Source organism: Stenotrophomonas sp. 62841_Sma (assembly GCF_056482945.1).
The window spans coordinates 2,224,281-2,281,951 of the sequence record NZ_CM151224.1 but is presented as its reverse complement, the minus strand read 5'-3'; the positions used below and the strand labels follow the sequence as shown (position 1 = coordinate 2,281,951).

General features: G+C 67.1%; 52 protein-coding genes and 1 pseudogene (2 of these 53 cut by a window edge). All 53 read left to right on the top strand.

The genetic code is table 11. The features are described 5' to 3' along the window. A protein-coding gene (gene flgH / locus ACZK5G_RS10635; protein ID WP_010485899.1) for a flagellar basal body L-ring protein FlgH crosses the window boundary here: on the top strand, positions 1-451 show its 3' portion. 242 nt of this gene lie to the left of the window's left edge; only the last 451 of its 693 coding nucleotides appear in the window; its start codon lies beyond the left edge, outside the window; it ends in the stop codon at positions 449-451. Positions 452-453: 2 nt separating this feature from the next. After that, the gene (locus ACZK5G_RS10630) at positions 454-1,590 is read left to right on the top strand and encodes a flagellar basal body P-ring protein FlgI (protein ID WP_049421917.1); all 1,137 of its coding nucleotides are present in this window, start codon (positions 454-456) and stop codon (positions 1,588-1,590) included. 1 nt (position 1,591) lies between these two features. Continuing rightward, entirely contained in the window at positions 1,592-2,791 is a 1,200-nt protein-coding gene (gene flgJ, locus ACZK5G_RS10625) for a flagellar assembly peptidoglycan hydrolase FlgJ (protein WP_478466319.1), read from the top strand. A gap of 8 nt (positions 2,792-2,799) precedes the next feature. Further along, complete coding sequence (gene flgK / locus ACZK5G_RS10620; RefSeq protein WP_049398113.1) at positions 2,800-4,680, top strand: flagellar hook-associated protein FlgK; 1,881 nt, start codon at positions 2,800-2,802, stop codon at positions 4,678-4,680. Next, positions 4,677-5,885 (top strand): flagellar hook-associated protein FlgL, encoded by a 1,209-nt coding sequence (gene flgL, locus ACZK5G_RS10615; protein ID WP_423164021.1) that lies wholly within the window; start codon positions 4,677-4,679, stop codon positions 5,883-5,885. The genes flgK and flgL overlap by 4 nt, the downstream gene beginning before the upstream one ends. A gap of 86 nt (positions 5,886-5,971) precedes the next feature. Beyond that, positions 5,972-6,667 (top strand): annotated as a pseudogene (locus ACZK5G_RS10610) (flagellin N-terminal helical domain-containing protein); the annotation flags it as partial. Between the two features lie 177 nt (positions 6,668-6,844). Continuing rightward, positions 6,845-7,570, top strand: coding sequence for a flagellin (locus tag ACZK5G_RS10605; protein ID WP_478466511.1), 726 nt, complete (start codon positions 6,845-6,847; stop codon positions 7,568-7,570). 222 nt (positions 7,571-7,792) lie between these two features. Further along, a complete protein-coding gene (locus ACZK5G_RS10600; protein ID WP_478466317.1) occupies positions 7,793-9,337 on the top strand; it encodes a flagellin in 1,545 nt (514 codons plus the stop codon). Positions 9,338-9,520: 183 nt separating this feature from the next. Then, on the top strand, positions 9,521-10,861 hold the full coding sequence (gene fliD, locus ACZK5G_RS10595) for a flagellar filament capping protein FliD (protein ID WP_049421909.1): 1,341 nt from the start codon (positions 9,521-9,523) through the stop codon (positions 10,859-10,861). Between the two features lie 125 nt (positions 10,862-10,986). Continuing rightward, a complete protein-coding gene (gene fliS, locus ACZK5G_RS10590; RefSeq protein ID WP_049398118.1) occupies positions 10,987-11,406 on the top strand; it encodes a flagellar export chaperone FliS in 420 nt (139 codons plus the stop codon). Next, positions 11,403-11,693, top strand: coding sequence for a hypothetical protein (locus ACZK5G_RS10585; protein ID WP_125429337.1), 291 nt, complete (start codon positions 11,403-11,405; stop codon positions 11,691-11,693). Before fliS ends, ACZK5G_RS10585 begins: the two co-directional genes overlap by 4 nt. Further along, the gene (locus ACZK5G_RS10580; protein ID WP_032127386.1) at positions 11,690-12,268 is read left to right on the top strand and encodes a PilZ domain-containing protein; all 579 of its coding nucleotides are present in this window, start codon (positions 11,690-11,692) and stop codon (positions 12,266-12,268) included. Before ACZK5G_RS10585 ends, ACZK5G_RS10580 begins: the two co-directional genes overlap by 4 nt. Before the next feature lie 91 nt (positions 12,269-12,359). After that, positions 12,360-12,992 carry a response regulator gene (locus ACZK5G_RS10575; RefSeq protein WP_032970105.1) on the top strand — a complete coding sequence of 211 codons (633 nt, stop codon included), beginning with the start codon at positions 12,360-12,362 and terminating at the stop codon, positions 12,990-12,992. Positions 12,993-13,277: 285 nt separating this feature from the next. Continuing rightward, positions 13,278-14,687, top strand: a complete 1,410-nt coding sequence (gene rpoN, locus ACZK5G_RS10570; protein WP_478466316.1) for an RNA polymerase factor sigma-54 — start codon at positions 13,278-13,280, stop codon at positions 14,685-14,687. Between the two features lie 14 nt (positions 14,688-14,701). After that, positions 14,702-15,079, top strand: a complete 378-nt coding sequence (locus ACZK5G_RS10565) for a response regulator (RefSeq protein WP_010485922.1) — start codon at positions 14,702-14,704, stop codon at positions 15,077-15,079. Beyond that, entirely contained in the window at positions 15,076-16,581 is a 1,506-nt protein-coding gene (locus tag ACZK5G_RS10560; protein ID WP_164081181.1) for a sigma-54 dependent transcriptional regulator, read from the top strand. The genes ACZK5G_RS10565 and ACZK5G_RS10560 overlap by 4 nt, the downstream gene beginning before the upstream one ends. Positions 16,582-16,766: 185 nt before the next feature. Further along, on the top strand, positions 16,767-17,183 hold the full coding sequence (locus ACZK5G_RS10555; protein ID WP_478466314.1) for a hypothetical protein: 417 nt from the start codon (positions 16,767-16,769) through the stop codon (positions 17,181-17,183). A gap of 394 nt (positions 17,184-17,577) precedes the next feature. Then, the gene (gene fliE / locus ACZK5G_RS10550) at positions 17,578-17,943 is read left to right on the top strand and encodes a flagellar hook-basal body complex protein FliE (RefSeq protein ID WP_005409552.1); all 366 of its coding nucleotides are present in this window, start codon (positions 17,578-17,580) and stop codon (positions 17,941-17,943) included. Between the two features lie 12 nt (positions 17,944-17,955). After that, positions 17,956-19,602: a flagellar basal-body MS-ring/collar protein FliF gene (gene fliF, locus ACZK5G_RS10545; RefSeq protein WP_121503209.1), complete on the top strand. Its 1,647-nt coding sequence runs from the start codon at positions 17,956-17,958 to the stop codon at positions 19,600-19,602. Positions 19,603-19,609: 7 nt separating this feature from the next. Then, on the top strand, positions 19,610-20,596 hold the full coding sequence (fliG, locus tag ACZK5G_RS10540) for a flagellar motor switch protein FliG (protein ID WP_024958226.1): 987 nt from the start codon (positions 19,610-19,612) through the stop codon (positions 20,594-20,596). Then, positions 20,593-21,234: a FliH/SctL family protein gene (locus ACZK5G_RS10535; protein WP_032129206.1), complete on the top strand. Its 642-nt coding sequence runs from the start codon at positions 20,593-20,595 to the stop codon at positions 21,232-21,234. Before fliG ends, ACZK5G_RS10535 begins: the two co-directional genes overlap by 4 nt. Beyond that, positions 21,231-22,616, top strand: a complete 1,386-nt coding sequence (locus ACZK5G_RS10530; RefSeq protein ID WP_032129207.1) for a FliI/YscN family ATPase — start codon at positions 21,231-21,233, stop codon at positions 22,614-22,616. Before ACZK5G_RS10535 ends, ACZK5G_RS10530 begins: the two co-directional genes overlap by 4 nt. A gap of 3 nt (positions 22,617-22,619) precedes the next feature. Then, positions 22,620-23,087, top strand: a complete 468-nt coding sequence (fliJ, locus tag ACZK5G_RS10525) for a flagellar export protein FliJ (RefSeq protein WP_005416437.1) — start codon at positions 22,620-22,622, stop codon at positions 23,085-23,087. Continuing rightward, positions 23,087-24,223 (top strand): flagellar hook-length control protein FliK, encoded by a 1,137-nt coding sequence (locus ACZK5G_RS10520; protein WP_478466312.1) that lies wholly within the window; start codon positions 23,087-23,089, stop codon positions 24,221-24,223. The genes fliJ and ACZK5G_RS10520 overlap by 1 nt, the downstream gene beginning before the upstream one ends. 223 nt (positions 24,224-24,446) lie before the next feature. Next, on the top strand, positions 24,447-24,962 hold the full coding sequence (locus ACZK5G_RS10515; RefSeq protein ID WP_049421892.1) for a flagellar basal body-associated FliL family protein: 516 nt from the start codon (positions 24,447-24,449) through the stop codon (positions 24,960-24,962). A 10-nt stretch (positions 24,963-24,972) separates the two neighbouring features. Further along, entirely contained in the window at positions 24,973-25,977 is a 1,005-nt protein-coding gene (gene fliM, locus ACZK5G_RS10510) for a flagellar motor switch protein FliM (protein ID WP_032129211.1), read from the top strand. Then, positions 25,974-26,309, top strand: coding sequence for a flagellar motor switch protein FliN (gene fliN, locus ACZK5G_RS10505; RefSeq protein ID WP_012510967.1), 336 nt, complete (start codon positions 25,974-25,976; stop codon positions 26,307-26,309). Before fliM ends, fliN begins: the two co-directional genes overlap by 4 nt. Next, positions 26,306-26,725 carry a flagellar biosynthetic protein FliO gene (fliO, locus tag ACZK5G_RS10500; protein ID WP_032129212.1) on the top strand — a complete coding sequence of 140 codons (420 nt, stop codon included), beginning with the start codon at positions 26,306-26,308 and terminating at the stop codon, positions 26,723-26,725. Before fliN ends, fliO begins: the two co-directional genes overlap by 4 nt. Position 26,726: 1 nt before the next feature. After that, positions 26,727-27,506: a flagellar type III secretion system pore protein FliP gene (fliP, locus tag ACZK5G_RS10495; protein ID WP_032129213.1), complete on the top strand. Its 780-nt coding sequence runs from the start codon at positions 26,727-26,729 to the stop codon at positions 27,504-27,506. Positions 27,507-27,588: 82 nt separating this feature from the next. Then, positions 27,589-27,858 (top strand): flagellar biosynthetic protein FliQ, encoded by a 270-nt coding sequence (locus ACZK5G_RS10490; RefSeq protein ID WP_012510965.1) that lies wholly within the window; start codon positions 27,589-27,591, stop codon positions 27,856-27,858. 13 nt (positions 27,859-27,871) lie between these two features. Next, complete coding sequence (gene fliR / locus ACZK5G_RS10485; RefSeq protein WP_478466309.1) at positions 27,872-28,663, top strand: flagellar biosynthetic protein FliR; 792 nt, start codon at positions 27,872-27,874, stop codon at positions 28,661-28,663. Positions 28,664-28,827: 164 nt separating this feature from the next. Continuing rightward, entirely contained in the window at positions 28,828-30,960 is a 2,133-nt protein-coding gene (locus ACZK5G_RS10480; protein ID WP_121503205.1) for a putative bifunctional diguanylate cyclase/phosphodiesterase, read from the top strand. A gap of 118 nt (positions 30,961-31,078) precedes the next feature. After that, complete coding sequence (gene flhB / locus ACZK5G_RS10475; protein WP_478466307.1) at positions 31,079-32,209, top strand: flagellar biosynthesis protein FlhB; 1,131 nt, start codon at positions 31,079-31,081, stop codon at positions 32,207-32,209. 44 nt (positions 32,210-32,253) lie between these two features. Further along, positions 32,254-34,314 (top strand): flagellar biosynthesis protein FlhA, encoded by a 2,061-nt coding sequence (flhA, locus tag ACZK5G_RS10470; protein WP_201119332.1) that lies wholly within the window; start codon positions 32,254-32,256, stop codon positions 34,312-34,314. A 145-nt stretch (positions 34,315-34,459) separates the two neighbouring features. Further along, positions 34,460-36,082: a flagellar biosynthesis protein FlhF gene (gene flhF, locus ACZK5G_RS10465; protein WP_478466305.1), complete on the top strand. Its 1,623-nt coding sequence runs from the start codon at positions 34,460-34,462 to the stop codon at positions 36,080-36,082. Further along, positions 36,069-36,956, top strand: a complete 888-nt coding sequence (locus ACZK5G_RS10460; protein WP_049401182.1) for a MinD/ParA family ATP-binding protein — start codon at positions 36,069-36,071, stop codon at positions 36,954-36,956. Before flhF ends, ACZK5G_RS10460 begins: the two co-directional genes overlap by 14 nt. Further along, positions 36,953-37,696 (top strand): RNA polymerase sigma factor FliA, encoded by a 744-nt coding sequence (locus ACZK5G_RS10455; protein ID WP_049401180.1) that lies wholly within the window; start codon positions 36,953-36,955, stop codon positions 37,694-37,696. Before ACZK5G_RS10460 ends, ACZK5G_RS10455 begins: the two co-directional genes overlap by 4 nt. Before the next feature lie 57 nt (positions 37,697-37,753). Continuing rightward, complete coding sequence (gene cheY / locus ACZK5G_RS10450) at positions 37,754-38,146, top strand: chemotaxis response regulator CheY (RefSeq protein ID WP_006365466.1); 393 nt, start codon at positions 37,754-37,756, stop codon at positions 38,144-38,146. Next, complete coding sequence (locus ACZK5G_RS10445; protein WP_006442968.1) at positions 38,146-38,751, top strand: protein phosphatase CheZ; 606 nt, start codon at positions 38,146-38,148, stop codon at positions 38,749-38,751. Before cheY ends, ACZK5G_RS10445 begins: the two co-directional genes overlap by 1 nt. Before the next feature lie 2 nt (positions 38,752-38,753). After that, positions 38,754-40,586 (top strand): chemotaxis protein CheA, encoded by a 1,833-nt coding sequence (locus ACZK5G_RS10440; RefSeq protein ID WP_478466303.1) that lies wholly within the window; start codon positions 38,754-38,756, stop codon positions 40,584-40,586. A 101-nt stretch (positions 40,587-40,687) separates the two neighbouring features. Further along, entirely contained in the window at positions 40,688-41,428 is a 741-nt protein-coding gene (locus ACZK5G_RS10435; RefSeq protein WP_010482457.1) for a flagellar motor protein, read from the top strand. A gap of 1 nt (position 41,429) precedes the next feature. Beyond that, a complete protein-coding gene (gene motD, locus ACZK5G_RS10430; protein ID WP_032129222.1) occupies positions 41,430-42,446 on the top strand; it encodes a flagellar motor protein MotD in 1,017 nt (338 codons plus the stop codon). 4 nt (positions 42,447-42,450) lie between these two features. Beyond that, positions 42,451-43,233, top strand: a complete 783-nt coding sequence (locus ACZK5G_RS10425) for a ParA family protein (protein WP_005413243.1) — start codon at positions 42,451-42,453, stop codon at positions 43,231-43,233. Then, positions 43,230-44,432 carry a chemotaxis protein CheW gene (locus tag ACZK5G_RS10420; RefSeq protein ID WP_478466302.1) on the top strand — a complete coding sequence of 401 codons (1,203 nt, stop codon included), beginning with the start codon at positions 43,230-43,232 and terminating at the stop codon, positions 44,430-44,432. Before ACZK5G_RS10425 ends, ACZK5G_RS10420 begins: the two co-directional genes overlap by 4 nt. A 285-nt stretch (positions 44,433-44,717) precedes the next feature. Beyond that, positions 44,718-45,026, top strand: coding sequence for an STAS domain-containing protein (locus ACZK5G_RS10415; protein ID WP_014037092.1), 309 nt, complete (start codon positions 44,718-44,720; stop codon positions 45,024-45,026). Continuing rightward, positions 45,023-45,388, top strand: a complete 366-nt coding sequence (locus tag ACZK5G_RS10410; protein ID WP_005409521.1) for a response regulator — start codon at positions 45,023-45,025, stop codon at positions 45,386-45,388. Before ACZK5G_RS10415 ends, ACZK5G_RS10410 begins: the two co-directional genes overlap by 4 nt. Before the next feature lie 45 nt (positions 45,389-45,433). After that, positions 45,434-47,422 (top strand): chemotaxis protein CheA, encoded by a 1,989-nt coding sequence (locus ACZK5G_RS10405; RefSeq protein ID WP_032129224.1) that lies wholly within the window; start codon positions 45,434-45,436, stop codon positions 47,420-47,422. A gap of 352 nt (positions 47,423-47,774) precedes the next feature. After that, positions 47,775-50,024, top strand: a complete 2,250-nt coding sequence (locus ACZK5G_RS10400) for a methyl-accepting chemotaxis protein (RefSeq protein WP_478466300.1) — start codon at positions 47,775-47,777, stop codon at positions 50,022-50,024. Between the two features lie 158 nt (positions 50,025-50,182). Continuing rightward, the gene (locus ACZK5G_RS10395) at positions 50,183-50,956 is read left to right on the top strand and encodes a flagellar brake protein (protein ID WP_032129226.1); all 774 of its coding nucleotides are present in this window, start codon (positions 50,183-50,185) and stop codon (positions 50,954-50,956) included. 243 nt (positions 50,957-51,199) lie between these two features. Then, positions 51,200-51,691 carry a chemotaxis protein CheW gene (locus ACZK5G_RS10390; protein WP_049401162.1) on the top strand — a complete coding sequence of 164 codons (492 nt, stop codon included), beginning with the start codon at positions 51,200-51,202 and terminating at the stop codon, positions 51,689-51,691. Positions 51,692-51,827: 136 nt separating this feature from the next. Next, positions 51,828-52,211 (top strand): hypothetical protein, encoded by a 384-nt coding sequence (locus tag ACZK5G_RS10385; protein ID WP_010482470.1) that lies wholly within the window; start codon positions 51,828-51,830, stop codon positions 52,209-52,211. Between the two features lie 101 nt (positions 52,212-52,312). Next, complete coding sequence (locus tag ACZK5G_RS10380) at positions 52,313-54,691, top strand: methyl-accepting chemotaxis protein (protein WP_478450786.1); 2,379 nt, start codon at positions 52,313-52,315, stop codon at positions 54,689-54,691. A 730-nt stretch (positions 54,692-55,421) separates the two neighbouring features. Further along, positions 55,422-57,671: the 5' portion of a methyl-accepting chemotaxis protein gene (locus ACZK5G_RS10375; protein ID WP_182267754.1), read on the top strand. 27 nt of this gene lie beyond the right edge of the window; only the first 2,250 of its 2,277 coding nucleotides appear in the window; it begins with the start codon at positions 55,422-55,424; the stop codon falls past the right edge of the window.

The following is a 57,671-nucleotide window of genomic DNA, read 5'->3' as shown; positions in this document are numbered from 1 at the left end:
AAACACCACCGCGCAGACCAGCGCCAACACGGCCACCAACAAGGAATCGAACCTGAGCCTGGGCACACCGTCCATTCTCGGTGCTCCGGTCACCCTCGGCGGCAAGGACATCCTGAGTGCCACGGCCAAGGGCGCGCGTGACTTCACCGGCAAGGGCAACAGCGCGCAGAGCAACCGCCTGCAGGGCAGCGTCACCGTCACCGTGGTGCAGCGCCTGCCCAATGGCAACCTGGTGGTGCAGGGGCAGAAGAACCTGCGGCTCAACCAGGGCGATGAACTGGTGCAGGTGCAGGGCATCGTGCGCCCGGGCGACATCAGCCAGGACAACACCATTCCGTCCAGCCGCGTGGCCGAGGCCCGCATCGTCTACGGCGGCCGCGGTCCCGTCGCGCAGTCCAACGCGATGGGCTGGCTGAGCCGCTTCTTCAACTCCGGCCTGACGCCGTTCTGAGTATGGCCATGAAACTCTTCTCCTCTTCTTCCTGGCAGCGACGCATGGCGTCGTTCGTCGCGCTGATGCTGCTGGTCGTGGCTGCCCCGGCCAGCGCCGAGCGCATCAAGGACCTGGCCCAGGTCGGCGGCGTGCGCGGCAATGCGCTGGTGGGTTATGGCCTGGTGGTCGGCCTGGATGGCAGCGGCGACCGCACCAGCCAGGCACCCTTCACCGTGCAGAGCCTGAAGAACCTGCTCGGCGAACTGGGCGTCAACGTGCCGCCGAACGTCAACCCGCAGCTGAAGAACGTGGCCGCCGTGGCGATCCACGCCGAACTGCCGCCGTTCGCCAAGCCGGGCCAGCCGATCGACATCACCGTGTCCTCGATCGGCAACGCGGTCTCGCTGCGGGGCGGTTCGCTGCTGATGGCGCCGCTGCGCGGTGCTGACGGCCAGATCTATGCCATCGCACAGGGCAACCTGATCGTCGGCGGCTTTGGTGCGCAGGGCAAAGACGGTTCCCGTGTCTCGGTGAACGTGCCCAGCGTCGGCCGCATTCCCAACGGTGCCACCGTTGAACGCGCCCTGCCCGACCCGCTGGCCAACGGCGGCGACATCACCCTGAACCTGCACAACAACGACTTCACCACGGTCTCGCGCATGGTCGCCGCGCTCAACAACGCCTTCGGCGAAGGCGCCGCGCGTGCGGTCGATGGCGTGACCGTAGCGGTTACCGCGCCGACCGATCCGGGCGCACGCATCGGCCTGTTGGCACGCATCGAGAATCTCGAACTGACCCCGGGCAGCGCCCCGGCCAAGGTGGTGGTCAATTCGCGTACCGGCACCGTGGTCATCGGCCAGCAGGTGCGCGTGGGACCGGCGGCGATCTCGCATGGTTCGCTGACCGTGACCATCCAGGAAAACACCAACGTCAGCCAGCCCAATGCGCTGTCCGGCGGCCGCACCGTGGCCAGCCCGCAGTCGACCATCACCGCCACCAACGACGGCAGCCGCATGTTCAAGTTCAGCGGCGGCACCACCCTGGACGAGATCGTGCATGCGGTGAACGCCGTGGGCGCGGCACCGGGCGATCTCATCGCGATCCTGGAAGCCCTGAAGCAGGCCGGCGCGCTGAGTGCCGAGCTCGAGGTGATCTGATATGCGTATCACTCCCGCATTCGATCTGCACCCGGCGCAACAGAACGATCCGACCAAGATCGACAAGGTCGCGCGCCAGCTGGAAGGCCAGTTCGCGCAGATGCTGGTCAAGAGCATGCGTGACGCCAGCTTCGGCGATTCGCTGTTCCCCGGCGAAAACAAGATGTTCCGCGAGATGTACGACCAGAAGATTGCCGAGGCGATGACCCGCGGCAAGGGCCTGGGCCTGTCGGGCATGATCAGCCGGCAGCTGTCCGGCCAGGCCGCCGACGGCCCGGCGCTGGATACCCGCGTGGACCCGGCCAAGGCCAGTCGTGCCTACCAGCTCAATGCACCGGCCAAGCCGGCACCGTCGCTGCCGCTGGAAGACGGCAGCCAGGCCGTGCGCCTGCTGCTGCAGATGGCCGCCGGTGCACAGCACGGTGCGCAGGCGGCGGTCGCACCGATGGAACAGGCCCTGGACCTGATCGCCGGCCGCGAGAGCAGCAGCATGCACCGCTCGTTGGGCACCGAGGATCCGTACATCGGCAGCCTGCAGGGCGAGGACTGGGCCGCCAACGGCGACCAGTGGTCGGCCACCGCCAGCAACCGCGGCACCGCCATCAGTCCGGCCGATGCGATGGCTACCCGCACCGCCGTCGCCCAGCTGGGCGAGCACACCCCGGAAGGCTTCGTTGCCAGCATCTGGCAGCACGCGCAGAGTGCAGCCAAGGAACTGGGCGTGGATGCCCGCGCCCTGGTCGCCCAGGCCGCGCTGGAAACCGGCTGGGGCAAGCGCCACATCAAGCATGCCGACGGTAGCACCTCGCACAACCTGTTCGGCATCAAGGCCAATGGCTGGAACGGCCAGCGCGCCGTAGCCGGCACCCATGAATATATCGATGGCGTGCGCCGCAACGAGACCGCCAGCTTCCGTGCCTACAGTTCGCCGGCCGAAAGCTTCGCCGACTACGTGCGTCTGCTGAAGACCAGCCCGCGTTACCAGCAGGCCCTGCAGGCCGGCACCGACGTGCAGGGCTTCGCCCGCGGCCTGCAGCGCGCCGGCTACGCCACCGATCCGCGCTATGCGGCCAAGATCGCCGCGATCGCCGGCGGACCGACCATCGAGCGCGCCGTCAGCGCCGTCGCCGATGCCGGCTCGCGCCTTGGCCAGACCTTCGCCAGCACCGCAACCGCGGCGCTGGGTATCACTCGTCGTTGAGGAACCCCATGTCCAGCGTACTTTCCACCGGTACTGGTGCCCTGCTCGCCTTCCAGCGTGCGTTGGCGACCACCAGCCACAACGTCGCCAACATCAACACCCCTGGCTACAGCCGGCAGAAGGTCGACTTCGCCACGTCTGATCCGCAGAACTACGGCTTTGGGGACGTTGGCAGCGGCACCCGCATCACCGATATCCGCCGTGCTGCCGACCAGCTGGCCATCTCGCGCCTGCTCGACAGCAGCGGCGAGCTGGCACGCCTGAAGCAGCTTTCGGGCATGGCCGACCGGGTGAATGCCCTGTTCTCGGACCCGGCCACGAATGTCGCCGGCTCCTGGTCCAACTTCTTCGACGCCGTCAGTGGCCTTTCGTCCAACGCGGCCGGCACGGCCGACCGGCAGAGCCTGCTCGATGGCGGCAAGGCCCTGGCGAGCCGCTTCGTGCAGCTCAACACGCAGATGAACAACCTGAGCAGCGAGGTCAACAACGGGCTCATTGCCGGCGCCACGGAAGTCAATCGCCTGGCGCAGGAGATTGCGCAGATCAACGGCGCCATTGGCAGCAACGTGGCCAACGCGGCGCCGGACCTGCTCGACCGTCGCGACCAGCTGATCTCGCAGCTGATCGGTTACACCGGTGGCACTGCCGTCGTCCAGGATGGCGGCGTGATGAACGTCTATACCGCAGGCGGCAATGCGCTGGTGGTGGGCACGACCGCGTCCAAGGTCACTACGGTGACCGATCCATACCAGCCCGAACGCCTGCAACTGGCGCTGGAAACCCAGGGCAACACGATCACGCTCGATCCCAAGGCAGTGGGCGGAAAGATCGGCGGCATGCTCGAGTTCCGCGATACCGTGCTGACACCGGCCCAGGCCGAATTGGGCAAGCTCGCCGTCGGCCTGGCCGAGAGCTTCAACCAGGCGCACCACCAGGGCGTGGACCTGTACGGCAAGATGGGCGGCGACTTCTTCACCATCGGCAACCCACGCGTCACGCCCAACGCGAGCAATACCGGTACCGGCAGCCTCACTGCGACCTATGGTGACCTGTCCAAGCTGGAGGCACAGAACATCGTCCTCAAGTTCGACGGCACCCAGTGGCAGGCCACCCGCGCCGACACTGGCGCCACCGTTGCGTTGACCGGTACCGGCACAACCGCCGATCCGCTGGTGATCAATGGCGTCAAGCTGGTGGTCGGCGGCACCCCGGCCACCAACGACCGTTTCCTCCTGCAGCCGACCGCGGGCGTCGCCGGAAGCCTGGAAACCGCCATCACCGATCCCTCCCGCATCGCCGCAGCGGCAGCGGTCAAGGGTACGGCTGCACTGGCCAACACCGGCACCGGGAAGCTGACCGGCGTCACCGTCAACGATGTATCCAATCCGAACCTGCGCGATCCTGCCGCAATCGTGTTCACGTCGGCGACCACCTACACCATCAACGGTGGGCCGCCGCAGACCTACACACCGGGCCAGACCATCAGCGCCAATGGCTGGAGCTTCGTGCTGGACGGCGCACCGAAGGTCGGCGACACCTTCAATATCAGCCCTACTCCGGCAGGCTCGTCGGACAACAGCAACGCGGCAAAGCTGGCCAAGGTCGAGGACGCCAAGGCGTTCAACGGCGGCACCGTCACCCTCAACGGTGCGCTGGGGGGGTTGACCACGCAGGTCGGCGCGGCGGCACGTTCGGCCGAGTACTCGCTGGACGCGCAGCAGGTCATCACGGACAAGGCGCAGGCAGCCCGCGACGAGATCTCCGGCGTCAACCTGGATGAGGAAGCAGCCGACATGCTGCGGTTGCAGCAGGCCTATCAGGCCGCCTCACAGCTGATCTCCACCGCCGACAACATGTTCCAGACCATCCTGGGAGCCGTCCGTCGATGAGCAGCCGAATTTCCACCGGGATGATGTTCAACCAGTCCGTGTCGCTGATGCTCGCCAAGCAGTCGAAAATCAGCCACCTCGAGCAGCAGATCGCGACTGGCAGCAAGATCACCTCCGCCAAGGACGACCCGGTCGCTGCAGGTACGGCCGTTGGCCTGGACCGTGTCGTGGCCGGGCTCGAGCAGCTCGGCAAGAACGCCAACAGCGTGCAGAACCGCCTGGGCCTGCAGGAAAACGCCTTGGCTCAGGTCAATGAGCTCATGTCGCGCGCCGTGGAGTTGAGTATCCAGGCCAACAGTCCGGTGCCCAAGGCCAGTGACCTCAAGGCCATCGTCAGCGAGCTGAAGACCATCCAGGAAAGCCTGCTGTCGCTGGCCAATTCCAGGGATGGCAGCGGACGCTACCTGTTCGGTGGCAGCAACGACGCTGACGCCCCGTTCCAGCGAAGCGGCGGCACCGTGACCTACAGCGGTGACCAGAACCAGCGGCAGGTGGAGGTGGCACCGGGCCAACGGGTCTCCGACGCCCTGCCCGGCAGCGAGATCTTCATGCGCATCCCCACCGGCGATGGCCGTGTGGATGCCAGCGCGGCCGCCGGCAACACCGGCAGTGGCCTGTTGACCTCGGTCAGCCGTGACGGCAGCGGCAGCTGGGCCGGCGGCACGCTCAATGTCCGCTTCACCGGCACTGCCGAAGGTGCCTATGAGGTGGTTGATGGCACCGGCACGGTGGTCGGCAGCGGAACCCACAAACCCGGCGAGGACATTGTCGTTGGCGGCGTGCGCATGCGCATCGAGGGCAAGCCAGCCGCCGGTGATCAGTTCAACGTCAGCGACGCGGGTAGCCGCGACATCTTCTCCACCCTGGACAAACTGGTCGCCGCACTGGAAACCGACCCGTCCACCGAAAGCCAGCGCACGGCGCTGCAGAACACGCTGCAGTCCAGCATCCGCGACCTCAACAGGGCCTCGGAAACGATGATCGACGCCCGCGCCAAGGGCGGCGCCCAGCTGGCCGCCATCGATACCGCGGCCAGCGCCCGCGAAGCCACAGCCGTCACCGTCAAGAGCACGCTCTCGACGATGCGCGACCTCGATTACGCCGATGCCATCGGCCAATACAAGCTGGAGACCGCCGCCCTTCAAGCCGCCCAGACGATCTTCAGCCAGATGCAGGCGATGTCCCTGTTCAACAAGATCCGCTAGTCCCTTTCCCCGTTCCATCCGTCTTCCAGCACGGCGCGTCCCGCGCCTTCCACACCGAAACAACCGAGCAACCACGGAGAAGCACCATGGCACAGATCATCAACACCAACACCATGTCGCTGAACGCTCAGCGCAACCTGTCCACCAGCAGCAGCTCGCTGGCCACCTCGATCCAGCGCCTGTCCTCGGGCATGCGTATCAACAGTGCCAAGGACGACGCCGCCGGTCTGGCGATCTCCGAGCGCTTCACCACCCAGATCCGTGGCATCAACCAGGCCGCGCGCAACGCCAACGACGGCATCTCGCTGGCGCAGACCGCTGAAGGCGCACTGGGCGAAGTCGGCAACAATCTGCAGCGCATCCGCGAACTGGCCGTTCAGGCCCGCAGCGCAACCAACTCCGCCTCGGACCGCCAGGCGCTGAACGCCGAAGTGCAGCTGCTGAAGCAGGAAATCCAGCGCGTTGCGGAGCAGACCAACTTCAACGGCACCAGCCTGCTGGACGGCAGCTTCACCAACCAGGCCTTCCAGATCGGCGCCGACCAGGGCCAGACCATCAACATCTCGCAGATCACCAATGCGAATGTGCACAAGCTGGGCAGCTGGACTACGGCTTCCCGCGCTGCCTCGCTGGTGGGCGCCACGCCTACCGGCGCAACCACTGCGGCTGCCACGCCGGCCACTGTGGGCTTCGGCACCATTACGGCCGGTACAGGTGGCACCACCACCAGCACCCTGGCGACCACCTTCACCGCCAACAACGGCAAGTCGGTCAGCATCAACATCACCGGCACGGTCGACAATGCAAGCGTCACCACGGCCCTACAGGGAACGTTCGGCGCGGACGGCAAGAATGAAGTCGACGGCTTCACCCTGGACCTCGGCGGCAGCGCTACCGTCGCCGCGGCGGTTACGGCAGGCACCCTGAAGGTTGTTCGTACCGACGGTTCCAACATCAATGTGACGGAGACGGCTACGGGTTACACCACGCCGGCCAGCCTGGGCTTCGACGCAGTGAGTACGGATGGCAAGGTGGCCGTCGCAAAGTATGACGCGATCACTGCCGACCAGTTCACCATCAACGGCCAGAGCATCGAAGTTGGCGCGGCCAAGGACGCAAGCGAGCGTGCCACCACGCTGGTCAATGCAATCAACGCGCAGACCCACAAGACCGGCGTCACTGCCTCCCTGATTGACGGCAAGCTGCAGCTGACCTCGCCGGACAAGGACTTCATCGTTGGCGGCACCCTTGCCGGTGGCTTGGCGGCAGCAACGGGTCTGACTACCGGCAGCACCGACGCTGCATCGGTACCGCCGTCGGTACCGCCGATCGCCGGTGCGACCTCGTTCAAGCCCGGCGAGCCCGCGACCGGCTTCGCCGAACTGGATATCTCCAACCAGGCCAACGCCGACAACGCCATCCTCGCCATGGATGCGGCACTGCAGTCCGTCAATTCCGCCCGCGCCGACCTCGGCGCGATCCAGAACCGCTTCACCTCGACCATCGCCAATCTGAACACCAATTCGGAGAACCTGTCCGCCGCACGCAGCCGCATCCGCGACGTTGACTACGCCCAGGAAACCGCCGAACTGACCCGTGGCCAGATCCTGCAGCAGGCTGGCACGGCCATGCTGGCCCAGGCCAACCAGGTACCGCAGAACGTACTGCGCCTGCTGCAGTCGTAATACCTGCACCACTCGAGCTGGAGCCGGGCCCCGCCATGCAGATGGCGGGGCCTTTTCGTTTGACCAGAGAAAAAAGGATCGAAACTCCGCTAAAGGCCGGAGGGGTAGTGCCGTTATTGATTTCAGCAGCGGTAGCACACCCCTTGGGGGGAAGCCAGCCACTGCCCCCCGAAACCGGTCAGGCTGCTCTGCCGGACACACTGCCTACAAGGAAACCGCACCATGGCACAAGTCATCAACACCAACACCATGTCGCTGAACGCCCAGCGCAACCTGGGCACCAGCGGCGCCAACCTGGCCACCACCATTCAGCGCCTGTCCTCGGGCATGCGCATCAACAGCGCCAAGGACGATGCCGCCGGCCTGGCGATCTCCGAGCGCTTCACCACCCAGATCCGCGGCGCCAACCAGGCCGCCCGCAACGCCAACGACGGCATCTCGCTGGCCCAGACCGCCGAAGGTGCACTGGGTGAGATCGGCAACAACCTGCAGCGCGTCCGCGAGCTGGCCGTGCAGTCGCGCAGCGCCACCAATTCCGATTCCGACCGTCAGGCCCTGAACGCCGAAGTGCAGCTGCTGAAGCAGGAAATCCAGCGCGTCGCCGAACAGACCAACTTCAACGGCACCAACCTGCTGGACGGCACTTTCACCAGCCAGGCCTTCCAGATCGGCGCCAACCAGGGCCAGACGATCAACATCTCGCAGGTCGCCAACGCCAACATCAGCAAGCTGGGCAACTGGACCAGCGCTTCGACCAGCGCCAGCATCTCAGGCGAACTGCCGACACTGACCAAATCCGCCAACTCGGGTGTTTCGGGAGCCTTCGCAACCGCAACCGCTGGTGCCGCTGGTGAAAAATTCACTCTGAAGGTGGATGGCATCACCATCGTAGACACGACGGCGACGGCTGCCGGCGACAAAGTTGAAGCGGCCGCTATCGACGCAGGACTCGCCAACACGACCACCGCGAATGCACTCGCGACTGCAGGCATCAAAGTATCCGGTAGCGCGACCGCCGGCACCTTGGCCTTCACAAAGGCTGATGGCAGTGATCTCGACATCACCTTGACGAACGACATGGCCACGCTTGGTGGCTTCGCAAATGCCGGATTTGTTGCCAGTCACGAGGCCTCTCTTGCCGGAGTGAAGTTCGGTGCAATTGACGCTGGCCAGCTGAAGATCAATGGCGTCGACATCAAGGTGGACGAAGCCAAGACCGCCAGCGACCGTGCAACTGCGCTTGCGAATGCTGTCAATGCGCAGACCCACAAGACCGGCGTATCGGCCTCACTGATCGAAGGCAAGCTGCAGCTGACCTCGAAAGACAAGGACTTCAGCATCGAGAGCTCGCTGAATGCAGTAGACCTCAAGGCAGCAACGGGCCTGGCTATCGCGAACACCGCCTCCAGCACGGGCGCGAACATCCAGAAGTACGACGGCGGTACCGCTGTCGAAGGCTTTGCAGGTCTGGATATCTCCTCGGTCAAGGGTGCCGACGACGCCATCTTGGCGATGGACGCAGCCCTGAACTCGATCAACTCCGCCCGCGCCGACCTGGGTGCGATCCAGAACCGCTTCACCTCGGTGGTTGCGAACCTGAACACCTCGTCGGAGAACATGTCGGCTGCCCGCAGCCGCATCCGCGACGTGGACTACGCTTCGGAAACCGCCGAGCTGACCCGCAACCAGATCCTGCAGCAGGCCGGTACCGCCATGCTGGCCCAGGCCAACCAGTCCAGCCAGAACGTGCTGAGCCTGCTGCGCTGATCCAGCGGTAGTACAAGGCAACAACGGGAAGGGGGCGCAAGCCCCCTTCTTCGTGCCCGGTGGCGGATTGGCATGGGCCTTGCAGAAGGCTGGAGAGCGTTTCCACGCTCAAGCTCGCCCCTCCCAGGCCGATAGCAGGTGCAGGACACCCGCCCGGCCCGTCCAAGAAAAAGGATTCCCCTCATGGCCATCGGCACGATTGGTTCCGGCCTCGACATTCCCAGCCTGGTTGCACAGCTGACCGCCAAGGAACGCGAGCCCCGGGAAAAGCAGATCAACTCGGCGGGTGTTGCCGCCAGCGCCAAGCTTTCGGCGCTTGGCACCATCAAAAGCGGAATGACAGGTCTGCAGAGCGCGCTGAAGACCCTGGTCAAGGGTGTGGCCACCCCCGGCCTGAAAGTCAGTACGCCGACCGAGTCGAACTTCACTGCAACCCTGGACACCAGCACGACCGCCGGCAAGGCCGCTGCGGGCAGCCACCAGGTGGAAGTCAAATCCCTGGCACAGAACCAGAAGCTCAGCTCCAAGGCGTATACAAAGGACGCCGTGGTTGGCGACGGAACGCTGACGATCGCATACGGCGACAAGTCCATCAGCGTGAACATCGAACCCGGCGCGACGATGGAGAAGATCGCAGCCGAGATCAATTCCGCCGCCGAGAGCAAGGGCGTCACCGCGGCCGTGGTAACCGCAGACGATGGCATGCACCTGGTATTGACCGCCGTTGATTCCGGCAGCAAGGGCGCGTTGAAGGTCAGCGCCAGTGGCGGCAATGGCGGACTCTCCGAGCTGGCCTATGACGGCACGTCCGCATCGAAGATGACCGAGATGGTGCCCGCCAAGGATGCGGTGGTGGTGGTGGATGGTTTCACCCGCACCAGCAGCTCGAACACGATCACCGATCTGGTACCCGGTATCAGTCTCACCCTGACCAAGGCGAAGGAAGGCGAGACGCAGACGCTGACCGTCACTCCGGACAACAGCACGCTGAAGACCAATCTCACGGCCTTCATCACCGCCTACAACGGCATCCAGACCACGTTGAAGAATTCCAGCGCTTACAACGCTGAGACGCGCACGGCCTCGACCATGACCGGCGACGCCATGGTCCGTGGCCTGCAGCAGCAGCTGCGCGCCCAGCTGAGTGCCAACGTCAACGACCTCAAGGATCTGGGCATCACCATTGCCGCCGACGGCAGCATGAGCCTTGATGGCGCCAAGCTCGACACCGCGCTGGCGAAGAACCCGGAGGCCGCCACCAAGCTGTTCGGTGCAGAGGGCGCGCTGGGCAAGCCGATGACCGAACTGCTCAAGAGCAGCCTGGACGCGACCACCGGCACGATCACCCAGCGTACGGCGACCTTGAACAAGCAGATCAAGGCACTGGAAAAGCAGCTGGACGAGCTGGACAAGAACATGGAAAAGGTGGCCGACCGCTACACCAAGCAGTTCACCGCGATGGAAAAGATGGTCACGCAGATGCAATCGGCCGGCGGCTCGCTCATCCAGCAGCTCGGCAACTGATTTCCAGGCATTTTTCCGGCGCAGTCGGTACTCAAGTAGAGCCCCGGCTGCGCCGATAACCCGTTAGACCCGTGCCGAACCCCTCAACCCACGCGGATGGGCAGGCATTCCAGGAGACTTCCCCTATGTACGGTTCCAATCGGCAGTTCGCCGAGCAGTACCGAAAAGTCGGCGTGACCACCTCGGTCGTCGATGCCGATCCACACAAGTTGGTAGCACTGCTGCTGGCCGGTGCCTGCGAGCGCATCCGCACCGCTGAAGCCTCTTTGCAGCAGAATGACCAGGCGCGCAAGGGCAAGGCCATCGGCGAAGCCTGCGCCATCGTCGGCCACCTCAACGGCTCGCTCGATCACGAAGCCGGCGGCGAGATTGCCGGCAATCTGTCGGCACTGTACGACTTCGTCATCATGCGCCTGACCGAGGGCAACCTGCACAACGATCCGACCGCACTGAAGGAAGCCCTGGGCTTGATGGTGGAGATCGATTCGGCCTGGAACGCGATTCCGGCAGACCAGCGCCAGGTCACCAAGGCGGTGGCGCCATGAACCTTCAAACTATGCACGACGCCCTTGATACGCTGGAAACCAGCCTCCAAGGCGAGGACCACGACACCAGCGAACGCCTGATGGCCGAACACCTGGAAGCCGTGGCTGCCCTGTCGTTGGTTGTCGAGCGCCCCAGTGATGCCGCCATCCTCGCGTTGCGCGACCACCAGCAACGCGTACTGGCGCGCATGATCTCCCTCCGCGATGAAGCCGCAGCTCACCTGAAGCACACCGGCCGCTCCCTTCGCGCGGCGCATGCCTACCTGCAGGCAGAATCACTCGCATGACCCAACTGCCGACCACGTCGCTGCACCACCCCGCCGAAAGCGAGCTGTTCGACGAAACGCTCAGCTGCGAGCTGGCCTTGCCGGCCGAGTTCCAGGCAGGCAGCGCCGCCGGTCGCACCAGCAGTGCCGAAGGCCTGCTGCGCAGCCTGGCCTTGGTCGAGGACAGCCGCGTTGACGAGCACGACGACCGCAATGAGTCCAGCCTGCAGTTGCAGCGGCTGGAAGCCAAGGTGGATCTGGCGATGGTGCTGCTTGGCCGTCTGGTACGCCAACAGGGCCAGGAACTGACGCTGCGCCCTGTGCGCTGGTCACGCCGCGGCATCCGCCTGCAGCTGGGGCCGCGCAGCGGCGCCAGCCCCGGCCAGGCCGGCTTGGTGCGTCTGCAGCCCAGCGACTGGCTGCCTGACCATATCGACCTGCCCGTGGAAGTGATCGCCGAAGCGGCGGACGGTGGCGGTGGTCATTACCTGTGGCTGCGTTTCCAGCGTCTTGGCGATGGCCTGGAGATGGCAATGGAGCGGCATCTGTTCCGCCTGCATCGCCGCCAGGTGGCCGAAGCACGCCGCGCCCGCTGAAACCTGCCACCATGACGCCGGATGGGCAACCCTTGGCGCGCCCGTTCAGCTAAGTTAAGGTGGACTCCCCTCACGGACCTCCAACGTGCCTGTGCGAGTTCTCATCGTCGACGATCACACCCTGGTCCGCGCCGGCCTGGCGCGGCTGCTGCAGGGGTTTGCCGACGTGCAGCTCGTCGCCGAGGCCAGCAATGCCGAGCAGGCACTGCAGCTGGCCCTGCAGCACGCCCCGGACGTGATTCTGATGGACCTGTCACTGCCCGGCCGCACCGGCCTGGAAGCCCTCAGCGACATCCGCCTGCGCGCCCCCGGCACGCGGGTGGTGATGATGACCATGCACGACGACGCCGCCCACGTGCGCGATGCACTCGATCGCGGTGCGGTCGGGTTCCTGGTCAAGGATGCCGCACCGCAGGAGCTTGAACTGGCGCTGCGTGCCGCGCACGCCGGCCAGGTGTTCCTGAGCCCGCAGATCTCCGCCAAGATGCTGGCACCGATGCTCGGCCGCGAAAAACCCACCGGCATCGCCGCACTGTCGCCGCGCCAGCGCGAGATCCTGCGCCGCATCGGCAAGGGTGAGAGCAACAAGGAAATCGCCGCCGACCTCGGCATCAGCGTCAAGACGGTGGAAACCCACCGCGCACGCATGATGGAGTCGCTGGGCTGTCGCCGCGCCAACGATCTGCTGCTGCTGGCCGCGCGCCACCAGCACGAGCTGGAGTGATCCTCCGCGAAGGAGGCCAGATCCGCACTGACGACGAATTCCCGTCACCCCGACACGCCCCGACAGGAATCCGTACACGGCGCAGCCCGATCAACCCGGCACCCACACCGGGAATCAGCAACTTAGCGGCGATCATCGTCAACATTCCGCGACAATGTAGGGAATACCCCTACACCCTGTCAGGACATTCACGAAGCCCCTCAGGAACCCCCTGATTCCGCCCCCGCCGGATCAAAAGCAAGATGCGTTCCACAAGGCGCCGGGGAGCGGTGCCGGGGAACCACGATGAAGGCTGCACTCTCGACCCAGCTGGGCCAACAACTTCACCTCACCCCGCAGTTGCTGCAGTCGATCCGGCTGCTGCAGCTTGATGGCCTGCACCTGGAACAGGAAATCCAGCGCCTGCTGGACTCCAACCCGCTGCTGGAGATCGAAGAGGCTGAAGCACCCACCGCCGAAGCCACCGAGGCCGGCGCCACCACGCTGGAAACCGCTGCGTTCGACGAGCTGCCCGAGTCGTCGATGTGGGACGTGGCCGGCGCCAGCTGGCAGGACGGCGACGACGACCGCATGGCGCGCATCGCCGCCGGCGAATCGAGCGACCCGCAGCTGCGCGTGCTGCAGCGCCTGTCGCTGGACATGGATGACCGCGAGCTGGCCGTGGCCGCCTTCTGGCTGGACCATTGCGATGACGCAGGCTACCTGGAGGCACCGCTGGACCAGCTGCAGCTGCTGGCCAGCGCCCAGTTCGACATCGCCGCCGACGGCGTGGAAGCCATCCGTCAGCAGCTGCTGCATGGCGAGCCGGCCGGCATGGCCGCTCAGGACCTGCGCGAAGGCCTGCAGGCACAGCTGCGCAGCCTGCACGGCGTAGTCCCCGCCCGCCACCTGGCGGCACGCATTCTCGATGGCGCGCTCGACGCACTGGCCGCCCACGACTACCCCGCCCTCGCCCGCCTGCACGACGCCGAGATCGACGACGTGCGCGAAGCCGTGCGCCTGATCCTCTCGCTGCAGCCGCGCCCGGGTGACAGCCTGCTGCCCGAACGCAATGCCGTGGTGGTGCCGGACGTGGTCGCCTGGCACGCCGACGACCAGTGGAAGGTGGCGCTGAACCCGGCGACCAGCCGCCGCGTCTCGATCAACAGCCAGTACGAACAGGCCCTGGCAGAGACCGGCGAGGCCGCACCGGCACTGCGCGAAATGTTGCAGGAAGCGCGCTGGTTCAGCCGCGGCCTGTCGATGCGCTATGACACCCTGCTGCGCACCGCGCGGGTGATCGTCGAGCGCCAGGCCGCGTTCCTGGTGCGAGGCGAGGAGGCCATGGCGCCGCTGACCCTGAAGGAAGTGGCCGAAGAGATCGGCATGCACGAGTCCACCGTCTCGCGCATCACCACCGGCAAGTTCCTGCAGACCCCGCGCGGCACCTTCGAACTGAAGCACTTCTTCGCCGTGCGCCTGGAAGGCGCCAGCGTCTCCGGCCAGGCCGTGAAGGCCATGGTCCGCCGCCTGATCGACGCCGAACCGGCCGGCCGCCCGCTGGCCGACGAGGCCATCGCCGGCCTGCTGTCGCGCCAGGGGGTGAACATTGCCCGCCGAACCGTCGCAAAATACCGAGAACAACTGGACATCGCCCCGGCCCGTGAACGGCGCCGGCTTGGCGCCAGGCAACCGCAGCTGGCCCGGGTGGGCTGAAAAGGATGTTGGACATGAACAAGCTCACGGTCCTGCTGGTCGATGACCACGAGGGCTTCATCAACGCGGCGATGCGCCATTTCCGCAAGATCGACTGGCTGCAGATCGTCGGCAGCGCCGGCAACGGCCTGGAAGCGATCGAGCGCTCGGAAACGCTGCGCCCGCAGGTGGTCCTGATGGACCTGGCGATGCCAGAAATGGGCGGCCTGCAGGCCACCCGCCTGATCAAGTCGCAGGACGATGCACCGTACATCGTGATCGCCAGCCACTTCGACGACGCCGAGCACCGCGAACACGCGCTACGCGCTGGCGCCGACAATTTTGTCAGCAAGCTGTCCTACATCCAGGAAGTCATGCCGATCCTGGAAGGCCTCAGGGAGGATCGATCGTGAGCGAATCGCGCATCCTGGTGCTGGACAACGACGCCGTGCGTGCAGAGCGCACCGTTGCCCTGCTGGAATTCATGGATTTCAACCCGCGCTGGGTTTCCGACGCGGCCGACTTCGACCTGGGTCGCCAGCGCCAGAACGACTGGATGGCCGTGATCGTCGGCAGCCTGGACGACACCGCTGCCAGCACCGCGCTGTACAACTGGCTGGGCGGCAGCAGCCTGCCGCCGCCGGTGCTGCTGGCCGACGGTGATGCCGCAGCCTTTGCCCATCAGCACGGCCTGCACGAAGCCAACATCTGGCCGCTGGAAACGCCGCTGCGCCATGCGCAGATGGAAGCCCTGCTGCGCCGCGCCAGCCTCAAGCGCCTGGACGCCGAGCACCAGGCCGGCGCCGCGCAGGACCAGGGCCCGACCGGCAACGGTCCGGCGGTGACTGCGTTGCGCACGATGATCGAACAGGTGGCCGCATTCGACACCACCGTGCTCGTGCTGGGCGAATCCGGCACCGGCAAGGAAGTCGTGTCGCGCGCCATCCATCAGCGCTCGCCGCGCCGCGACGGCCCGTTCGTGGCGATCAACTGCGGCGCCATTCCGGCCGACCTGCTGGAAAGCGAACTGTTCGGCCACGAAAAGGGTGCCTTCACCGGCGCACTGACCGCGCGCAAGGGCCGTTTCGAAATGGCCGAAGGCGGTACCCTGCTGCTCGACGAAATCGGCGACATGAGCCTGCCGATGCAGGTGAAGCTGCTGCGCGTGCTGCAGGAACGCAGTTTCGAGCGTGTCGGTGGTAACCAGACCATCCGCTGCAACGTGCGCGTCGTGGCCGCGACCCACCGCGACCTGGAAACCCGCATCGCCGAAGGCAAGTTCCGCGAGGACCTGTTCTACCGCCTCAACGTGTTCCCGATCGACGTGCCCGCCCTGCGCGAGCGTCGCGAAGACCTGCCGGCGCTGGTGGAAACCATCGCCGCACAGCTGGCACGCACCGGCCGTGGCGAAGTGCGCTTCACCCCGGAAGCCCTGCAGGCCCTGGCCGGCTACGAGTGGCCGGGCAATGTGCGCGAACTGACCAACCTGGTCGAGCGCCTGGCGGTGCTGCATCCGGGCGGATCGGTGCGCGTGCAGGACCTGCCGGCCCGCTACCGTGGCGACGCTGCACTGGCAGCGGTGGCCGCACCGGCACCGGTACAGCCGACGGCCAGCGAAGAACGCCTGGACCTGCGCAGCTTCTCGTTCCACACCCCGGGCGGCGGCAGCCAACCAGCACTGGAGCACGGCATTGCCGTCAATCGCGCCGCAGCACCGGCGGCGCTGCCCGATGAAGGCATGGACCTGCGCAACCACATGGCCAACATCGAACTGGGCCTGATCAACGAAGCACTGGAACGCACCCAGGGCGTCGTCGCCCACGCAGCCCAGCTGCTCGGCCTGCGCCGCACCACCCTGGTGGAAAAGCTGCGCAAGTACGGCATCGAACGCGAGCAGGCCGAACTGGCCGGCTGAACCTCGCGACCAGCATGAAGGGGGCACGAACGCCTGGGCTTGCCCGGGCGTTGGTGTTTCCAGTACCTGGGGTCAGATCCCTTTCCTGCGGAAAGAGATCTGACCCCATTGCATTTGCACGTTTTCCTAAAGACATCACCGCCGCAGTGCGGAGCATGGCAAGGACATCCCAACGAGGTCCCACCATGCATCGCCTCACCCTGCTCGCCGCCCTGCTCTGCCCGGCCCTGGCCACCGCCGCCGACTGCACCCTGCCCACCACACTGGACCAGCGCCAGTTCACCAACCTCAGCGACCCGCTGTACGCACCGGACAACCCCAATGCCGGACGCATGGTGCAGGTCAGCTTTGCCGGCAGCCAGTACGTGCTGGACATCCTCGGCACCGACCTCCGCATCGGCGGCAGCTACCGCTATCAGCGCCTGGCCCCGCATATCGCGGAAATCCAGATGACCGAAGCCCACCCGGCCGGCCCTACCCACTACACCCTGCTGCTGACCTGCCAGACCGACCACCAGGGCCGCTTCATCTACACCCAGCACGACGGCCCCATCGCACCGCGCCAGCGCCAGAATTCCGGCCGCTGGACCCTGCAGCCATAGGCCAGAAAACCGACGCCGGTTAAATGGCGCCTCCAATGGGGTAAGAGCCCGTGCCGACCAACGGTCGGCACCCACCATCAGCAGCAGGCTCCAACAGATCGCGGCCAACTGTCGAAGGCGGGGTGGGTCCGGTTGCGGGGGCGTGAGCCGCATGGATGCGGCGACCGAGCTTACATGGACGTACTTGCAGCGTCCCCCGTAACCGGACCCACCCCGCCACCCCACGGATAGCCCGATTTTGACGTTGATGTTGACGTGGCCTCTGCGGGTGCAGGGCGCAGCCCTGCCAGCACACCCAAAACCCTCACTTCACTGAATCGAAAACCGGTTTCGGCACGGCACTTGCACCTGCTCCAGCAGACAACCCCATCCCCTGTTTCTGGAACCGTTGCAGATGTCCCACTCCGTCACGTCGATCCTTTCGCAGATCCGCTCCTATCAGACCCAGATGGGACAGCCGGCGCTCAACCCGCTGGGCGAAACGCCGCGCAGCAACGCCCTGCCGGGCACGGTGCTGGATGCACCGCAGGCCCAGCCGGCCAGCTTCACCGAAACCCTGCGTGGTGCGATTGCCGGCGTCAACGACGCGCAACAGAAATCCGGCGCCCTGGCAAAAGCCTTCGAAATGGGCGACCCCAGCGCCGACCTCGCCAAGGTCATGGTCGCATCGCAGCAGTCCCAGATCGCCTTCCGCGCCACCGTGGAAGTCCGCAACCGTCTCGTCCAGGCCTACCAGGACGTGATGAACATGCCGCTGTAAGGATAGAACCGCATGGCCCTGTCGCTCTCCAAGGAATCCCTGAACGCCGAAAAGGCGGGCCAGTGGTTCGATCGGCTGCAAAGCCTGCAGATCACCCGTCGGCTCGGACTGATGGCGATGATCGCCGTGGCCGTGGCGGCCGGGCTGTTCGTGTTCTTCTGGTCGCAGAAGCCCGGCATGGTCCCGCTGTACACCGGCCTGGACCAGAAGGCCACCGCTGAAGCGACCGACCTGCTGCGCGCCGCGCAGATCCCGTTCGCGCTCGACCCGGCCACCGGTGGCATCACCGTACCGGAAAAGAACCTGCACGACGCCCGCCTGAAGCTGGCCGGCTCCGGCCTGACCGACAGCGGCAAGCTCGGCTTCGAGCTGATGGAACGCGACCCGGGCTTCGGCGTCAGCCAGTTCGTGGAAAGCGCACGCTACCAGCACGCGCTGGAAACCGAGCTGTCGCGCACCATCAACACGCTGCGCCCGGTGCGCGATTCGCGCGTGCACCTGGCCATTCCCAAGCCCAGCGCCTTCACCCGGCAGCGTGACGTGGCCAGCGCCTCGGTCACCCTGGAACTGCGTGGCGGCCAGCAGCTGGAACGCAGCCAGGTGGACGCCATCGTGCACATGGTCGCAGCCAGCATCCCGGACCTCGCTCCGGAACGGGTGACGGTGGTCGACCAGAGCGGGCGCATGCTCAGCATCACCGACCCGAACAGCGAAGCGGCAGTCAATGCGGCCCAGTTCGAGCAGGTCCGCCGCCAGGAAACCTCGTTCAACCAGCGCATCCGCGAGCTGCTGGAGCCGATGACCGGTCCTGGCCGCGTCAATCCGGAAGTGAGCGTGGACATGGACTTCTCGGTAACCGAGGAAGCCCGTGAGCTCTACAACGGTGAACCGCAGAAGCTGCGCAGCGAGCAGATGAGCGAGAACACCACCAGCACCCCGGGCCCGCAGGGCGTGCCGGGCGCGACCAGCAACAGCCCGCCGGGCCAGCAGGCCGCACCGGCAACCGCACAGACTCCGACCGAAAGCAGCAAGAACGCGACCCGCAACTACGAGCTGGACCGCACCCTGCAGCACACCCGCCAGCCGGCCGGCCGCATCAAGCGCGTGTCGGTGGCGGTGCTGGTGGACAACGTCCCGCGCGCCGGTGCCAACGGCAAGATGAGCCCGCAGCCGCTGTCGGCCGCCGAACTGACCCGCGTCGAGGCGCTGGTCAAGCAGGCCGTCGGCTTCAACGCCGAGCGTGGCGACACCGTGTCGGTGATGAATGCCCCGTTCGTGCGTGACACCACGCCGGTCGAAGGCCCGGCATGGTGGGAGCTGCCGTGGGTGCACGACGCGGGCCGCATGCTGCTGGGTGCCGTGGTGGTGCTGGCATTGCTGTTCGGTGTGCTGCGCCCTGCACTGCGCGCGATCACCGGCCAGAACAAGAAGAACGACGAACAGGCACTGGAGCCGCATACCGCGGACGTGCAGCTGGTCGATGACGATGGCATGCCGCTGCCGGCGCTGGGCGCCGACCGGGCCAGCCTGGGCGGGCCGGATGCATTGGCCCTGCCGGTGGATTCATATGAGGAACGACTGCGGATGGCGCGTGAAGCCGTGAAGACCGACTCCAAGCGCGTGGCCCAGGTGGTCAAGGGCTGGGTGGCCAATGACTGAGGCCGCACTGACTGGCGTGCAGCGCGCCGCCGTACTGCTGCTTTCGCTGGGTGAGCTGGATGCGGCCGAAGTGCTGCGTCACATGGAACCCAAGGAAGTGCAGAAAATCGGCATCGCCATGGCCACCATGACCGACATCACCCGCGAACAGGTAGAACGGGTGATGGACCAGTTCGGCCAGGAGCTGGGCTCGAAGACCTCGCTGGGCGTGGGCTCGGACGATTACATCCGCAACATGCTGGTGCAGGCACTGGGCAGCGAGAAGGCCGGGAACCTGATCGACCGCATCCTGCTCGGCCGCAACACCACCGGCCTGGACGCGCTGAAGTGGATGGACCCGCGTGCTGTGGCCGACCTGGTGCGCAACGAGCACCCGCAGATCATCGCCATCGTGATGGCGCACCTGGAGACCGACCAGGCCGCCGACGCGCTGAAGCTGCTGCCCGACCGTACCCGCGTGGACGTGCTGCTGCGCATCGCCACCCTCGACGGCATTCCGCCGAACGCGCTCAATGAACTCAACGAGATCATGGAGCGCCAGTTCGCCGGCAACCAGAACCTGAAGTCGTCCAACATCGGCGGCGTGCAGTGCGCGGCCAACATCCTGAACTTCATGGACAGCGGCCAGGACCAGGCGATCCTGGGCGAGATCGCCCGCATCGATGCGCCGTTGAGCAACCGCATCCAGGACCTGATGTTCGTGTTTGACGACCTGGTCGACCTCGACGACCGCGAGATGCAGCTGGTGCTGCGCGAGGTGAGCGGCGAGCGCCTGGGCCTGGCCCTGCGCGGCGCCGACATCAAGGTGCGCGACAAGATCACCCGCAACATGTCGCAGCGTGCGGCCGAAATCCTGCTGGAAGACATGGAAGCCCGTGGCCCGGTGCGCCTGTCCGACGTGGAAGGCGCGCAGCGCGAGATCCTGGCCATCGTCAAGCGCATGGCCGATGAAGGCACGGTCACCATCGGTGGCAGCGCGGAGGCCATGCTGTGAGCAACGTCGTGCGCTGGCTTGCCCCGGACCTGCTGGCCCAGCCCGAACCGGTGCTGGATCAGGCGGATGCGTTCGAACTCACCGAGCCGGACCCGGAACACGAGCCGGAGCCGCCGCTGCAGCTGCCGACCCTGGAGGAAATCCAGGCCATCCAGGACAGCGCAGAGAAGGAAGGCTTCCAGCACGGCCATACCGAAGGCTACGGCCAGGGCCAGGCGGAGGTGCGTCGCCTCGCCGCGCAGATCGAAGGCATCCTCGACAACTTCAGCCGACCGCTGGTGCGGCTGGAGAACGAAGTGGTCGGCGCACTGGGCGAGCTGGCGGTACGCATCGCCGGTGCGCTGGTCGGCCGCGCCTATGAAGCCGACCCGGCACTGCTGGCACAGCTGGTCGGTGAGGCCATCGACGCGGTGGGTGGCAGCACCCGGGAAGTGGAAGTGCGACTGCACCCGGACGACATCGCCGCCCTCGCCCCGCTGTTGAGCCTGCCGCCACAACAGCGCCTGGTGCCAGACACCAGCCTCAGCCGCGGCGATCTTCGCGTGCACGCCGAAGCCGTGCGCATCGACGGCACCCTGGAAGCCCGCCTGCGCGGCGCGCTGGACGCGGTGATCCGCCAGACCGGAGCCAATGCATGAACCCCGATCAGCAGCCGACGCCGCCACCGGCCGACTGGGCCATGGCCCGCAACCTGCGCCTGGCCCGTCGCCTCGATGGCCTGCGTGTGGATACCGCCCATGGCCGCGGCCTGATCCGCGAGGGCGTGCTGCGCCGCGCGGTCGGGCTCACGCTGGAAGCGGTCGGCTGCGAGGCACCGCTGGGCGCCAGCTGCAAGGTGGAAGTGGTCGATGGTGGCTGGGTCGATGCCGAAGTGGTCGGCTTCGCCGGCGAGCGCACTTACCTGATGCCCAGCGCCGAACTGCACGGCCTTCTGCCCAATGCGCGGGTGGTACCGTCGGCGCGACGTGGCGGCGTGGAAGTGGGCGAAGGCCTGCTCGGCCGCGTCATCGACAGCGATGGCGTGCCGCTGGATGGCAAGGGCCCGATCCGCGCCGAAGGGCATGTCGGCATGGCCGGCGTGTCGATCAATCCGCTGGCGCGTGAGCCGATCACCCAGCCGCTGGACGTGGGCGTGCGCGCGATCAACGCGCTGCTGCCGATCGGCCGCGGCCAGCGTGTCGGTCTGTTCGCCGGCTCCGGCGTCGGCAAGTCGACGCTGCTGGGCATGATGACCCGCTATACCGCCGCCGACGTGATCGTGGTCGGCCTGATCGGTGAACGTGGCCGCGAAGTACGCGACTTCGTCGAGACCACGCTGGGCGAGGAAGGCCTCCGCCGCGCCGTGGTGGTGGCCAGTCCCGCCGACCGGCCGCCGCTGGCGCGCCTGCATGGTGCCTATCGCGCTACCGCCATTGCCGAATGGTTCCGCGACCAGGGCCTGAACGTGCTGTTGCTGATGGACTCGCTGACCCGCTTCGCCCAGGCCCAGCGCGAGATCGGCCTGTCGGTGGGCGAACCGCCGACCACCCGCGGCTATCCGCCGTCGGTGTTCGCCAAGCTGCCGGCGCTGGTCGAGCGTGCCGGCAATGGTGCCAAGGGCCGTGGCTCGATCACCGCGTTCTACACGGTGCTGACCGAAGGCGACGATCCGCAGGATCCAATCGCCGATGCAGCGCGCGCGATCCTCGACGGCCACATCCTGCTGTCGCGGCGCGTGGCCGACAGTGGCCTGTACCCGGCCATCGACGTTGAATCGTCGGTCAGCCGCGTGGTCACGGAAATCGCCGACGAACCGTGGCGCCTGCGCATCCGCAAGCTGAAGCGGCTGGTCTCGGCCTATTCGGCCAACCGCGATCTGATCGCCATCGGTGCCTACCAGCGCGGCAACGACGCGGCCACCGACGAAGCCCTGGAACGCTGGCCGGAAATCATGGAGTTCCTCGGCCAGGACGTCGCCAAGGCCGCAGATCTCCCGCACAGCCAGGCGGCACTGCAGCGCCTGGTGGAACAAGAGAGTTAAGCCATGAACCAGTCCAAGCGCATCGATCCCCTGCTCAAGCGGGCCCAGGAACACGAGGACGCAGTCGCCCGCGATCTGGCCGAACGCCAGCGCGTGCTCGATACCCATCTATCGCGACTGGACGAACTGCGCCGCTATGCCGAGGAATATGCGAACGCGCAGATGGCAGCGACCAGCCCGGCGCAGCTGCTGAACCGGCGCGCCTTCCTCGACCGTCTCGACAGTGCGGTGGAGCAGCAGCAGGCCACGGTCAACGGCAACCGCGAAAAGGTGGAAGCCGAGCGCGCCCGCCTGATCCTGGCCAGCCGTGACAAAGCTGTGCTGGAACAGCTGGCCGCCAGCTACCGCGCACAGGAAAAGGTGGTGACCGACCGCCGCGACCAGCGCGAGATGGACGACATTGGCGCGCGTCGCGCCCGCCTGGTACAGGCCGAAGATCAGGACGGCGCCGAGCAGGGAGGCCGCTCGTGATGCCCGCGCCATTGGCCAGCAGCGCCAACGCGCAGCCACAGCATTCCGGCAGCAGCGCCCCCCGCGCACCACGCGGTGATGGCAACAAGGGGTTCAGCCAACTGCTGCAGGGTGGCTCGCCGGGTGCCGATGCACCCTCGAAACCCTCGAACTCGCCCATGCCGTCCACGCAGGGACCGGCATCGGACAGTACTGGCCAGGCCGGCGCCGAGCGCAGGCCGGACAGCGCTGCCGCCCCCGAAGAGACCGCCGCCACGGTGCCCACAGCACCGACCAAGCCGGTTGCCGAAAAGGACACCCCGGCCGCGACCGAAGAAGCCCCTTGGCCGCCACTCGGCCTGGCCGGGCTGGTGCTGGCGGTACCGGCGCCTGCCGATCCTGCCGCCGCTCTGCCAGCAATGGCTGCAACGGCTACCGACGCGGACGGCAACGCACTACCCGCCTCCGCCGCACTACCGGCCGCCGCAGCCCTGCCATCCACAGCGGCGGCTGCCACATCGTCCACCACCAGCAGCGGCACCGACCAGACAGCCACATTGCCGTTGCCTGAGCTGGTGCTGCCCGGCAAGCGCAACGAGCGTGGCGAAGGCAGCGACGCACCCCTCATCGGCGACCGTGCCGCAGCGCCGCTTATGCATGCGCCGGGCAACGCGGCTGTGCAGGATCTGAAAGCTGCACTCGCTACCGGCAACGCCATCTTCAATGGCGAGCCGACTCCGAAGCCGGTGCTCGGTGACGATGGTTTCGACCAGGCCGTCGGCGCGCGCCTTGGCTGGCTGGCCGACCAGAAGATCGGCCACGCCCACATCCGGTTGAGCCCGGACGACATGGGCCCGGTCGATGTGCGCCTGCAGTTGAACGGCGACAAGGTGCATGCCAGCTTCAGCAGCCCACACGTGGATGTGCGCCAGGCACTGGAAAGCAGCCTGCCGCGCCTGCGCGAACTCCTCGGCGAGCAGGGCTTCCAGCTGGCTCATGCTGATGTTGGTCATCAGGCGCCCGGTGGTGACGGCAATGCGTCAGGCCAGGCCCGTGGCGGCGGCATCGCGGGTGACGGAGAACCGTCGCCGGGCGAGGCCAGCGTGTCGTCTGCGCAGTTGATCCGCCAGCGCGGGTTGCTGGACGCATACGCCTGACAGACGTGCCAACCAAGGTTGGCACCCACCAGAGCGGGACGGTTGGCACCCACCAGGGCACCGGGGCAATAGAGCAGCAGCTACAAGTATCGCGTTGGTGGGTGCGGAGCTTGCTCCGCACGGCCCCACCGGCACCCCGACGGAATTCCGTCGCACCCCTCTGCCCCGGCTCCGGCACACCCCTTGCATATCCCGGTGAAGCAACCCTCAGGAGCTTCACCCCGTGGCCGCAGCCGCTGACAAAACCAAGAAGACCGCCGAGAAGGACAAGGCCGCCAAGCCGCGCAGTCCGATCCTGATCACCGCACTGGTGGCCGTGCTCGCCGCCGCTGCCGCCGGTGGCGGCGTCTGGTTCTTCACCCAGTCCAAGCACGAAGAGAAGACCGCGCAGGCCCCGAAGAAGGCCAGTACTCCGGCACCGGCGCAGTACTTCGCCCTGGACCCGGCCTTCGTGGTCAATCTCAACGGCCCGGTCGACGGCCCGCGCTACCTGCAGCTGGAAGTGCAGCTGATGACCCGCGATCCGGCCGCACTGGAAGCGATCAAGACGCATGCGCCAGCCATTCGCGCACGCCTGCTGATGCTGTTCTCGCAGGTCAGCCCCGACCAGATCGCCGACATCGCCGGCAAGCAGAAGCTGCAGGCCGCTTCGCTGGCCGAAGTGCAGAAAGTGCTCAAGGCCGAGACCGGCAGCAACGGCGCCGACGATCTGCTGTTCACCAGCTTCGTGACCCAGTAAGGGCCCACCGATGAATGATCTGCTGTCCCAGGACGAGATCGATGCCCTGCTCCACGGCGTGGACAGTGGCGCGGTCGAGACCGATGCGGAACCGCCGTCAGGCGAAGCACGTTCGTACGACTTCGCCAGCCAGGACCGCATCATCCGCGGTCGCATGCCGACCCTGGAAATGGTCCACGAGCGCTTCGCGCGCCTGTGGCGGATCGGCCTGTTCAACCTGATCCGCCGTTCGGCCGAACTGTCGGTGCGCGGCATCGAGCTGATCAAGTTCAACGACTACATGCACTCGCTGTATGTGCCGACCAACCTGAACCTGATCCGCTTCAAGCCGCTGCGCGGTACCGGCCTGATCGTGTTCGAACCGACCCTGGTGTTCGCCATCGTCGACAACTTCTTTGGCGGCGACGGGCGCTACCCGACCCGCATTGAAGGCCGCGAATTCACCGCCACCGAAATGCGGGTGATCCACCTGCTGCTGAAGCAGACCTTCGCTGACCTGCGCGAGGCCTGGGCACCGGTGATGGATGTCGACTTCGAGTACATCAACTCGGAGATCAACCCGCACTTCGCCAACATCGTGACGCCGCGCGAGTACGTGGTGGTGTGCCGGCTGCACGTCGAGCTCGACGGCGGTGGCGGCGACATCCACGTCACCCTGCCGTATTCGATGCTGGAGCCGATCCGCGAGCTGCTCGACGCTGGCATCCAGAGCGACCGCAATGATCGCGACGAAAGCTGGGGCCAGACCCTGCGCGAACAGCTCAACATCGCCGAGGTGACCCTGTCCAGCGTACTGGCCAGCAAGCGCATGACCCTGCGTGACCTGACCCAGCTGAAGGTCGGCGACATCCTGCCGATCGAGCTCAGCCCGCAGGTGCCGCTGTGCGTGGAGAACATCCCGGTGTTCACCGGCGAGTTCGGCATCGCCAACGGCATGAACGCCGTGAAGATCACCGCTACCCATCCGCCGGGCACCCGCCCGCGCGCACCCGTCATCCAGGAAGACCCGCAATGAACGATATCGACGCCCTCGAACCGACCCCGGCCCAGTTCGGCACCCTGCAGGCCGAAGAAGGGGCCGGCGCCGACCTCAACCTGGACGTGATCCTCGACGTGCCGGTGACCCTGTCGCTGGAAGTCGGTCGTGCCCGCCTGCCGATCCGCAACCTGCTGCAGCTCAACCAGGGCTCGGTGGTGGAACTGGAACGCGGCGCCGGCGAATCGCTGGATGTGTTCGTCAACGGCACCCTGATCGCCCACGGCGAGGTGGTGGTGATCAACGACCGCTTCGGCGTTCGCCTGACCGACGTGGTCAGCCCGAGCGAGCGGATCCGGAGACTGCGTTGAGCCTGCTGGCCTCCACACTGCTGGCGGTCGGCAAGACCGCCGCTCCGGTCGGCCCGCAGATCGGCCAGCACGCAGCCGCCGCACCGAGCCTGTTCGGCGCGGTGCTGGCGCTGCTGGCAGTGCTGGCGCTGGTCATCGGCCTCGGCTGGCTGCTCAAGCGCCTGCCCGGCAGCGGCTTCCGCCCGGCCGACGGCATGAAGGTGGTGGCCAGCCTGAGTGTCGGTGCCAAGGAGCGCGTGGTGGTGGTCGAGGTCAACGGCCAGCAGCTGCTGCTGGGCGTCACCGCTGGCGGCATCAACACCCTGCACACCCTGCCCGAACCGCTGCCGCCGCCCGCGCCGGTGCGCGTGCCGGACTTCAAGAACCTGCCGAATTTCGCCCAGCTGCTGCAGCAGCGGCTGCGCAAGGATCCCTGACATGCGTGTCACCCGTACCCGTCTTGCCACCCTGATGCCGTGGCTGCTGATGCTCGCCCTGTGCCTGTTGCCGGCGCTGGCATTCGCCGCACCCGGTGCCCCGACCACGCCGCTGCCGGACATCAATGTCGGCAAGATCGGCGGTGCACCGGTCAGCCTGCCGCTGCAGACCCTGCTGCTGATGACCGCGATCACCCTGATCCCGTCCATGCTGCTGGTACTGACCTCGTTCACCCGCATCATCATCGTGCTGGGCCTGCTGCGCCAGGCACTGGGTACCGGGCAGACGCCGTCCAACCAGGTGCTGCTGGGCCTGGCACTGTTCCTCACCGCAATGATCATGCTGCCGACCTGGGACAAGGCCTGGAGCACCGGCATGGCGCCCTACCTCAACGGCGAGATCGACTTCCAGACCGCCTGGACGCTGACCACCACGCCGCTGCGCGGCTTCATGCTGGCGCAGATCCGCGAGACCGACCTGATGACCTTTGCCGGCATCGCCGGGCATGGCACCTACGCCAGCCCCGATGCGATCCCGTTCCCGGTGCTGGTCGCCTCGTTCGTCACCAGCGAGCTGAAGACCGCCTTCGAAATCGGCTTCCTGATCTTCATCCCGTTCGTGATCATCGACCTGGTGGTGGCCAGCGTGCTGATGTCGATGGGCATGATGATGCTGTCGCCGATGCTGGTGTCGGCACCGTTCAAGATCCTGCTGTTCGTGCTGGTGGATGGCTGGGTGCTGACCGTCGGTACCTTGGCGGCGAGCTTCAATCCGGCGTGATCGAGAGGCAGTCGAGCATGGCTCGACTCTACAGAAGCACAGTCGAGCATGGCTCGACGCTACATGAGCAGATGGAACCCGAATGACTCCCGAACTTGCCCTGACCGAACTGCGTGGCGGCCTGATCACCGTGTTGTGGGTGGCCGGCCCGCTGCTGCTCACCGTGCTGGTGGTCGGTGTGGTGGTGGGCGTGGTGCAGGCCGCGACCCAGCTCAATGAGCCGACCATCGCCTTCGTCGCCAAGGCGGCGGCGCTGACCGCGGTGCTGTTCGCGCTGGGCAGCCTGCTGATCGGCCACCTGGTGGAGTTCACCACGCTGCTGTTCCAGCGCATTCCACACCTGATCGGCTAGGACACGCGCTTCGATGGACGCCGCCACCCAGATGGCTGCCGACGGCCTGCAGGCCTTCGGCATGATCGGCACCGTGCTGTGGACCATGCTGCGCATCGGCGCAGTTGCCATGGCCATGCCGATGGTCGGTACCCGTGCCGTTCCCGCACGGGTGCGCGTGGTGCTGGCTGGCACCCTGGCCATTGCGCTGGCGCCGCTGCTGCCGCCGGTACCGGACTGGACCGGTTTCGATGCCGCCACGGTCCTTACCATCGCCCGTGAACTGGCCATCGGCGTATCCATCGGCTTCCTGCTGCGGCTGGTGTTCGAGGCCGGTGCGCTGGCCGGCGAACTGATCGCCCAGGGCACCGGCCTGGCCTTCGCGCAGATGAGTGACCCATTGCGTGGCGGCACCTCCGGCGTGATCGGCCAGTGGTTCTATCTGCTGTTCGGCCTGCTGTTCTTCACCACCAACGGGCACCTTGCGCTGATCTCGCTGGTGGTGGACAGCTACCGGGCGCTGCCGATCGGCGCCCCGCTGCCGGACCCGCACGCCTTCTTCAGCATCGCCCCAACCTTCCTGCTGACCGTACTGCGCGGCGCATTGACCCTGGCGATCCCGCTGACCGTGGCAATGCTGGCGGTGAACCTTGCGTTCGGCGTCCTGGCCCGTGCGGCCCCAGCGCTGAACCCGATCCAGCTCGGCCTGCCAGTGTCGCTGCTGCTGGGCCTGTTCCTGCTGGCGCTGCTGGCCGGGGAAATGGGACCGCCGGTACAGCGCCTGTTCGATGCCGCCTTCCAGGCTGCGGACACGGTCACACACTGACCGGATCATCACGTTTTACTGCTTGCCCTTCCCCCGGGTCTGCGCGTTAGAGTGAATACGCGGCAACCGGGGGGATGCCGCACGTGGCCGGCGCCGTGCGTCGGCCTGCCTCATGCATGCCCCACCGTGGTTTCCGTCGACAGGCAGGTCCGGGAGACTGACGAATGCTGGTAGGCACGTACAACCCGTGGCTGGTGGCGATCTCGCTGCTGGTTGCCGTGATGGCTTCGTACACCGCGCTGGCGATGGCCGGGCGCACGGTCACTGCACCCGGCAAGGGCGCGGCGTGGTGGTGGCGCCTCGGTGGTGGCTTCGCCATGGGCCTGGGCATCTGGTCGATGCACTTCATCGGCATGCTCGCCTTCGACCTGCCCATTCCGCTCGGCTACGACCTGCCCATCACCCTGCTTTCCCTCGCATTGGCGATCGCCTCATCGGTGTTCGCGCTATGGCTGGTTTCGCTGCGTACCCTGCCCCACCCGCGGTTGGCCGGTGGCGCGCTGCTGATGGGCACCGGCATTGCCGGCATGCATTACGTTGGCATGGCCGCAATGCGCATGCAGCCGGGCATCGACTACGACCCGGGCTGGCTGCTTTTTTCGCTGATGGTGGCGGTGGCCGCCTCGTGGACGGCGCTGTACGTGGCGTTCCGCCTGCGCGCGCAGCGCACCCGTGTCGGCGACCGGCTCGCGGCTGCCGGCCTGCTCGGGCTGGCCATCGTCGGCATGCACTACACCGGCATGGCCGCCGCACGCTTTCCGGAAGGCAGCATCTGCGGCGCAGCCGTCGGCGATGGGCTGCAGAGCGAATGGCTGGCCATGCTGGTGGTGGTGCTGACCGTCGCCATCCTGGCCGTGGTGCTGGTGGTCTCCTGGCTGGACCAGCGGGTGGAGGCGCAGTTGCTGCGCCTGCGCAATTCCCTGTTGAGTACCTCGCTGACCGACGCCCAGCAGGAACTGACCCAGGCCGCACTGCACGACCCGCTTACCCGCCTGCCCAACCGCCTGCTGCTGCAGCGTCGCATCGTGCAGGCGCTGGCCGAGGCCGAACAGGGTGGCAGCCGCTTCGCGGTGATGTTCATGGACCTGGATGGCTTCAAGCAGGTCAACGATGCCTACGGCCACCAGGCCGGCGATGCACTGTTGGTTGCGGTGGCCGAACGCACGCGCCAGCTGCTTCGGCCCAACGACATGCTGGCGCGGCTGGGCGGTGACGAATTCGTGCTGGTGGTGCGCATCGAGCACGACGAGGACCTGCCGACCCTGGCCCGGCGCATCCTGCAGGCGGTCGGCAGCGGGCCGTTGCTGGCCGACAACGAACTGCAGGTGACCGCCAGCATCGGCGTGGCGATCTGTCCGGATCACGCTGCCAGCGAGCGGCAGCTGATGGCCTTTGCCGATGCAGCGATGTACCAGGCCAAGGAATCCGGACGCAACGCCTTCGTACTGTTCGCCGACTGGATGAATGACAGCGCCGAACAACAGTTCCGGCTGCTGGCCGACCTGCGCCGGGCCATCGGCAGCGAGCAGCTGTTCCTGCACTACCAGCCGAAGATCCAGGTAGCCACGCAGAAGGTGGCCGGTGCCGAAGCGCTGATCCGCTGGCGCCATCCGGAGCATGGCCTGATCCCGCCGGACCGCTTCATCCGGCTGGCCGAACGCAGCGGTGCGATCAATGAGATCGGGCGCTGGGCGCTGGACCAGGCCTGCCAGCAGCTGCGCCGCTGGCACGATGCCGGCCACGAGGGCTGGTCGATGTCGGTGAACCTGTCGCCGGTGCAGTTCAGTTCGCCGCACCTGCTGCAGGATGTGCGTGAAGTGATCGAACGCTACGACATTGCCCCACGCCACCTGGTGCTGGAGATCACCGAAAGCACGGTGATGCGCGATACCGATACCAGCCTGCGCCTGCTGCAGGCGCTCTCGGCACTGGGCGTGGGCATCTCCATCGATGACTTCGGCACCGGCTATTCCAGCCTGCTGTACCTGAAGCGGCTGCCGGCCACCGAAATCAAGATCGACCACGCCTTCGTACGCGACCTGGAGCACAGCGCCGAGGACGTGGTGATCGTCTCGGCGATCGTGGCGCTGGGCCACGCGCTGGACATGGACATCGTCGCCGAGGGCGTGGAGACCGCCGCGCAACGCGCCTACCTGGAGCGCCTGGGCTGCGACTACCTGCAGGGCTACCTGCTCGGCCGCCCGGTGGATGCGGCGCGCTTCATGCAGCTGCATGACCTGCCGCGGCCGCGGGTGGAACTGGCGCAGAGCCCGCCGACGCAGCACCCGCCGGGGTAAATCCAGGCTGCGCTCCCACCTGCACCTGCTCTGGTAGATGCCAACCTTGGTTGGCACATGAGCCCATCACGGAACGGTTCTTGCACGCACCCCGGCATCCCCTGCCGCAGTGCCCGTGATGTCCGAGAACGAATCCGCCGGCGAAAAGACCGAACAACCTACCGAAAAACGCCTGCGCGACGCCCGTGAACAGGGCAACCTGCCGCGCTCGCGCGAACTTGGCACGGCCGCCGTGTTCGGCGCCGGCGTGCTGGCGGTGATGGCCATGAGCAGCTCGATCGGCCGTGGTGCAAGCGCCTGGATGAAGCATGCACTCAGCCCAGAGCAGAGCCTGCGGCAGAACCCGAAGGAGCTGTTCGGCCACTTCGGCGACCTGCTGCTGCAGTTCATGCTGGTGATCGCGCCGCTGGTGCTGGTCTGCCTGCTGGCCAGCTTCGTCGCCCCGCTGGTGATGGGCGGCCTGCGCTGGTCGCAGAAGGCGATGATGCCCGACTTCAACCGCATGAACCCGATGAGCGGGCTCAAGCGCCTGTATGGCCCGGAAGCCATCGCCGAGTTCACCAAGTCGTTGTTGCGCGTGGCTTTTGTCGGCGTTGCCGCCGGGCTGGTGGTGTGGACCGGCTTCGACACCCTGCGCGGGCTGATCCACCACCCGCTGGAGACCGCCATCACCGACGGCCTCGGCTTCACCCTGCGCCTGCTGCTGGCCACCGCCGGCGCCATGCTGGTGCTGGCCGCCATCGATGCGCCCTACCAGCGCTGGAACTGGATGCGCAAGCTGAAGATGACCCGTGAAGAGCTGCGCCGGGAAATGAAGGAAAGCGAGGGCAGCCCCGAGGTCAAGGGCCGCATCCGCCAGCTGCAGCAGCAGATGGCCAACCGCCGGATGATGGAGGCGGTGCCCACTGCCGACGTGGTGGTGGTCAACCCCACCCACTACGCGGTGGCCCTGAAGTACGAAGGCGGCGCCATGAACGCCCCCAAAGTGGTCGCCCTGGGTGTGGATGAGACCGCCCTGCGCATCCGTGAAGTGGCCGACGGCAACAAGGTGGCGATCGTCTCCGCCCCGCCTTTGGCACGCGCCTTGTATCGGGAAGGCCAACTCGGAAAGGAAATCCCCGTGAGACTGTATTCGGCCGTCGCCCAGGTCCTGTCCTACGTCTACCAGCTGCGCGCCTGGCGCACTGGCCCGATGCCGGACGCCCCGCACATCCAGGTGGATGAATTCGGTAAGGGAGGCCGCCCGTGAGCGCCCAGCCCTCCACCGGTTTCAACACCCGCCGCGCGCTGGAAATGATCCGCCAGGGCCTTGGCGCACCGCTGATCGTGCTGGCCCTGCTGGCCATGGTCGTGGTGCCGCTGGCCGCACCGGTGCTCGATGCCCTGTTCACCTTCAACATCGCCATCTCGCTGATGGTGCTGCTGGCGGTGGTCTACGTGAAGCGCCCACTGGACTTCACGATCTTCCCGATCGTGCTGCTGATCACCACCATGCTGCGGCTGGCGCTGAACGTCGCCTCCACCCGCGTCATCCTGCTGAACGGCCAGAACGGCCATGACGCCGCGGGCAAGGTCATTGCCGCCTTCGGCGAGTTCGTGATCGGCGGCAACTACGCGGTCGGCATCGTGGTGTTCGCGATCCTGACCATCATCAACTTCGTGGTCATCACCAAGGGCGCCGGCCGCGTCTCGGAAGTGACCGCGCGCTTCATCCTCGACGCGATGCCCGGCAAGCAGATGGCGATCGACGCCGACCTCAACGCCGGTTTGCTGACGCGTGAAGAAGCCAAGCTGCGCCGCGAGGAAGTCCGCGAGGAAGCCGATTTCTACGGCGCGATGGACGGTGCCAGCAAGTTCATCCGTGGTGATGCCATTGCCGGCATCCTGATCCTGTTCATCAACATGCTCGGCGGCCTGGCCGTAGGCGTGCTGCAGCATGGCATGCCGTTCGGCGATGCCGCTGCCACCTACACCCTGCTGTCGATTGGTGATGGCCTGGTGGCGCAGCTGCCGGCGCTGCTGGTCTCCAGCGCCGTGGCCATGCTGGTCACCCGCGCCTCGCGTTCGCAGGACATGGCCCAGGCCATGACCGGCCAGGTGTTCGGCCAGTACCGCGCGCTGGCGATCACCGCCGGCATCATTGGCGTGGTCGGCCTGGTGCCGGGCATGCCCAACGTCGCTTTCCTGACGCTGTCCGCGATCCTCGGCTTCATCGCCTGGAAGGTCTACCGCAAGGGCAAGGCCGCGGCCACCGATCCGGCAGCCGCCGGCAATGACGCTGCCGCGCTCAACGCACTCGGCCGCCCGGCCGCGCCGGCTCCGACTGCCGAACTGAGCTGGGACGAGCTGCGCCCGGTCGATCCGCTTGGCCTGGAGGTTGGCTACCGCTTGATCCCGCTGGTGGACAGCAACCAGGGCGGCGAACTGATGGCGCGGATCAAGGGCGTGCGCCGCAAGCTGACCCAGGACGTCGGCTTCCTGATCCCGTCGGTGCACATCCGCGACAACTTGGAACTGCCGGCCAACGGCTACCGCGTGCTGGTGCACGGCGTACCGGTGGCCACCGCCGAGATCCACCCCGACCGCGAACTGGCGCTGGACCCGGGCAGCGCCCTCGGCGCACTGGAAGGCATCGCCGGCAAGGACCCCGCGTTCGGCCTGGACGCGACCTGGATCCAACCGCACCAGCGTGCCCAGGCTGAAACGCTGGGCTATACCGTGGTCGATCCGGCCACCGTGGTCGCCACCCATCTGTCGCACCTGATCCGCGAGCACGCACCGGAACTGCTCGGCCACGAGGAAGTGCAGCACCTGCTGGCCAACCTGGCCAAGAGCGCGCCCAAGCTCGTCGAAGATCTGACGCCGAAGGCGCTGCCGCTGTCGGCGGTGGTGCGCGTGTTGCAGAACCTGCTGATCGAACGCATTCCGATCCGCCAGCTGCGCAAGATCGCCGAAGCACTGGTCGAACACGCTCCGAACAGCCAGGACCCGGCCGTACTGACCGCCGCGGTGCGCACCGCACTGGGTCGTTTCATCGTGCAGGAGATCGCCGGAATGTCGGCGGAGCTGCCGGTGTTCACGCTCAACCCACAATTGGAACGTGTCTTGCAGGAGTCCACGCAGGGCAACGGCGCCGCGCTGGAACCCGGACTCGCTGAGCGACTGCACCAGAGCCTGGCCGAATGTGTCAGCAAGCAGGAAGCCCGCAACGAGCCCGCGGTCGTGCTGGTACCTGGCCCGGTGCGTGCCGCGCTGGCCCGCCTGGTCCGCCACAGCGTTCCGTCGCTGTCGGTCCTGGCCTACAGCGAGGTGCCGGAGGACAAGCGCCTGAAGCTGGTCGGAACGATCAGCTGACGCCGCCCTCCGATGCGCCAGAAAACAGACACCACTTTCGAACCAACGCAACAGACAGATACCAAGGGGAACCCGCACCGTGCAGACCACCGACCACCCGAGTTCTCCGACCGCCACCCCGCCGTCTTCGTCCCGTGACCACAGCATGAAAATCAAACGATTCGTCGCCGCCGACATGCGCTCGGCCATGAACCTGGTGCGCAAGGAACATGGTCCTGACGCCGTGATCCTGTCCAACCGCCGGATCGAGGAAGGCATCGAGATCGTCGCCGCCGCCAACTACGACGAGAGCGCCGTGCAGCGTGCACTGGAAGCCTCGCGTCGTGACATCGCTCCGCCGCCGGCGCCGAAGCCGCGCACCGCCGCCGACGCGGTGATCGCCGCGGTCACCCGCCGCCGCAGCAATACCCCGGCACCGGAACCGGTCGCCGCAACCACCTCGGCCGTGGCTGCCCTCGCCCGCGCTGCGGTCGGCGCCACCGGCCGCACCCTGGACAGCGCCGACGAGATCGTGCCGACCCGCGGCAGCACCGGCTTCGCCGCCACCCTGGCACGCGCCGCCGTCAACGAACCGGCGCTGCCGGATCAGATCTTCGCTCCGTTCGCCGAAGCCATCGTCGCACCGGCGCTCAGCACCGCCGCACCGGCCAACCGCGCCCGCTTCCAGATTGATCCGCCGCACGAGGCGCATCACGAAAACGCGGCCCCGGCTGTGCAGCCGCCGCCGCTGCCGACCGCTGCCGTGACCGAAGCGCAGCCCGGGATCGTTGCCAGCGGACCGGCACCGGTCGAAGCCAGCGACGAAACCGGCGCTGCCCCCGTGCTGGCCCCAGCCCCGGCACTGACCCTGGTGGCCCAGGACGACGCCGAGATCCGCCAGCTGCGCCAGGAAGTGGCCGGCATGCGCCATGTGATCGAGCGCGAGATGAACCGCTTCACCGACGAGCGCCTGCGCGGCTGCCCGGTGCGCGCCACCGCGCTGGACCTGATGGACGAGTATGGCTTCGATGCCGGCCTCGCCCGCGACGTGGCCATGCAGATCCCGCTGGAGACCGAGGCCCACCGTGGCCGCGGCCTGATGCTGGGGCTGATTTCGCGCAAGCTGCCGATCGCCCCGGTCGACCCGCTGGAAGAAGGTGGTGTGATCGCCCTGGTCGGCCCGACCGGCGCCGGCAAGACCACCACCATCGCCAAGCTGGCCTCGCGCTTCGCCGAGAAGCACGCGCCGCGTGACGTGGCCCTGGTAACCACCGACACCACCCGCATCGGTGCCCGCGAGCAGCTGTACGGCTACGGCCGCCAGCTCGGCATCGCGGTGCACGAGGCCAACAGCGGCACCGACCTGGACCAGCTGCTGGAACGCCTGAAGGACTACAAGCTGGTGCTGATCGACACCGCCGGCCTGGGCCCGCGCGACCGCGCCCTGGCCGCCCAGCTGCAGTGGCTGCGTGCCGCGCGCCAGGTCCGCACCCTGCTGGTGCTGCCGGCCAACACCAGCTTCGGCGACATGGACGAGGTGGTCCGCCGCTTCGGCGCCGCCAACCTGCAGGGCCTGGTACTGAGCAAGCTGGACGAGACCGGCCGCTTCGGCAACGCCCTGTCGGTGGCCGTGGATCATGCCCTGCCGATCACCTGGGTGACCGATGGCCAGGACGTCCCGGAGGACCTGCACCGGGCCAGTGCAGCCAATCTTGTACTTCGCCTTGAAGATTTGCGCCGCGCGGCCGATATGCCCTGCAACCCGGAGTTGAACCATGCCGTCGCGTGAGTACGCCAAGCTGACCAAGACCTTCCCGCTGTCGGCCACCCGCAGCGAGCCGCTCGGCCCTGTGCGCACCATTGCGGTCACTGGCGGTAAGGGCGGCGTGGGCAAGACGAATGTGTCGGCCAACCTGGCCGTGGCACTGGCTGGCATGGGCAAGCGCACGCTGCTGCTGGACGCCGACCTCGGCCTGGCCAACATCGACGTGATCCTGGGGCTGAACCCCACCTTTACGCTGGCCGACCTGGTCGCCGGCCGCTGCACGCTGGATGACGTCATCGTCGAAGGCCCGAACGGCGTGCTGGTGGTCCCGGCCGCATCCGGCCGCCGCCACATGGCCGAGCTGGCTCCGGCCGAGCACGTTGGCCTGGTCAACGTGTTCTCCGAGCTGGAGCGCGAGCTGGACATCATGGTGGTGGACACTGCCGCGGGCATCACCGATGGCGTGCTGACCTTCTGCCAGGCCGCACAGGACACCGTGGTGGTGGTCTGTGACGAGCCGGCCTCGATCACCGACGCCTACGCACTGATCAAGGTGCTGTCGCGCGAGCGCGGCGTGGACCGCATCCAGGTGGTGGCCAACATGGTGCGCGACCCCAACGAGGGCCGCGTGCTGTACGAGAAGCTGACCCGCGTCTGCGAGAAGTTCCTTGCCGATGTCTCGCTGAACTACCTCGGCTGCGTGCCGCAGGATGACTGGCTGCGCCTGTCGGTGCAGCGCCAGCAGCCGGTGGTGAAGGCCTATCCGTCCAGCCCGGCGGCGCTGGCGATCACCGAGATCGCGCGCCGTACCGCGCGCTGGCAGGCGCCGACCGAACCGCGTGGCGGCGTCGAGTTCTTCCTCGAACGCATCCTCAAGCAGCGTGGGGTGACGGCATGAAAGGCGCAGCCCAGTACAGGGAAGTGCAGCGCTCGGCGGCAAACGAAGTCATCGCCCAGCATTCGGACCTGGTGCGGCGCATCGCCCACCACCTGGCCGCGCGCCTGCCGGCCAGCGTCGAGGTCGACGACCTGATCCAGGCCGGCATGATGGGACTGATCGAAGCCTCGCGCAGCTATGACGCCGACCAGGGTGCTTCTTTCGAGACCTACGCCTCGATCCGCATCCGTGGTTCGATGATCGACGAGATCCGCCGTGGTGACTGGGTCCCGCGTTCGGTGCACCGCCGTGCACGTGATGCCGCCGCCACCATCCGCCGCCTGGAACAGAGCAGTGGCCGTGCCGCCAGCGCCACTGAAGTGGCCGCCGCGATGGAGATGCCGCTGCCTGAGTACCTGCGGCTGATGGAAGACGCTGCACGTGGCCAGGTGCTGAGCCTGGAATCGCGCATCGAGGACCAGGGCGAGCTGGACACCGTCGCCCAGGGCGGGCCGACCCCGCAGCAGGTACTGGAGCGCGGCGAGTTCGGTCGCGAGCTGGGCAAGGCCATCGGCCACCTGCCCGAGCGCGAACAACTGGTGCTCTCGCTGTACTACGAGCAGGAACTGAACCTGAAGGAGATCGGCGCGGTGCTCGGCGTGAGCGAGTCGCGGGTCTGCCAGATCCACGGCCAGGCGGTACTGCGCCTGCGTGGCCGGCTGAAGCTGTTCGAGGCTGCCGACGCAGGCCTCGAAGAATGAACATCCCCGAGGCGGCTGCCCCCGGCCGTCCGGAATGAACAACAAAGGAATTCTGCTTTGAACAAGAACATGCGCATCCTGATCGTCGACGACTTCTCGACCATGCGTCGAATCGTCAAGAACCTGCTGGGCGATCTGGGCTTCACCAATACCGCCGAAGCCGAGGACGGGCATGCCGCGCTGTCGCTGCTGCAGAGCCAGCCGTTCGATTTCGTGGTCACCGACTGGAACATGCCGGTGATGACCGGCATCGAGCTGCTCAAGGCCATCCGTGCCGATGCCAAGCTGAAGACCCTGCCGGTGCTGATGGTCACCGCAGAAGCCAAGCGCGAGCAGATCATCGAAGCCGCCCAGAGCGGCGTGAACGGCTACATCATCAAGCCATTCACCGCGCAGACGCTGGAAGAGAAGCTCGGCAAGATCTTCGAACGCCTGGCGGCCAGCGCCTGATGGATACCACGGTCGACAAGAACGCCCTCGCCCTGCGCCTGCAGGAGGCCCTGGACGCACTCGAGTCCGGTGACGAGGCCGCCTGGCGGCAGCGCATCGATGGGCTGGTCGCGCTGCGCACGCAGCCGATGATGAGCGGCCTCTCGCGGCTGGCCCGCGAGCTGGGACAGGCGCTGGGCGAACTGCCGACCGTGCCGAGCGAAGCCGGCGAACTGGACGACGCCTGCGCGCGACTGGACCACGTGGTGGCGATGACCGAACAGGCGACGCACCGCACCCTGGACCTGGCCGAGGAATGCCGCAGCCTGACCGAACAGCTGCGCGCTGAAGGCCTGCAGCCGGGCCAGGACGCGCAGCTCGAGCGCATCCGCCACAACCTGACCGAGATCGCCCTGACCCAGAGCTACCAGGACCTGACCGGGCAGATCATCCGTCGCGTGGTCGGCATCGTCCGCCGCGTGCACGAAGGCTTCGGCGCGCTCGGCCTGCCGCCGGAACAGCATCGCACCGACCCGGAACTGGCCGGGCCGGCACTGAAGGGACTGGACCGCCACGCGGTCTCGCAGAACGACGCCGACGACCTGTTGTCGGATCTGGGGCTGTAAGCATGAGCGCGGTATCCGACGACATCACTGCCGATTTCATCATCGAGGCGCAGGAGATCCTGGATCGCCTCGGCGAACAGCTGGTGTCGCTGGAGCAGGCACCGCAGGACAGCGACCAGCTCAACGCGGTGTTCCGCGGCTACCACACGCTCAAAGGCGGCGCCGGCTTCCTCGGCGTCACCGCCATGGTCGAGCTGTGCCATGCCGCTGAAGAGGCGCTGGGCGCCGCACGTGCCGGCCAGGCCGTGCTGCAGGCCCACCACTTCGACGCGGCCCAGCAATCGCTGGACTACCTGCAGTCGATGCTGGACGCGGTTTCCTCCGGCACCGAGCCGGGCTATGCGCCGCCGGACCTGATCGCACAGTTCGACGTGCACGGCGGTGGCGTGGCTGCACCCGCCGCCGCCGCCGCACCCACCGCGGGTGGCAGCGACCTGATCACCGACGACGAATTCGAGGCTCTGCTCGACCAGCTGCATGGTGGCAACGCGCCGACCGCGGTCGCGCCAGCGAAGAAGGCCGACGACGGACTGATCAGCGAAGACGAGTTCGAAGCCCTGCTCGACCAGCTGCACGGTGGCGCGGCACCGGGCACCAAGCCTGCGGCCGTGGTGGCACCGGCACCGATCGCAGCGCCGCGCCCGGTCGCCGCACCGGCACCGGCGGCGAAGCCGGCCGCCAAGCCGCTGGCCGAGGCCGAACATACCGTGCGCGTGGACACCAAGCGCCTGGACGCGATCGTCAACCTGATCGGCGAACTGGTGCTGTCACGCAATCGGCTCAAGACCCTGCGTGCACGCCTGCGCGATGAAGAGCTGGACCGGGCCGTGTCCACTCTGGATATCGCCACCGCCCGCCTGCAGTCGGCAGTGATGCGCACCCGCATGCAGCCGGTGGGCAAGGTGTTCTCGCGCTTCCCCAAGGTTGCCCGTGACGTCGCCCGCTCGCTGAAGAAGGAAGTGGACCTGGAACTGATCGGCGCCGAGACCGAGCTCGACCGCAACCTGGTCGAAGCGCTGGCCGACCCGCTGGTGCACCTGGTCCGCAACGCCATCGACCATGGCGTGGAAATGCCCGACCTGCGCGAGGCACAGGGCAAGCCACGGATGGGCCATGTGCGCCTGTCGGCACAGCAGGAAGGCGACTACGTCAGCATCGAGGTGCAGGACGATGGCGCCGGCATCGACCCAGAAAAGCTGCGTGCCAAGGCGCGCGAGAAGGGCCTGATCGATCCGGAAGCCGCCGCGCGCCTGAGCAGCGAGGAGTGCCTGCACCTGGTGTTCCTGCCCGGCTTCTCGACCAAGCAGCAGGTCACCGACATCTCCGGTCGTGGCGTCGGCATGGACGTGGTGCAGTCACGCATCCGCGAACTGAGCGGCCAGATCCAGATCCAGTCGGAACTGGGCCGTGGCAGCCGCTTCCTGATCCGCGTGCCGCTGACCCTGGCGATCCTGCCGACCCTGCTGGTGCAGGCCGGCGAGGACGTCTATGCGCTGCCGCTGGCCCGCGTGATGGAAGTGCTGCACGCGCCGCGCACCTCGCTGGGCTGGTTCGATGGCCGTGCCGTGCTCGACCGCCGCTCGCACACGCTGCCGCTGGTCGATCTGCGCCAGTGGCTGGATGTGACGCCGGCCGCCTCGTCGCTGCTGACCATCGTGGTGCTGCAGGCCGGCGAAGCGCGCTTCGGGCTGGTCGTGGACCAGGTGCGCGGGCGTGAGGAAGTGGTCATCAAGCCGCTGCCGAAAGCGCTGCGCGGCCTGCGCGGTTATGCCGGTGCAACCTTGATCGGCGATGGTCGCATGGCGCTGATCCTGGACGTGGACGGGCTGCGATGACCCCCGCCGGGCCATGCCCGGCGCCCCGAAAACTGTGACCACCGTCTGTACGCGATCTACCGGTGTCTCAAGTCCCATTCATACACGCCGATACCGGAACCATGGATAGACTCAGCCTCATTGGACTCTTTCTCGCCCTGGCCTCGCTGGTCGGCGGCAGCATCCTCAAGGGCGCCGGCCTGGCGTCGTTGTGGTCGCCTGCGGCGTTCGTGATCGTCATCGTCGGCACCGTCGCCGCGATCCTGCTGCATACCTCGCCGGCGGTGTTCAAGCATGCCTTCAAGATCGTGCGCTGGGTCGTGCGCCCGCCGCACAGCGATCGCCGCGAACTGATCCAGCAGATCGTCGAGTGGAGCAACATCGCCCGCCGCCAGGGCCTGCTGGGCCTGGAATCGCAGGTGGAAGCACAGCAGGACCCGTTCCTGCGCAAGGGCCTGCAGCTGCTGGTGGACGGCGTCGAACCCGAATCGATGCGGCACATGCTGGAAATCGAACTGGGCAGCCAGGAACACCAGGACCAGGCCGGTGCCAAGGTCTTCGAAGCGATGGGCATCTATGCACCGACACTGGGCATCATCGGTGCCGTGCTTGGCCTGATCGCGGTGATGAAGAACCTGGCCGACCCGAGCAAGCTCGGCCACGGCATCGCCGCAGCGTTCACCGCCACCATCTACGGCATCGCCTCGGCCAACCTGCTGTTCCTGCCGGTGGCCGCCAAGCTCAAGAGTGTGATCTCGCACAACACCCGCGACCGCGAAATGGTCATCGAAGGCCTGATCTCGATCGCCCAGGGCGAAAACCCGCGCAACATCGAAACCAACCTCTCCGGCTTCCTGCACTGACATGGCCCGCCGCAAGCACCACGAAGAGCACGCCAACCACGAAGCATGGGCGATCCCCTATGCCGACCTGATGACGCTGCTGCTCGCCTTCTTCGTGGTCATGTACGCGATTTCCTCGGTGAACGAAGGCAAGTACCGGATCATGGCCGACGCGCTGACCGATGCCTTCGGGGGCGCGCCGCGCACCATCAATCCGGTACAGGTGGGTAACAAGCAGGTGCAGGGTGGCGGCTGGGACAGCCCCTCGGTGATCAAGTCCGGCACCAAGATCGGGCCCTCGGCGCCTGCGCCGTCGCACGACCCGACCCTGCTGCCGTCGATGGCCTCGCAGATGCGCATGCCTGTTTCGGTGCACAACCAGGAGCAGATCGCGCGCGCCGAGCGCCAGCTCAACAGCATCGCCGACCGCCTCACCGCCGCGCTCGCGCCGCTGATCGACCGCGGCATGATCAGCGTGCGCCGCACCGAGCTGTGGATCGAAGTCGAGATCAACAGCGACATCCTGTTCCCCACCGGTTCGGCCGCGCTGGACGTGCATGCGCGGCAGACCCTGGCCAGCCTGGCCGAGGTCCTGCGCGACGTACCCAACAGCGTGCGCGTGGAAGGCCACACCGACAACGTACCGATCGCCACCGCCACCTTCCCGTCGAACTGGGAACTGTCGGCCGGGCGCGCGGCCAGCGTGGTGCACCTGTTCGCCGACCAGGGCGTGCAGCCGTCGCGGCTGGCGATGGTCGGCTACGGCCAGTTCCGCCCGCGCGAAGAGAACGACAGCGCGCAGGGCCGCAACCGCAACCGCCGGGTGATGGTCATCATCCTGGCCGACACCTCGCACTCGGTGGACCCGCTCGGCCAGCGCCTGAACGCAGCCACCGGTGCCACCCGGAACACCGATACCGAACAAGCCGCGGCAACTCCGGCTACCGCCCCCACCTCCCCCATCGCACCGGTGAAGTTGCCGCCGGTGCCGGCTGGCAGCCGCGTCGGCGCCGCCGTTCCCCCGGCAATGAAGGAGTAATCCGATGCGCATCTGGGCAGTCGCCAACCAGAAGGGCGGAGTCGGCAAGACCACCACCACCCTCGCCCTCGGCCGCGGACTGGCCGCACTTGGCCATCGCGTGCTGCTGATCGACCTCGATCCGCACGCCTCGCTCAGCCGCGCGTTCGGCGTACCGGTGGACCCGCCGCCGGCTGGCGTGCTGGAGCTGTTCGGCGCCCCGCCCGCCGATCTTTCCAGCCTGTGCCATGCCAGCAGCATCCATGGCCTGGACTATGTCTGCGCACAGTCCGCGCTGGCCACGCTGGAACGCCGCAGCGCCAACCAGCCTGGCCTTGGCCTGGCACTGCAGAATGCGCTTGCGCGCCACCAGGGCCAGCACGACTACATCCTGCTGGACTGCGCCCCCACCCTCGGCCTGTTGATGATCAATGCGCTGGCCGCAGCCGATCGCCTGATCATCCCCACCCAGGCCGAGCCGCTGGCCCTGCATGGCCTGGATGGCATGGTCCGCACCGGCGAGATGGTCGAACGCTCGCGCCGCCGCCCGCTGCCGATCTCGATCCTGCCGACCCTGTTCGACCGCCGCACCCGCGCCGGCAACGAGTCGCTGCGCACGATGCAGGATCGTCACGGCACCCGTGTGTGGGAAGACGCGATTCCGATCGACACCCGCATCAGCAACGCCGCCGGCCTTACCCTGCCGAGCGTTGGTGAGGATTACCCGGGCCGCGGCCTGGCCGCCTATCGCCGCGCGCTGAACTGGATCCTCGGCGAGGATGCCCGCGCCCTGGAGCAGGCCGCATGAACAGCACCGGTGTACTGGACGACTACCTGGACGAACTGCTGGGCGAAGCGATCGCCGTGGCACCACCGGCTGCACCGCCGCCGGCGAGCGACGAAGCGTGCCCAGCAATTGCAGCCGACGCCGAACGCGAGCCGACCTGGGATGACCTGCCGGCCGAGGTGATCTACGAAACCGAGACCGTCGCCGCTGCGCCTGCCGTCGACAACGCCGCACTCGAAGCCGCCTTCGACGCGGCCGCAACGGCTGAGCGCGAGCCCACCTGGGACGATCTGCCCGCCGAAGTGATCTACGAAACGGAGACTGTTGCTGCTGCCGCGGCAGAGGACGACGCAGCACTGGAGGCCGCCTTCGAGGCCGCCGCAATGCCTGTCGCCGCCCCCGAGCGCGAACCGACCTGGGATGACCTGCCTGACGAGGTGATCCACGAGACGGCCCCTGCTCCCGCCACCGCCAAGTCCGGCCCGGAACCTACATGGGACGACCTGCCGGACGAAGTGATCTACGAGACCGATCCGGCCGACAGCCATCGACTCGCCCACACCGACAGCCCCGGTCTGGAGGCCGCGTTCGAGGCCGCTGCCGGCGGCGAGGACGTTCCTGCGCCACCAGCGGCCGTGGTCGCAGCACCCGCTCCAGTTGCGCGCACCGATGCCGCGCCGCCCCCGCGCGTGGCCGTGGACGCGCCAGCAGGCCACCGCCCGAGCAGCTGGCAGGAGCTGCAGGCACAGGCACATCGGCCCGCCAGCAGCCCGCATCCACAGAACCGACGCGCCGGCGAGCGCACCTCGCGCTGGCTGCGCCTGCGCTGCGGCACCCAGGCCTATGCACTGGAACTACTGAAGGTGCAGGAAGTGGTGCTGCCGGTGCCGCTGCTGCCGTTGCGCGGCACTGCGCCGGCCATGCTGGGCATCATGAACCTGCGTGGCCAGGTGGTACCGGTGATGGACCTTGGCCTGCACCTGGGCGCCGCAGCCGCCGAAGACGACTCACAGACCCGCATCGTGGTGCTGGAGGAAGACGGCGAGACCATCGGCCTTCGCGTGTCGGCAGTGGAAGATGTCGCCAACCTCACCGATTCGCAGATCGAACCGCCCGATACCGCGCGCATCTGCCAGATCTCCAACGACCTGTTCCGTGGCGTCGCCCGGGTCAGCCAGCGCCCGATGATCCTGCTGGATGCCACCCGGTTGTTGAGTTGAACGAAAAATGGGGACGGAGGGGATTAAGTCGCAATCGACCAGGCGCTCCCGCAGCCACCCTCGGCAACCGCGACCACGCAGTGGGGACGTAAGGTATTGATCCAACGGATCAACGCCTTGCGTCCCCGACAGGCACCGCATCGGCGCAAAGCGCCGAGCCAGTTGCGACTTAATCCCCTCCGTCCCCTTTTCAACAGCGCCCGCATCGACGCACCGCGTCGATTCCCCTAAAGAACCCCGCCGGGGTGCCGTTATGGATCACGGAACCGTTTGTCCGGAGCAACGATGAGCACTGTCGAACTGGGTGGGGATCTCGGCATCGAGAGCACCACCGAGCTCAAGAACCGCCTCGCCCCGCTGGTGGCGCAGGCAGGCGAGCTGACCCTGGATGCCAGCCAGGTCGCCCGCATCCACACAGCCGCCGTGCAGGTGCTGTGTGCGTTCGTGCAGGCCCGCCGCGAGGCAGGCCTCGGCACCGGCTTCCACGGTTGCACTGCAACCTTCCGTGACGCCGCGCGCCTGCTGGGCGTCACCCAGGCCCTGGGCCTGGACGTAACCCATGACAACCTGAAATCTGTGGAGAACGCTGCATGAGCGCACGTATCTTGGTGGTGGACGATTCGGCGTCAATGCGCCAGATGGTGTCCTTCGCCCTCACCTCGGCCGGTTTTGCCGTCGAAGAAGCTGAAGACGGCGCGGTCGCGCTCGGTCGCGCCAAGGGCCAGCGCTTCAATGCGGTGGTCACCGACGTCAACATGCCGAACATGGACGGCATCGCGCTGATCCGCGAACTGCGCCAGTTGCCGGACTACAAGTTCACGCCGCTGCTGATGCTGACCACCGAATCGGCCGCCGACAAGAAGTCCGAAGGCAAGGCCGCCGGTGCCACCGGCTGGCTGGTCAAGCCGTTCAATCCGGAACAGCTGGTCGCCACCGTGCAGAAAGTGCTGGGCTGATCGCCCGCCACCGCTCCCCCTCTTCGCTTCCGGACCACCACTGCCATGAGCATGGACCTGCAACGCTTCCACGCCACCTTCTTCGAGGAGAGCCGCGAAGGCCTCGACGCGATGGAGGCTGGCCTGCTGGCCCTGGAATCGGGGCAGCAGGACGCGGAGATCATCAATTCGGTGTTCCGCGCCGCCCACTCGATCAAGGGCGGCGCCGGCACCTTCGGCTTCGATGCGATCGCCGGCCTGACCCATGTGCTGGAAACGCTGCTCGATGAGCTGCGTGCCGGCAAGCGGGCGCTGGAAGGCCATGCCGTCGACGCCATGCTGTCCTCGGTGGACGTGCTGCGCGCCCTGCTGCGCGAAGCCGAACACGGCCAGGCCGCCGATCCCGCCGCAGTTGCTGCGGTGAAGGCGCGCCTGGAGGCGGTTCTTTCCGGCGAGGCCGCAGCGAGCGCCCCCGCGGCCGCCGCAGCCAAGGTGGACGATACGCCGGAAGCCTGGCAGATCGGCTTCACCCCGGCGCCATCGCTGTTCATGAGCGGCAACGACCCGCTGCGCATCATCCGCGAACTTGAGCACCTGGGTTCGCTGCAGGTCGCCGCGCGCATGGAACGCCTGCCCGGCTTCGCCCAGCTCGACCCGCTCGAGGCCCACCTGGCGTGGGATCTCGGCCTGGTCGGCAAGGTGCCGCGCAGCAAGATCGAAGACACCTTCGCCTGGGTGCTGGACGACTGCGAACTGGACATCCGTCCGGCTGCGCCGCCGAGCCTGGCCACCGAGGCACCTGCTACACCCGCCCCTTCCACACCGGCTGCCGTTGTACCGGCGGCACCCGCCGCCGCTGCCAGCAGCGCTGGCGGCCAGGAAGCCGAAACCTCGATCCGGGTCAGCGTCGACAAGGTCGATGCACTGATCAACCTGGTCGGCGAACTGGTCATCACCCAGGCCATGCTCAAGCAGGTCTCGCACGCGCTGGACCCGGTCCACGCCGAGAGCCTGTTCGCCGGCCTGGACCAGCTTGAACGCAACACCCGCGACCTGCAGGAAGCGGTGATCGGCGTGCGCATGCTGCCGGTCGATGCGGTGTTCCGCCGCTTCCCGCGTCTGGTCCGCGACCTGTCCAGCCGCCTCGGCAAGCAGGTACGCCTGCGCACCGTCGGCGAAGGCACCGAACTGGACAAGGGCCTGATCGAAAAGATCGCCGATCCGCTGGTGCACCTGGTGCGCAACTCGATCGACCACGGTCTGGAAATGCCCGACGTACGTCGCGGTGCGGGCAAGGACGAGACCGGCACGATCACCCTGGCAGCCTCGCATCAGGGTGGCCATATCGTCATCGAAGTCAGCGACGACGGCCGCGGCCTGGACCGTGCCAAGATCCTGGCCAAGGCCACCGAACGCGGCCTGGCGGTGCCGGACAACCCGACCGATTCGCAGGTCTGGGACCTGATTTTCCAGCCGGGCTTCTCCACCGCCGATGCAGTCACCGACCTGTCCGGCCGTGGCGTTGGCATGGACGTGGTCCGCCGCAACATCCAGGCGCTGGGGGGCGAGGTCCAGATCGAAAGCAGCCTCGGCGCTGGCACCCGCACGCTGATCCGGCTGCCGCTGACCCTGGCTATCCTCGACGGCATGACCGTGGCGGTGGCCGGTGAAACCCTGATCCTGCCGCTGGCTTATGTGCTTGAGGCCCTGCAGCCGCAGGCCGAGGACATCCGCAGCATGGCCGGCGAAGGCCGCGTGCTGCGCGTGCGTGGCGAGTATCTGCCGATCCTGTCGCTGAGCGAGTACTACGGCTACGGCAACCGCGCACCGGGCAGCGAATCGCTGGTGGTGGTGGTCGAAGGCGATGGCCAGAAGATTGCGCTGGAAGTGGACGAGCTGGTCGGTCAGCAGCAGGTGGTGGTGAAGAACATCGAGAACAACTACCGCCGCATCGGCGGGGTATCCGGTGCCACCATCCTTGGCGATGGCCGCGTGGCCCTGATCGTCGACATCGGCGGTCTGGTGCGTTCGCTGCGGATGCCGCAGGCCGCCTGACCCATACTGCATGCGTGTACTGAACCGCCGCCCTTCGGGGCGGCGGTTTTTGTTTGCGCGCACGGCCACGATCTGACCGCGCTCGCTTCGCCAGGCATACCGTGAACTCCGTCTGCACGAAGGTTTCGGGCGCAACCTTGCCGCTCAAGCGAAAGCCCTGTCATGGCACCACTTTCGCGACGTCATCCCTACGCAACCGAATGTGATCTGCGTCCATAAAGTCCATCCGAACTGCGCCGCTATTTCGCTTTGACGGCCGTCACCGAACCCCCACCGGGCACCACCGTTCGCTCTGCAACCACCCCCAGCCGACGCAACGACGCCGGCGCCCTGCCCACCTGGAGCACCCTGCATGAAGTGGTTCCACGATCTGCCCATCGCCCGCAAGCTGGCCGTGGGGTTCACCCTCACCACCTTGATGACCCTCGTCCTCGGCGCATTCGCACTGCTGCGGCTCAACGAGGCCAACAAGCAACTGGGCGAGATGGCCAGCAACGATATTCCCTCGGTGCAGCATCTCGGCGAGGCGCGCTCGCAACTCGGCGAGTTCCGCACCTACGAGCTGGCTCTGTTGAGCATGCTCGACCAGCCTGACAAGGTGGCCGACTACTACAAGCGCATGGACGGCACCGCCAAGGCCGTACATGACGAACTGGCCGCCTACTCGGCACTGCCAGCCCTGGCCAAGGAGCGCGAGCTGTACGCTGCGGCAAACGTGCAGCTGGACCGCTACTTCGCTGCCAACAAGGCCATGCGCGAAGCCGTCGCGGCAGGCGACGGCACCTTGGCGCGGCAGATCTCCGACGAACAGTCGCGCCCGGCCCGCCGTGACCTGTTCGCTGCGATGAAGACCCTCGGCACCCATATCGCCGGCCTGATGGATGCCAAGATCGCCGATGCAAATGCCACCCACCGCGCCAGCATGATCGCCATCATCGGCTGCATCGTGCTGCTGTCGTTGGTGGCGGCCGCGCTGGCGACGGTCATCTCGCGCGCCGTCACCGGCCCGCTCGGCAAGGCCGTGCACGCGATCCAGGCCGTTGCCCGTGGCGATCTCAGCGTCAGCACCCAGGCCACCAGCAAGGACGAAGCCGGCAAGATGCTGGCCGCCACTACCGAAATGACCGCGATGCTGCGCCGCTTCTCCGAGCAGACCCAGCTGATGGCGCAGATGCACGCCGGTCCAGACATCAGCCACCGCATTCCGGAAGACTTCCCGGGCGTCTATGGGCAGCTGGCCAGCGGTATCAACACGGTCATTTTCGAACATCTCGACGCGATCCGCGATGCCATCGACGTGCTCAACCAGTACGCCACCGGCAACCTCGCTCCGGACGCACGCCGCCTGCCCGGCAGCCGCGCGATCCTGCACGAGTCGATGGATGCGGCCAAGGCCAGCCTGCTGGCCATCAACACGCAGATCCAGCAGCTGGCCTCGGCGGCTGCCGCCGGCGACTTCAGCCAGCGCGGTGATGCGCAGCGTTTCGATCACGATTTCCGCGTGATGATCGAGCAGCTCAACAGCATGATGCAGGTCGCCGACGGCAACCTCGGCCAGCTCTCGCAGCTGCTGCAGTCGATCGCCGCCGGCGACCTGACCGCGCGCATGGACGGCCAGTTCAACGGCGTGTTCGCACGCATGCGTGACGACGCCAACACCACCGTCGCGCAGCTGACGCAGATCGTCGGCCAGATCCAGGCCAGCGCGTCCAGCATCACCCTCGCCGCTGGCGAGATCGCGTCGGGCAACAGCGATCTGTCGCGCCGCACCGAGCAGCAGGCCGCCAATCTGGAAGAAACCGCCGCGTCGATGGAGGAACTGACCTCCACCGTGCGCCAGAACGCCGAGCACGCCCGCCAGGCCAATCAGCTCGCCATAGGCGCACATGGCGTCGCCTCGCAGGGCGGTGAAGTGGTCGGCCAGGTGGTCACGACCATGTCGGCCATCGAAGCCTCGTCGAAGAAGATCGCTGAGATCATCTCGGTCATCGACGGAATCGCCTTCCAGACCAACATCCTGGCGTTGAATGCTGCAGTGGAAGCTGCCCGCGCAGGTGAACAGGGCCGTGGCTTCGCCGTGGTCGCCAGCGAAGTGCGCACCCTCGCCCAGCGCTCGGCTGCGGCCGCCAAGGAGATCAAGGGCCTGATCGACGACTCCGTCGGCAAGGTCGCCGAAGGCTCCAGCCTGGTGCACCAGGCCGGCAGCACCATGGGCGAGATCGTCGCCTCGGTGCAGCGCGTGACCGACATCATGGCCGAGATCTCCGCAGCGTCGCAGGAACAGAGTGCCGGCATCGAGCAGGTCAACCAGACCGTGGTGCAGATGGACGAGACCACCCAGCAGAATGCTGCGCTGGTGGAAGAAGCCACCGCTGCCGCACGTGCAATGGAAGACCAGGCCGTGCAGCTGGGTGAAGCCGTGGCCCGCTTCCGGCTGGCATCACAGGGCACGACGGCCATCCCGGCACGCCCGCTGGCGGCACCGGTACCGCGCCAGGTCGCAGCCGCCGCACCGGCCGCAAAGCCGGTCCCGGCGCGTACGCTGCGCACGGCGACGGCCCAGCCGGCGCTGGCCGCAGACGGCGACTGGCAGGAGTTCTGATGTACCCGGGGTCGGATCCCTTTCCTTCGGGAAAGGGATCCGACCCCTGACGCATGGAAAGTGATGCAATTCTCACTTCATAATCGGGCACAGTGGCCGATATCCCCATCGAGCCTCGCGCCAACGCGTGCTGGCGCCCGCCCCTGACCGTAGATTCCATGTCCGACGGCAACGACACTGCAGTGCATGATGTCCACGCGGCTGATGCCGCTGACGAACGTTTCCTGGTCCGTAATCCGCGCCAGCTGCGGCAGCTGTTGCGATCGCTGATCGACCAGCGATCACTGATCAATGCGCATATCGACGGCCGCGACCGCTCGTTCCCGACCGCGCTGCTTGAACTCGACGAGGACGACGACACCCTGCTGCTCGATGGCAGCCCGCAGGAGGCGTCCAACCGCGCCGCCGAACAGGCCGACCATCTGCTGTGCTTTGCCCAGCTCGAACGCGTGCTGGTGCGGTTCCGCCTGCAGGCACTGCAACGTGTGGACAACGACGGCCACGTCGCCTTCCGTGCCCCTCTGCCGGACGAACTGGTCCATCTGCAGCGACGTGAGATGTACCGGCTGGAGACGCCAGTCACCGATTCGCCCCAGCTGCTGATCCCCGCCGGCGAGAGCCGTGCCGAAGCGCTGTCGATGCGGGTGGTGGACATCAGTGGCGGCGGCCTGGCGGTGGCCGTACCTACCGACTGCGCGGTGTTCAGCCTGCAGAAGCGCTACCCGGCGATGCTGTCGCTGCCCGACGGCCCCGACCTGGAGATCGAGCTGGTCGTCTGCAACCTGCTGCCGCAGCGCCAACCCAATGGCATCGAGATCAAGCGCGTGGGCATGCGCTTCGACATCCTGCCGCGTGGCGCCGACAGTGCCATCCAGCGCTACATCTTCCGCATCGACCGCCAGCGCAAGGCGCGCCGCAACGGCGAGCTGTAAGGCCTCCCGACCGGTAGTGCCGGCCGCTGGCCGGCAATGGCCGCATCCACATTGTTGCCAGGTTGCCGGCCAGCGGCCGGCACTACCGCTTCCCGTGTAGATCCACGCCATGCGCGGATGCCCCCATCTTCCCCGGTAGATCCACGCCATGCGTGGATGCCTTCCCCCGGCACCTAAAGTCCCCCGACGAGGGGCCGATATCGAGCCTGACACCGGGACTTCCGGCAGAACCAGGACCCCTCGATGAACGACAAGACCAGCTCCGCCGCCAGCGCCGGTGGCGAATTCCTCAGCTTCACCCTCGGTGCCGAGCACTACGGCGTGGACATCCTCAAGGTCCAGGAAATCCGCGGCTATGACGCGGTGACCCGGGTCCCGGATGCACCGGACTACATCAAGGGCGTGATCAACCTGCGCGGCACCATCGTCCCGGTGATCGACCTGCGCCTGAAGCTGCGCCTGGACGATGCCCGCTACGACGCCTTCACCGTGATGATCGTGCTGAACGTCGACGACCGCGTGGTCGGCATCGTCGTCGACAGCGTCTCGGACGTGATCCCGCTGTCGGCCGAGCAGATCCGCCCGACCCCGGAATTCGGCGCCGCCGTCGATACCCGCTTCATCTCCGGCATCGGCACGCAGGACGACCGCATGCTGATCCTGCTCGACATCGAGACCCTGCTGGACAGCGCCGACATGGGCCAGGCCAGCGTCGTTGAAGACGCCGCTGCCTGATCGAACGGACCTGCTTCACGTTCTGGTCACAAAACCCTTCAGTTCCCTCCGGCAGTGCCGATAGGGGGACAGAAGCCGGTCGCGCAGGAGCGCGCAGAACCGGAACGACCATCACCATCCCCGGAGATACACCTCGATGAAGTCCCTGCTTGCGTTCGTTTCGGCCGCTGTCCTGGCCACCACTGCTTCCGCCGCGTTCGCCCAGTCGGCCGACATGATCCCGCCGGAACTGGCACCGCGCTCGGTCGGCAAGGACGGCATGGTCTGCGGCAAGGTCGAGAAGGCCCGCTACGCAGAAGGTTCCGAAGGCCAGCCGACCTTCCTGTACATGGGCGGCGCCTTCCCGCGCCACACCTTCTCGGCCCGCATCGCTGGCGAGAACCGCGGCAAGTTCTCCTTCCCGCTGGAAACCCTGGAAGGCAAGACCGTCTGCGTGATCGGCAAGATCCAGCGCGACGCCTCGCGCGCCGAAATCGAAGTCAGCTCGCCGGCCGGCCTGAAGCTGGCCAACATCAAGTAATCCGCTGTCCGTCGAACCACGCCGGACCTGGTGCCGGCGTGGTTTCTGCTGCAACCGGGCCCGATGCCCGGGCGCGTCTGCCTTAGGAGCTCGCAACGCCCATGCCGTGGATCAACAACCTGAAACTGATGCCGAAGCTGCTGCTGACCTTCGGTGTCCTCCTGCTGGTGATGCTGCTGCAGGGTATCGTCGCCTATCGCGGCCTGCACTCGCTGAACAACGTCACCACCGAGCTGGCGGGTTCTCGCATGGAGAGCATCCGCATGGCCGGCGAGATGCGCGGCATGCTGGGTGAATACCGCAACGCCGCCTACCAGCAGCTGATCCGCGCCAGTGACGACGTCAAGGCTGATGCACGCAAGCAGACCGTCGAGCTGCGTACCAGCATGGACAAGTCGATCAAGGACTATCCGAAGCTGGTCGACAACGCACAGCAGAAGAAGCTGTTCGACACCTTCGCCAAGGAATGGAAGGACGCCCTGGCCTCCTATGACAGCGTCACCGAGATGCTGGAACTGGACCTGCCGGACGACGCCATCGATACCTTCGTCGGCGAGACCCGCACCAAGCACCGCAAGGCCGCTTCGGCGCTGGAAGCGCTGATCGCCGAAGACAACCGCCTCGCCCGCGCCTCGCGCGAAGAGGCCGAATCCACCTACTCCGCCTCGGCCGTGCTGACCGTGATCGCCCTGCTGGGCGGCGCCGCACTCGGCCTGGTGCTGGTCTGGCTGTTTGCCCGTGCCCTGGTCGGCAGCGTGCGCGGCGCCGTCTCGGTTGCCAACGATGTGGCCGGCGGCAAGCTCGATGGCCACATCGACGTCAGCCGCCAGGACGAAGTGGGCGAACTGATGCAGGCGATGCAGCGCATGCAGCGCGACCTGCGCGAGCGCACCGAAACCGACCAGGCCATCGCCCGCGAGAACCTGCGCATCCGCACCGCGCTGGACTACAGCTCCACCGGCGTGTACCTGACCGACACCAGCAATACCATCGTCTACACCAATCGCGCCCTGCAGCAGACCCTGAGCCAGTACCAGGACGACGTGCGCCGCGACCTGCCGGACTTCGACGCGCAGGCCTCGCTGATCGGCAAGCCGGTCACCGTGCTGGAGCATCGCGGCGAGATGGACCAGACCCTGCTGGGCAACCTGAAGGCACACGGCGTCGCCCGTCGCCCCATGCAGTACGGCGATGCCCAGTTCGCCCAGGTGGTCTCGACCATCCGCAATGAAGGCGGCGACACCGTCGGCTACGTGGTGGAATGGCGCGACCGCACCCAGGAAGCGCAGGTGGAAGCCGAAGTGGCCCGCGTGATCGCCCAGGCCGCTGCCGGCGACCTGTCCGGCCGCATCGATTCCAGCGACAAGGAAGGCTTCTTCCTGCAGCTGGCCCAGCAGATCAACGGCCTGCTCGACGCCAACGCCGGCAGCATCGAACAGATCTCCGGCCTGCTCGCCGCGCTGTCGCAGGGTGACCTGACCGTGCGCATGCACGGCGACTACCAGGGCGTGTTCGCCCGTATGCGAGACGACGCCAACGCCACCGCCGCGCAGCTGAGCGAGATCGTCACCCGCATCAAGCAGTCCAGCCGCGCGATCAGCTCGGCCGCCGGCGAGATCGCCTCGGGCAACAGTGACCTGTCGCGCCGCACCGAGCAGCAAGCCGCCAACCTGGAAGAAACCGCTGCCTCGATGGAGGAGCTGACCTCCACCGTGCGCCAGAACGCCGAACACGCCCGCCAGGCCAATCAGCTCGCCATCGGCGCGCATGGCGTCGCATCGCAGGGCGGTGAAGTGGTCGGCCAGGTGGTCACCACCATGTCGGCCATCGAAGCCTCGTCGAAGAAGATCGCCGAGATCATCTCGGTCATCGACGGCATCGCCTTCCAGACCAACATCCTGGCGTTGAACGCCGCAGTGGAAGCCGCACGTGCCGGTGAACAGGGCCGTGGCTTCGCCGTGGTCGCCAGCGAAGTGCGTACCCTCGCCCAGCGCTCGGCCGCCGCGGCCAAGGAGATCAAGGGCCTGATCGACGACTCCGTCGGCAAGGTCAACGACGGCTCGGCGCTGGTGCACAAGGCCGGCGCGACCATGGGCGAGATCGTCGCCTCGGTGCAGCGCGTGACCGACATCATGGCCGAGATCTCTGCGGCTTCGCAGGAACAGAGTGCTGGCATCGAGCAGGTCAACCAGACCGTGGTGCAGATGGACGAAACCACCCAGCAGAACGCCGCGCTGGTGGAAGAAGCCACCGCCGCCGCACGCGCAATGGAAGAACAGGCCGGTCACCTCAGCGAGGCCGTGTCGATCTTCGTGGTGGATGAAGCCGAGACCGTGGTTGCCCCGCGCATCGCCGCTGCCCCGGTCCCGCGTGCTGCCGCACCGGCCGCACCGGCCCCGGTCGCCCCGCCGGCCCGCCGCACCGCCGGTGGTCGCCCCATGGCCACCGAACTGGCCGACGGAGACTGGCAGGAGTTCTGATGCCTGCCTGACCTGACGTACGAGAACGCCCTGGCCCTGCGCTGGGGCGTTTTTGTTTACGGGGTATCTGGATATCCAGCCAACGGCGAAGCCCCTCGGGGTGGTCGCGGTAGGCGCGTGGCTACTGAGGGTTGGCCGGGAGGGTGGGCTGCGCAGGGGCCGCTGCAAGTACGTCCATGTAAGCTCGGTCGCCGCATCCATGCGGCTCACGCCCCTGCGCAGCCCACCCTCCCGGCCACGGACAGTTTCCGTGTATCCCACCCCGGATTGAAGAAGAAAGAGCAAAGAGCAAAAAGCCAGGTCGCGTCCGGGGTCAGATCCGTTTTCCGCAGGAAAACGGATCTGACCCCTCTTTCCGCCTGGAAACACAACGCTCTTGCCGTCCGACACCGGAATATCGAATGGGCCGGGCCAGGGTGGGTTGGCGGGGGTGTCCGCGGCATGGATGCCGCGGCCAAGCCCCCAGGGACGGGTTTACGGCGTCCCCCGCCAACCCACCCTGGCCCGGCCCTCCTCGCAACCCGTGACCGCCGACCAACCGCCGTTGCTGTTGCTGTTGCTCCAAAAGCCTGCCGCAGGCAGCGCCGCAGCCGCCGCTGCAAGGAAACCTGAATACGTTCGGACACCGCACCTCAATCCCCCGCCCGCGCGGCCGATAACGGGGTTGTCACCGCTTGTCCCGCTGTGACCGGCACGGCGCCGCCCGCCCGCTTCGACCTGGTCCTGCTCGATGAATCTCATGCATCGCTGGCAACACTACTTCAGCAACCTCTCCGTCCGGCGCAAGCTCAACCTGCTGACGCTGCTCATCGCGCTTGGCGTGATCGCGCTCTCGGTGATCGCCGCCCGCATGCAGTACCTCGACCTGACCGAGACCCGCAAGACCGCGCTGAAGACCCAGGTCGAACTCAGCTACGGCATCCTCCAGCACTACCATCGCCTGGCCGGTACCGGCGAGCTCAGCGAGGACGCTGCCAAGGCCGCCGCCCTGCAGGCGCTGGAAGTGATGCGCGCCGATAACGATGCCTACTACTTCAACATCTACGACACCGGCTACCGCCTGCTGATGCACCCGTTCCGCAAGGACCTGGTCGGCAAGGACATGAAGGACTTCCGCACCGACGACGGCGTGCGCATCTACTACGACCAGGTGGAAGCAGCCAAGGCCGGTGGCGGCTTCGTCAACTACCGCTGGGCCAAGCCCGGCAGCAAGGGCGAGGTCGAGAAGGTGGCTTACGCCGGCCTGTTCGCGCCCTGGAACTGGGTGGTCAGCAGTGGCGTCTACATGGACGACGTGCAGAAGCAGGCACTGGTGTTCACCGCCATCATGGCCGTCTCCGGTGGCGTGCTGGTACTGATCGTGCTGGCCCTGAGCTGGCTCATCGGCAACCGCATCGCCATACCGCTGAAGCAGGCAACGGCCGTCGCCGAGGGTATCGCCCGCGGCAAGCTGGACAGCCACATCGGCCCGCAGCCGCATGACGAGACCGGCCGCCTGCTGGACGCCATGTCGGGCATGCAGCAGCAGCTGCACGCGGTGATCAGCGGCCAGCGCGAGATGGCGCGTCGCCACGACGGCGGCGAACTGAGCTACCGCATCGATGCCAGCGCCTTCCCCGGCGAGTACGGGCTGATGGTGCAGGAAACCAATGCCCTGGTCGGCGGCCACGTGCAGACCCTGCACGATGTGCTGGACGTGGTGCAGCAGTACGCGGTGGGCGATCTGAGCCGCGACGTCGCGCGCTACCCCGGCGAGAAGGCCGCGATGACCACCACCGTCGACACGGTCAAGGCCAACCTCGGCCGCATCAACGCCGAGATCAAGCAGCTGGCCAGTGCCGCCGCCGCAGGCGACTTCAGCCGCCGTGGCGACGCGCAGCGCTTCGATCACGATTTCCGCCTGATGCTGGAAAACCTCAACGCGATGATGGCGGTCAGCGATGACAACCTCGGCAAGCTCTCGCAGCTGCTGTCGGCCATCGCCGAAGGCGACCTGACCGCGCGCATGCACGGCGACTACCAGGGCGTGTTCGCACGCATGCGGGACGACGCCAACACCACCGTCACCCAGCTGACCCAGATCGTCGGCCAGATCCAGGCCAGCGCGTCCAGCATCACCCTCGCCGCCGGCGAGATCGCGTCGGGCAACAGTGACCTGTCGCGCCGTACCGAGCAGCAGGCAGCCAATCTGGAAGAAACCGCCGCGTCGATGGAGGAGCTGACCTCCACCGTGCGCCAGAACGCCGAGCACGCCCGCCAGGCCAATCAGCTGGCGATCGGCGCGCAGGGTGTTGCTTCTCAAGGCGGCAGCGTGGTCGGCCAGGTGGTCAACACCATGTCGGCCATCGAAGCCTCGTCGAAGAAGATCGCCGAGATCATCTCGGTCATCGACGGCATCGCCTTCCAGACCAACATCCTGGCGCTGAACGCCGCAGTGGAAGCCGCACGTGCCGGCGAACAGGGCCGCGGCTTCGCCGTGGTCGCCAGCGAAGTGCGTACCCTCGCCCAGCGCTCGGCCGCCGCGGCCAAGGAGATCAAGGGCCTGATCGATGATTCGGTCGGCAAGGTCGCCGAAGGCTCCAGCCTGGTGCACCAGGCCGGCAGCACCATGGGCGAGATCGTCGCCTCGGTGCAGCGCGTGACCGACATCATGGCCGAGATTTCCGCGGCTTCGCAGGAGCAGTCGGCCGGCATCGAGCAGGTCAACCAGACCGTGGTGCAGATGGACGAAACCACCCAGCAGAATGCTGCGCTGGTGGAAGAAGCCACCGCCGCCGCACGTGCGATGGAAGAACAGGCTGGCCAGCTGGCCGACGCCGTGGCGATCTTCCGCCTGGACAACCAGGTCTCGGCCGCGATGAAGGCGGTGGCCGCGCGTGTCGAGCCGGTGCATGTTGCCGCCGCCGTGGCGCGTCCGCGGCCGGCTCCGACGCCAGCACCGGTACGCCGCACCGGCAGCAACGCCAGCACCTTCGTCGCC

Coding starts and splice junctions, on each gene's coding strand:
- ACZK5G_RS10390 (WP_049401162.1), top strand. CDS start 51,200: ATGAACGACAAGACCAGCTCCGCCGCCAGCGCCGGTGGCGAATTCCTC.
- flhF (WP_478466305.1), top strand. CDS start 34,460: ATGAAAATCAAACGATTCGTCGCCGCCGACATGCGCTCGGCCATGAAC.
- ACZK5G_RS10490 (WP_012510965.1), top strand. CDS start 27,589: ATGACTCCCGAACTTGCCCTGACCGAACTGCGTGGCGGCCTGATCACC.
- fliJ (WP_005416437.1), top strand. CDS start 22,620: ATGAACCAGTCCAAGCGCATCGATCCCCTGCTCAAGCGGGCCCAGGAA.
- flhB (WP_478466307.1), top strand. CDS start 31,079: ATGTCCGAGAACGAATCCGCCGGCGAAAAGACCGAACAACCTACCGAA.
- ACZK5G_RS10460 (WP_049401182.1), top strand. CDS start 36,069: ATGCCGTCGCGTGAGTACGCCAAGCTGACCAAGACCTTCCCGCTGTCG.
- rpoN (WP_478466316.1), top strand. CDS start 13,278: ATGAAGGCTGCACTCTCGACCCAGCTGGGCCAACAACTTCACCTCACC.
- fliF (WP_121503209.1), top strand. CDS start 17,956: ATGGCCCTGTCGCTCTCCAAGGAATCCCTGAACGCCGAAAAGGCGGGC.
- ACZK5G_RS10415 (WP_014037092.1), top strand. CDS start 44,718: ATGAGCACTGTCGAACTGGGTGGGGATCTCGGCATCGAGAGCACCACC.
- fliR (WP_478466309.1), top strand. CDS start 27,872: ATGGACGCCGCCACCCAGATGGCTGCCGACGGCCTGCAGGCCTTCGGC.
- ACZK5G_RS10585 (WP_125429337.1), top strand. CDS start 11,403: ATGAACCTTCAAACTATGCACGACGCCCTTGATACGCTGGAAACCAGC.
- fliM (WP_032129211.1), top strand. CDS start 24,973: ATGAATGATCTGCTGTCCCAGGACGAGATCGATGCCCTGCTCCACGGC.
- ACZK5G_RS10445 (WP_006442968.1), top strand. CDS start 38,146: ATGGATACCACGGTCGACAAGAACGCCCTCGCCCTGCGCCTGCAGGAG.
- ACZK5G_RS10480 (WP_121503205.1), top strand. CDS start 28,828: ATGCTGGTAGGCACGTACAACCCGTGGCTGGTGGCGATCTCGCTGCTG.
- flhA (WP_201119332.1), top strand. CDS start 32,254: ATGATCCGCCAGGGCCTTGGCGCACCGCTGATCGTGCTGGCCCTGCTG.
- flgK (WP_049398113.1), top strand. CDS start 2,800: ATGTCCAGCGTACTTTCCACCGGTACTGGTGCCCTGCTCGCCTTCCAG.
- flgL (WP_423164021.1), top strand. CDS start 4,677: ATGAGCAGCCGAATTTCCACCGGGATGATGTTCAACCAGTCCGTGTCG.
- fliN (WP_012510967.1), top strand. CDS start 25,974: ATGAACGATATCGACGCCCTCGAACCGACCCCGGCCCAGTTCGGCACC.
- flgJ (WP_478466319.1), top strand. CDS start 1,592: ATGCGTATCACTCCCGCATTCGATCTGCACCCGGCGCAACAGAACGAT.
- ACZK5G_RS10410 (WP_005409521.1), top strand. CDS start 45,023: ATGAGCGCACGTATCTTGGTGGTGGACGATTCGGCGTCAATGCGCCAG.
- ACZK5G_RS10405 (WP_032129224.1), top strand. CDS start 45,434: ATGAGCATGGACCTGCAACGCTTCCACGCCACCTTCTTCGAGGAGAGC.
- ACZK5G_RS10530 (WP_032129207.1), top strand. CDS start 21,231: ATGAACCCCGATCAGCAGCCGACGCCGCCACCGGCCGACTGGGCCATG.
- ACZK5G_RS10565 (WP_010485922.1), top strand. CDS start 14,702: ATGAACAAGCTCACGGTCCTGCTGGTCGATGACCACGAGGGCTTCATC.
- ACZK5G_RS10630 (WP_049421917.1), top strand. CDS start 454: ATGGCCATGAAACTCTTCTCCTCTTCTTCCTGGCAGCGACGCATGGCG.
- ACZK5G_RS10380 (WP_478450786.1), top strand. CDS start 52,313: ATGCCGTGGATCAACAACCTGAAACTGATGCCGAAGCTGCTGCTGACC.
- ACZK5G_RS10440 (WP_478466303.1), top strand. CDS start 38,754: ATGAGCGCGGTATCCGACGACATCACTGCCGATTTCATCATCGAGGCG.
- ACZK5G_RS10435 (WP_010482457.1), top strand. CDS start 40,688: ATGGATAGACTCAGCCTCATTGGACTCTTTCTCGCCCTGGCCTCGCTG.
- ACZK5G_RS10455 (WP_049401180.1), top strand. CDS start 36,953: ATGAAAGGCGCAGCCCAGTACAGGGAAGTGCAGCGCTCGGCGGCAAAC.
- ACZK5G_RS10580 (WP_032127386.1), top strand. CDS start 11,690: ATGACCCAACTGCCGACCACGTCGCTGCACCACCCCGCCGAAAGCGAG.
- ACZK5G_RS10425 (WP_005413243.1), top strand. CDS start 42,451: ATGCGCATCTGGGCAGTCGCCAACCAGAAGGGCGGAGTCGGCAAGACC.
- ACZK5G_RS10520 (WP_478466312.1), top strand. CDS start 23,087: ATGCCCGCGCCATTGGCCAGCAGCGCCAACGCGCAGCCACAGCATTCC.
- fliS (WP_049398118.1), top strand. CDS start 10,987: ATGTACGGTTCCAATCGGCAGTTCGCCGAGCAGTACCGAAAAGTCGGC.
- motD (WP_032129222.1), top strand. CDS start 41,430: ATGGCCCGCCGCAAGCACCACGAAGAGCACGCCAACCACGAAGCATGG.
- ACZK5G_RS10400 (WP_478466300.1), top strand. CDS start 47,775: ATGAAGTGGTTCCACGATCTGCCCATCGCCCGCAAGCTGGCCGTGGGG.
- fliD (WP_049421909.1), top strand. CDS start 9,521: ATGGCCATCGGCACGATTGGTTCCGGCCTCGACATTCCCAGCCTGGTT.
- ACZK5G_RS10600 (WP_478466317.1), top strand. CDS start 7,793: ATGGCACAAGTCATCAACACCAACACCATGTCGCTGAACGCCCAGCGC.
- ACZK5G_RS10385 (WP_010482470.1), top strand. CDS start 51,828: ATGAAGTCCCTGCTTGCGTTCGTTTCGGCCGCTGTCCTGGCCACCACT.
- fliP (WP_032129213.1), top strand. CDS start 26,727: ATGCGTGTCACCCGTACCCGTCTTGCCACCCTGATGCCGTGGCTGCTG.
- fliE (WP_005409552.1), top strand. CDS start 17,578: ATGTCCCACTCCGTCACGTCGATCCTTTCGCAGATCCGCTCCTATCAG.
- ACZK5G_RS10555 (WP_478466314.1), top strand. CDS start 16,767: ATGCATCGCCTCACCCTGCTCGCCGCCCTGCTCTGCCCGGCCCTGGCC.
- ACZK5G_RS10395 (WP_032129226.1), top strand. CDS start 50,183: ATGTCCGACGGCAACGACACTGCAGTGCATGATGTCCACGCGGCTGAT.
- ACZK5G_RS10420 (WP_478466302.1), top strand. CDS start 43,230: ATGAACAGCACCGGTGTACTGGACGACTACCTGGACGAACTGCTGGGC.